Origin of the sequence: Pelagibacterium sp. (assembly GCF_035555455.1) — a bacterium.
Lineage (GTDB): Bacteria > Pseudomonadota > Alphaproteobacteria > Rhizobiales > Devosiaceae > Pelagibacterium.
In genome coordinates, this window is sequence record NZ_DATMGM010000008.1 from 1 (window position 1) to 57,292 (window position 57,292).

Annotated in this window: 51 protein-coding genes and 1 pseudogene (1 of these 52 cut by a window edge); 30 read left to right on the forward strand and 22 right to left on the reverse strand. The window is 64.1% G+C overall.

Features of this window, described 5'->3' with window-relative positions; translation table 11 throughout:
• The 4 genes from scpA to VNS12_RS01375 all read right to left on the reverse strand — a co-directional run.
• Window positions 1-1,963, reverse strand: a 1,963-nt coding sequence (scpA, locus tag VNS12_RS01360; RefSeq protein WP_325486045.1) for a methylmalonyl-CoA mutase, incomplete at its 3' end; no start/stop codon positions are given.
• Window positions 1,963-3,963, reverse strand: a complete 2,001-nt coding sequence (locus VNS12_RS01365; RefSeq protein ID WP_325486046.1) for an acetyl/propionyl/methylcrotonyl-CoA carboxylase subunit alpha — start codon at window positions 3,961-3,963, stop codon at window positions 1,963-1,965. The genes scpA and VNS12_RS01365, both read right to left, overlap by 1 nt.
• Before the next feature lie 3 nt (window positions 3,964-3,966).
• Entirely contained in the window at window positions 3,967-4,581 is a 615-nt protein-coding gene (locus tag VNS12_RS01370; RefSeq protein ID WP_325486047.1) for a GIY-YIG nuclease family protein, read from the reverse strand.
• A gap of 9 nt (window positions 4,582-4,590) precedes the next feature.
• Complete coding sequence (locus VNS12_RS01375; protein ID WP_325486048.1) at window positions 4,591-6,123, reverse strand: acyl-CoA carboxylase subunit beta; 1,533 nt, start codon at window positions 6,121-6,123, stop codon at window positions 4,591-4,593.
• A gap of 706 nt (window positions 6,124-6,829) precedes the next feature.
• On the opposite strand from VNS12_RS01375, the gene VNS12_RS01380 reads away from it, so the two are divergent.
• The 11 genes from VNS12_RS01380 to VNS12_RS01430 all read left to right on the forward strand — a co-directional run bounded on the left by VNS12_RS01380 (window position 6,830) and on the right by VNS12_RS01430 (window position 16,554).
• Window positions 6,830-7,771: a hypothetical protein gene (locus VNS12_RS01380; RefSeq protein ID WP_325486049.1), complete on the forward strand. Its 942-nt coding sequence runs from the start codon at window positions 6,830-6,832 to the stop codon at window positions 7,769-7,771.
• 83 nt (window positions 7,772-7,854) lie between these two features.
• Entirely contained in the window at window positions 7,855-8,919 is a 1,065-nt protein-coding gene (locus VNS12_RS01385) for a hypothetical protein (protein WP_325486050.1), read from the forward strand.
• A gap of 142 nt (window positions 8,920-9,061) precedes the next feature.
• The gene (locus tag VNS12_RS01390) at window positions 9,062-9,694 is read left to right on the forward strand and encodes a hypothetical protein (RefSeq protein ID WP_325486051.1); all 633 of its coding nucleotides are present in this window, start codon (window positions 9,062-9,064) and stop codon (window positions 9,692-9,694) included.
• A 283-nt stretch (window positions 9,695-9,977) separates the two neighbouring features.
• Window positions 9,978-10,313 carry a hypothetical protein gene (locus VNS12_RS01395; protein WP_325486052.1) on the forward strand — a complete coding sequence of 112 codons (336 nt, stop codon included), beginning with the start codon at window positions 9,978-9,980 and terminating at the stop codon, window positions 10,311-10,313.
• Complete coding sequence (locus tag VNS12_RS01400; RefSeq protein WP_325486053.1) at window positions 10,307-11,191, forward strand: CsgG/HfaB family protein; 885 nt, start codon at window positions 10,307-10,309, stop codon at window positions 11,189-11,191. The genes VNS12_RS01395 and VNS12_RS01400 overlap by 7 nt, the downstream gene beginning before the upstream one ends.
• A 306-nt stretch (window positions 11,192-11,497) precedes the next feature.
• Window positions 11,498-12,535 carry a LacI family DNA-binding transcriptional regulator gene (locus tag VNS12_RS01405; protein ID WP_325486054.1) on the forward strand — a complete coding sequence of 346 codons (1,038 nt, stop codon included), beginning with the start codon at window positions 11,498-11,500 and terminating at the stop codon, window positions 12,533-12,535.
• 88 nt (window positions 12,536-12,623) lie between these two features.
• Window positions 12,624-13,295: an amino acid ABC transporter permease gene (locus VNS12_RS01410; protein ID WP_325486055.1), complete on the forward strand. Its 672-nt coding sequence runs from the start codon at window positions 12,624-12,626 to the stop codon at window positions 13,293-13,295.
• 11 nt (window positions 13,296-13,306) lie between these two features.
• Window positions 13,307-13,963, forward strand: a complete 657-nt coding sequence (locus VNS12_RS01415; protein ID WP_325486056.1) for an amino acid ABC transporter permease — start codon at window positions 13,307-13,309, stop codon at window positions 13,961-13,963.
• Window positions 13,964-13,995: 32 nt separating this feature from the next.
• Window positions 13,996-14,793 (forward strand): transporter substrate-binding domain-containing protein, encoded by a 798-nt coding sequence (locus tag VNS12_RS01420; protein ID WP_325486057.1) that lies wholly within the window; start codon window positions 13,996-13,998, stop codon window positions 14,791-14,793.
• A gap of 24 nt (window positions 14,794-14,817) precedes the next feature.
• On the forward strand, window positions 14,818-15,591 hold the full coding sequence (locus tag VNS12_RS01425) for an amino acid ABC transporter ATP-binding protein (protein WP_325486058.1): 774 nt from the start codon (window positions 14,818-14,820) through the stop codon (window positions 15,589-15,591).
• A 21-nt stretch (window positions 15,592-15,612) separates the two neighbouring features.
• A complete protein-coding gene (locus VNS12_RS01430; RefSeq protein ID WP_325486059.1) occupies window positions 15,613-16,554 on the forward strand; it encodes a 2-hydroxyacid dehydrogenase in 942 nt (313 codons plus the stop codon).
• A gap of 23 nt (window positions 16,555-16,577) precedes the next feature.
• Here the strand turns inward: VNS12_RS01430 and VNS12_RS01435 are convergent, their stop codons facing one another.
• Window positions 16,578-17,594, reverse strand: a complete 1,017-nt coding sequence (locus VNS12_RS01435; RefSeq protein ID WP_325486060.1) for a LacI family DNA-binding transcriptional regulator — start codon at window positions 17,592-17,594, stop codon at window positions 16,578-16,580.
• Between the two features lie 202 nt (window positions 17,595-17,796).
• Between VNS12_RS01435 and VNS12_RS01440 the strand changes: the two genes are divergently transcribed.
• The gene (locus VNS12_RS01440) at window positions 17,797-18,516 is read left to right on the forward strand and encodes an isochorismatase family protein (RefSeq protein ID WP_325486061.1); all 720 of its coding nucleotides are present in this window, start codon (window positions 17,797-17,799) and stop codon (window positions 18,514-18,516) included.
• A gap of 130 nt (window positions 18,517-18,646) precedes the next feature.
• Here the strand turns inward: VNS12_RS01440 and VNS12_RS01445 are convergent, their stop codons facing one another.
• Window positions 18,647-19,849, reverse strand: coding sequence for an MFS transporter (locus VNS12_RS01445; RefSeq protein WP_325486062.1), 1,203 nt, complete (start codon window positions 19,847-19,849; stop codon window positions 18,647-18,649).
• Window positions 19,850-20,591: 742 nt separating this feature from the next.
• Here VNS12_RS01445 and VNS12_RS01450 point away from each other — a divergent pair.
• The 5 genes from VNS12_RS01450 to VNS12_RS15400 all read left to right on the forward strand — a co-directional run bounded on the left by VNS12_RS01450 (window position 20,592) and on the right by VNS12_RS15400 (window position 26,569).
• Window positions 20,592-22,382, forward strand: coding sequence for a polysaccharide biosynthesis tyrosine autokinase (locus VNS12_RS01450; protein WP_325486063.1), 1,791 nt, complete (start codon window positions 20,592-20,594; stop codon window positions 22,380-22,382).
• On the forward strand, window positions 22,342-23,805 hold the full coding sequence (locus tag VNS12_RS01455) for a phosphohexomutase domain-containing protein (RefSeq protein ID WP_325486064.1): 1,464 nt from the start codon (window positions 22,342-22,344) through the stop codon (window positions 23,803-23,805). Before VNS12_RS01450 ends, VNS12_RS01455 begins: the two co-directional genes overlap by 41 nt.
• 7 nt (window positions 23,806-23,812) lie before the next feature.
• Window positions 23,813-25,258, forward strand: a complete 1,446-nt coding sequence (locus VNS12_RS01460; RefSeq protein WP_325486065.1) for a mannose-1-phosphate guanylyltransferase/mannose-6-phosphate isomerase — start codon at window positions 23,813-23,815, stop codon at window positions 25,256-25,258.
• Between the two features lie 70 nt (window positions 25,259-25,328).
• Window positions 25,329-25,592, forward strand: coding sequence for a spike base protein, RCAP_Rcc01079 family (locus VNS12_RS01465; RefSeq protein WP_325486066.1), 264 nt, complete (start codon window positions 25,329-25,331; stop codon window positions 25,590-25,592).
• A 2-nt stretch (window positions 25,593-25,594) separates the two neighbouring features.
• Window positions 25,595-26,569 carry a phage head spike fiber domain-containing protein gene (locus VNS12_RS15400; protein ID WP_414693040.1) on the forward strand — a complete coding sequence of 325 codons (975 nt, stop codon included), beginning with the start codon at window positions 25,595-25,597 and terminating at the stop codon, window positions 26,567-26,569.
• A gap of 219 nt (window positions 26,570-26,788) precedes the next feature.
• Here the strand turns inward: VNS12_RS15400 and VNS12_RS01470 are convergent.
• From VNS12_RS01470 to VNS12_RS01515, 10 genes and pseudogenes are all read right to left on the reverse strand, one after another.
• A pseudogene (locus VNS12_RS01470) lies at window positions 26,789-27,886 on the reverse strand (O-antigen ligase family protein); the annotation flags it as partial.
• Window positions 27,883-29,118 carry a polysaccharide biosynthesis protein gene (locus VNS12_RS01475; protein WP_325486068.1) on the reverse strand — a complete coding sequence of 412 codons (1,236 nt, stop codon included), beginning with the start codon at window positions 29,116-29,118 and terminating at the stop codon, window positions 27,883-27,885. The gene VNS12_RS01475 and the pseudogene VNS12_RS01470, both read right to left, overlap by 4 nt.
• Window positions 29,119-29,123: 5 nt before the next feature.
• Window positions 29,124-29,978, reverse strand: coding sequence for a hypothetical protein (locus VNS12_RS01480; RefSeq protein WP_325486069.1), 855 nt, complete (start codon window positions 29,976-29,978; stop codon window positions 29,124-29,126).
• Window positions 29,975-30,325, reverse strand: a complete 351-nt coding sequence (locus tag VNS12_RS01485; RefSeq protein ID WP_325486070.1) for a hypothetical protein — start codon at window positions 30,323-30,325, stop codon at window positions 29,975-29,977. The genes VNS12_RS01480 and VNS12_RS01485 overlap by 4 nt, the downstream gene beginning before the upstream one ends.
• Window positions 30,322-31,284 carry an NAD-dependent epimerase/dehydratase family protein gene (locus VNS12_RS01490; protein ID WP_325486071.1) on the reverse strand — a complete coding sequence of 321 codons (963 nt, stop codon included), beginning with the start codon at window positions 31,282-31,284 and terminating at the stop codon, window positions 30,322-30,324. Before VNS12_RS01490 ends, VNS12_RS01485 begins: the two co-directional genes overlap by 4 nt.
• Window positions 31,281-32,585 (reverse strand): glycosyltransferase, encoded by a 1,305-nt coding sequence (locus tag VNS12_RS01495; protein WP_325486072.1) that lies wholly within the window; start codon window positions 32,583-32,585, stop codon window positions 31,281-31,283. Before VNS12_RS01495 ends, VNS12_RS01490 begins: the two co-directional genes overlap by 4 nt.
• Window positions 32,533-33,564 (reverse strand): NAD-dependent epimerase/dehydratase family protein, encoded by a 1,032-nt coding sequence (locus VNS12_RS01500; RefSeq protein ID WP_325486073.1) that lies wholly within the window; start codon window positions 33,562-33,564, stop codon window positions 32,533-32,535. Before VNS12_RS01500 ends, VNS12_RS01495 begins: the two co-directional genes overlap by 53 nt.
• Window positions 33,565-33,599: 35 nt before the next feature.
• Complete coding sequence (gene cysQ, locus VNS12_RS01505; protein ID WP_325486074.1) at window positions 33,600-34,475, reverse strand: 3'(2'),5'-bisphosphate nucleotidase CysQ; 876 nt, start codon at window positions 34,473-34,475, stop codon at window positions 33,600-33,602.
• A gap of 84 nt (window positions 34,476-34,559) precedes the next feature.
• Complete coding sequence (locus VNS12_RS01510) at window positions 34,560-35,345, reverse strand: sugar transferase (RefSeq protein WP_325486075.1); 786 nt, start codon at window positions 35,343-35,345, stop codon at window positions 34,560-34,562.
• 295 nt (window positions 35,346-35,640) lie between these two features.
• The gene (locus VNS12_RS01515) at window positions 35,641-36,969 is read right to left on the reverse strand and encodes an NAD(P)H-dependent oxidoreductase (RefSeq protein WP_325486076.1); all 1,329 of its coding nucleotides are present in this window, start codon (window positions 36,967-36,969) and stop codon (window positions 35,641-35,643) included.
• Window positions 36,970-37,105: 136 nt separating this feature from the next.
• Between VNS12_RS01515 and VNS12_RS01520 the strand changes: the two genes are divergently transcribed.
• The gene (locus VNS12_RS01520) at window positions 37,106-38,152 is read left to right on the forward strand and encodes an enoyl-CoA hydratase/isomerase family protein (protein ID WP_325486077.1); all 1,047 of its coding nucleotides are present in this window, start codon (window positions 37,106-37,108) and stop codon (window positions 38,150-38,152) included.
• Between the two features lie 35 nt (window positions 38,153-38,187).
• Here VNS12_RS01520 and VNS12_RS01525 read toward each other — a convergent pair whose 3' ends face one another.
• From VNS12_RS01525 to VNS12_RS01545, 5 genes are all read right to left on the reverse strand, one after another.
• Window positions 38,188-39,234 carry an alpha/beta fold hydrolase gene (locus VNS12_RS01525; protein ID WP_325486078.1) on the reverse strand — a complete coding sequence of 349 codons (1,047 nt, stop codon included), beginning with the start codon at window positions 39,232-39,234 and terminating at the stop codon, window positions 38,188-38,190.
• Window positions 39,235-39,358: 124 nt separating this feature from the next.
• A complete protein-coding gene (locus VNS12_RS01530) occupies window positions 39,359-40,246 on the reverse strand; it encodes an AraC family transcriptional regulator (RefSeq protein WP_325486079.1) in 888 nt (295 codons plus the stop codon).
• Between the two features lie 74 nt (window positions 40,247-40,320).
• A complete protein-coding gene (locus tag VNS12_RS01535) occupies window positions 40,321-41,646 on the reverse strand; it encodes a hypothetical protein (RefSeq protein WP_325486080.1) in 1,326 nt (441 codons plus the stop codon).
• 543 nt (window positions 41,647-42,189) lie between these two features.
• Window positions 42,190-42,789 (reverse strand): NAD(P)H:quinone oxidoreductase, encoded by a 600-nt coding sequence (wrbA, locus tag VNS12_RS01540; protein WP_325486081.1) that lies wholly within the window; start codon window positions 42,787-42,789, stop codon window positions 42,190-42,192.
• 469 nt (window positions 42,790-43,258) lie between these two features.
• On the reverse strand, window positions 43,259-44,086 hold the full coding sequence (locus VNS12_RS01545; protein WP_325486082.1) for an IclR family transcriptional regulator: 828 nt from the start codon (window positions 44,084-44,086) through the stop codon (window positions 43,259-43,261).
• A 96-nt stretch (window positions 44,087-44,182) separates the two neighbouring features.
• Here VNS12_RS01545 and VNS12_RS01550 point away from each other — a divergent pair, with 96 nt between their 5' ends.
• From VNS12_RS01550 to VNS12_RS01570, 5 genes are all read left to right on the forward strand, one after another.
• On the forward strand, window positions 44,183-44,860 hold the full coding sequence (locus VNS12_RS01550; protein WP_325486083.1) for an alpha/beta hydrolase: 678 nt from the start codon (window positions 44,183-44,185) through the stop codon (window positions 44,858-44,860).
• Between the two features lie 69 nt (window positions 44,861-44,929).
• A complete protein-coding gene (locus VNS12_RS01555) occupies window positions 44,930-45,964 on the forward strand; it encodes a VOC family protein (protein ID WP_325486084.1) in 1,035 nt (344 codons plus the stop codon).
• Window positions 45,965-46,130: 166 nt separating this feature from the next.
• Window positions 46,131-47,450 carry an ABC transporter substrate-binding protein gene (locus VNS12_RS01560; protein ID WP_325486085.1) on the forward strand — a complete coding sequence of 440 codons (1,320 nt, stop codon included), beginning with the start codon at window positions 46,131-46,133 and terminating at the stop codon, window positions 47,448-47,450.
• 330 nt (window positions 47,451-47,780) lie between these two features.
• Window positions 47,781-48,587 (forward strand): citryl-CoA lyase, encoded by an 807-nt coding sequence (locus tag VNS12_RS01565; RefSeq protein WP_325486086.1) that lies wholly within the window; start codon window positions 47,781-47,783, stop codon window positions 48,585-48,587.
• 4 nt (window positions 48,588-48,591) lie between these two features.
• Window positions 48,592-49,779, forward strand: a complete 1,188-nt coding sequence (locus tag VNS12_RS01570) for a CaiB/BaiF CoA transferase family protein (protein ID WP_325486087.1) — start codon at window positions 48,592-48,594, stop codon at window positions 49,777-49,779.
• A gap of 76 nt (window positions 49,780-49,855) precedes the next feature.
• Here VNS12_RS01570 and VNS12_RS01575 read toward each other — a convergent pair whose 3' ends face one another.
• A complete protein-coding gene (locus VNS12_RS01575) occupies window positions 49,856-50,377 on the reverse strand; it encodes a hypothetical protein (protein WP_325486088.1) in 522 nt (173 codons plus the stop codon).
• 274 nt (window positions 50,378-50,651) lie between these two features.
• On the opposite strand from VNS12_RS01575, the gene VNS12_RS01580 reads away from it, so the two are divergent.
• The 7 genes from VNS12_RS01580 to VNS12_RS01610 form a co-directional block, all read left to right on the forward strand.
• Window positions 50,652-51,515, forward strand: coding sequence for an intradiol ring-cleavage dioxygenase (locus VNS12_RS01580; protein ID WP_325486089.1), 864 nt, complete (start codon window positions 50,652-50,654; stop codon window positions 51,513-51,515).
• Between the two features lie 11 nt (window positions 51,516-51,526).
• Window positions 51,527-53,266 carry an FAD-dependent oxidoreductase gene (locus tag VNS12_RS01585; RefSeq protein ID WP_325486090.1) on the forward strand — a complete coding sequence of 580 codons (1,740 nt, stop codon included), beginning with the start codon at window positions 51,527-51,529 and terminating at the stop codon, window positions 53,264-53,266.
• A 240-nt stretch (window positions 53,267-53,506) separates the two neighbouring features.
• The gene (locus VNS12_RS01590; RefSeq protein ID WP_325486091.1) at window positions 53,507-54,898 is read left to right on the forward strand and encodes a hypothetical protein; all 1,392 of its coding nucleotides are present in this window, start codon (window positions 53,507-53,509) and stop codon (window positions 54,896-54,898) included.
• Between the two features lie 129 nt (window positions 54,899-55,027).
• Window positions 55,028-55,543 carry a DUF6152 family protein gene (locus VNS12_RS01595; RefSeq protein ID WP_325486092.1) on the forward strand — a complete coding sequence of 172 codons (516 nt, stop codon included), beginning with the start codon at window positions 55,028-55,030 and terminating at the stop codon, window positions 55,541-55,543.
• An 82-nt stretch (window positions 55,544-55,625) separates the two neighbouring features.
• Window positions 55,626-56,141: a DUF6644 family protein gene (locus VNS12_RS01600; protein ID WP_325486093.1), complete on the forward strand. Its 516-nt coding sequence runs from the start codon at window positions 55,626-55,628 to the stop codon at window positions 56,139-56,141.
• A 34-nt stretch (window positions 56,142-56,175) separates the two neighbouring features.
• Window positions 56,176-56,757: a DUF6644 family protein gene (locus VNS12_RS01605; protein WP_325486094.1), complete on the forward strand. Its 582-nt coding sequence runs from the start codon at window positions 56,176-56,178 to the stop codon at window positions 56,755-56,757.
• A gap of 13 nt (window positions 56,758-56,770) precedes the next feature.
• A protein-coding gene (locus VNS12_RS01610) for a hypothetical protein (protein WP_325486095.1) crosses the window boundary here: on the forward strand, window positions 56,771-57,292 show its 5' portion. It continues 51 nt past the right edge of the window; 522 of the gene's 573 nt are visible here — the first part of the coding sequence; the start codon lies at window positions 56,771-56,773; its stop codon lies beyond the right edge, outside the window.

Below are 57,292 nucleotides of genomic sequence, written 5' to 3' on the forward strand. Positions count from 1 at the left end.
CGCCCAGCCCGCGTTCCTTGAGCGCCGCGATCAGCTCGGGCACCAGCGTCTTGTGCCCGGCCGCCAGCGAGGACACCCCCACCGCATCGACCGCCAGCGTTTCGGCCTGGGCCGCGACTTCGGGCGGCGTCTCGAACAGGCTGCCCATATGCACGCAGAAGCCCAGATCGGCGAAGGCCGTCGCGATCACCTTGGCGCCGCGATCGTGCCCGTCCTGGCCCATCTTGGCGATAAAGATCGAAGGCTGGCGCCCCTGCCGTTCGGCAAAGCCCCCGATCCGGCGCTTCGCCTCGGCAAATTGCGGATCGCCGTCATACTCGGTGCCATAGACCCCCGACAGCACCCGCGTATGGGCGTCGTGACGCCCGAAAATATCTTCCAGCGCCTGCGAAATCTCGCCAAGGCTGGCCCGGGCCCGTGCCGCTTCGATTGCCGCCGCCAGCAGATTGCCTTCGTCCCTGGCCGCGTATTCGCGCAAGCTGTGGAGGGCCGCGCGGCACCGCGCTTGATCCCGTGTGCGCCGAAGGGTCTCAAGGCGTTCGATCTGGCTGGCCCGCACCCTGGCGTTATCGACCTCCAGCGTTTCGATCTTCTCCTCGACGTCGAGGCGATAGCGGTTGACCCCGACGATTACCTCCTCGCCCCGGTCGATTTTCGCCTGCCGCACCGCAGCCGCCCTTTCGATGGCCAGCTTGGGCTCGCCCGATTGCACCGCCTGGGCCATGCCGCCCTGCGCTGTGACCCCGGCGATCAGCGCTTCGGCCTTGTCCACCAGCTGCGCCGTCAGCGCCTCGACATAATGGGAGCCGCCCAACGGATCGACAACATCGGCCACCTTGGTCTCGTGCTGCAAAATCAGCTGGGTGTTGCGGGCGATGCGCGACGAGGTTTCGCTGGGCAGCGCGATGGCCTCGTCAAAGGAATTGGTGTGCAGGCTCTGCGTCCCGCCCAGCACCGCCGCCAGCCCCTCATAGGCCGTGCGCACGATATTGTTGAAAGGGTCCTGCTCGGTCAGCGACACGCCCGAGGTCTGGCAATGGGTGCGCAGCATTTTCGAGCGCGGGTCTTTCGCGCCCAGATCGGTCATGATCTGTGCCCACAAGGTCCGCGCCGCCCGCAGCTTGGCGATTTCGACGAAAAAATTCATCCCGATGCCGAAAAAAAAGCTCAGCCGCCCCGCGAAGGCGTCGATATCGAGCCCGCGCGCCTGCGCCGCGCGCACATAGGCCACGCCATCGGCCAGCGTATAGGCCAGTTCCTGGAGCGCCGTCGCCCCGGCCTCGTGCATGTGATAGCCCGAGATCGAAATCGAATTGAAGCTGGGCATGTGTTCCGCTGTATAGGCGATGATATCGCCCACGATGCGCATCGAGGGTTCGGGGGGGTAGATATAGGTGTTGCGGACCATGAACTCCTTGAGGATATCGTTCTGGATGGTCCCCGAAAGTTTTTCCGGCGGCACGCCCTGTTCTTCCGCCGCGACGATGAACATCGCCAGCACCGGGATCACCGCCCCGTTCATGGTCATCGAGACGCTCATTCTGTCGAGTGGAATGCCCTCGAAAAGGATTTTCATGTCCTCGACGGAATCGATCGCCACTCCAGCCTTGCCCACATCGCCGGTGACGCGTGGATGGTCGGAATCATACCCCCGGTGCGTCGCCAGGTCGAAGGCCACCGACAATCCCTTTTGCCCGCGTTCGAGGGCCTGGCGGTAAAAGCGGTTGCTGTCCTCGGCCGTCGAGAACCCCGCATATTGCCGGATCGTCCAGGGCCGGTTGGCGTACATCGTCGCCCTTATGCCGCGCGTGAACGGTTCGACGCCGGGTATGGCACCATCGTCGCCGAAATAGACCGGCTCGATCTCCAGCCCGCCATAGTCGCGAATGAGGGTGTCGAGCGGGGCATCGCGTAACTCGGCTTGGGCGATATGGGTCCAGATCTCGCGCGGCTTGCTGCCCATCACATGGCCTCGAATTCCATGATCACCGCGTCCACGGCCAGCACGTCCCCGGCCCTGGCACTCACCCTTGCCACCCTTGCCCGCCGCTCGGCCTTGAGCACGTTTTCCATCTTCATCGCCTCGACAATAGCCAGCGCCTGGCCCTCCTCGACCAGATCGCCCTCGACCACGTCCACCCGCACGATCTGCCCCGGCATGGGGCACAAGAGGAACCGGCTCATATCGGGCGGCGTCTTGACGGGCATCAGGTCCATCAGATCCGCAACATGGGGCATCACCACCCTGGCCATCAGGTCGGCGCCACGATAGCGCATACGGAAGCCCGACGTCATCCGGTCCATCTTGACGTGCAGCACGTGCCCGTCGATCTCGGCCGTGGTGAGGCTTGTGCCCGGCTGCCAGCCATCCTCGATCAACAGCCCCCGCCCGTCATCGGTCATCAGCACGAAGGATTCGTCCGATTTCGGGATGGAGAAATTCCAGCGCTCGGTCCCGATGATCACGCTGCGCTCGGCGGTCACGTGCCGCCGCGTCAACGGCGCCGGTTCGAGAAAGCCACGGGTTTCGAGCTGGTAGGTGGCCCGGCAGGCCAGCGCCGCCAGCCTGAGCGTGGTTTCACCGTCGAGCTTTACGCCCGAAAACCCTTCGGGGAATTCCTCGGCAATGTAGTTTGTCGAAAGCCGCCCTTCCCGGAATCGCCCCTGCGTGGTCACCGCCGAAAGGAACGGAACATTATTGCCCACACCGTCGATATCGAACTGGTCGAGCGCCACCGTCAGTCCGTCTATGGCCTCGATCCGCGAGGGCGCCCAGGTCACGAGCTTGGCAATCATCGGGTCGTAATAGGGGCTGATCCCGCCCCCTTCCTCGACCCCGGTGTCGTTGCGCACCACGAGCTGCGCCGACGCCTCCTCGGCCGGGGGCCGGTAGCGCTTGAGCCGCCCCGTCGAGGGCAGGAAATTGCGATAGGGGTCCTCGGCGTAGATGCGCGCCTCGACGGCCCAGCCGTTCAGTTTGACCTGATCCTGGCTCCAGCGCAGCTTCTGCCCAACGGCGATGCGCAGCATTTCCTCGACGAGATCGAGCCCGGTCACCAGTTCGGTCACCGGATGCTCGACCTGCAATCGCGTGTTCATTTCGAGGAAGTAGAAATTGCGGTCCTTGTCGACGATAAATTCGACCGTCCCCGCGCTCACATAATTGACCGCCTTTGCCAAGGCGACCGCCTGCGCGCCCATCTTCTCGCGCGTCTCGGTATCGAGAAAGGGCGAGGGCGCTTCCTCGATCACCTTCTGGTTGCGCCGCTGGATCGAGCATTCGCGCTCGCCAAGATGGATGCAATTGCCTTGCGCATCGGCGAGGATCTGGATTTCGATGTGGCGCGGCTCCTCGATATATTTCTCGATGAACACCCGGTCGTCGCCAAACGCGGCGGCCGCTTCCGATTTCGCCCGCTCGAACCCTTCGGCGACATCGGCATCGGATCGGACGATCCGCATTCCCTTGCCGCCGCCGCCCGCCGAAGCCTTGATCATCACCGGGTAGCCGATTGTCCCGGCAATCCGGGCCGCCTCCCGGGGCGTTTCGATCACCCCCATATGCCCGGGCACCGTCGACACTCCCGTCTCGGCGGCAATTTTTTTCGAGGTGATCTTGTCGCCCATGGCCTCGATGGCCTTGACGGGCGGCCCGATGAAATAAATCCCATCCTGGCGCAGCCGCTCGGCAAAGGCCGGGTTTTCCGAAAGGAACCCATAGCCCGGATGCACCGCCACCGCCCCCGTCTGCTTGCAGGCGGCAACGATCTTTTCGATATCGAGATAGCTCTCACCCGCCGGCGAGGGCCCGATATGGACGGCCTCGTCGGCCATTTTTACGTGCAGGGCTTCCCGATCGGCGTCGGAATAGACGGCGACGGTGGCCATCCCCAGCTTCCGCGCCGTCTTGATGATCCGGCAGGCGATTTCCCCGCGATTGGCTATGAGGATTTTGGAGTACATCGGTCAGTCGCCCTCCTCTAAATCTAGGCTTTCGCGTATTTCCGATAGTGTTCTTTCCTCATATTTCCAGTATGCGGGGCCAGCTATTGATGCCCATTCGAAGCCTTGCTCACGTGCAACTATAAGTGCAGATGATGAGAGGCTATGTTCCTGCTCCCTGAACAAAACCTTCCTGTCACTGATTACAATACATTTAATCTGATCATCAAATACGGATTCAAGCACGGAGCCATGCGGAATATCAGCTAGGCTGAAAGAAAAATTGGATTTTCTGCGCCGCTCTTTTTGTAACGCCTCCTTGTCACCTGGCTCGGTTTCAACATCAGTCTTAGGTGTTACATTCAGGCCGTCGATCATTTTTAGAATTGCAGTGGGTTTGTCTGGCGAGATTCTGAAAAATTCCCGTGCTGATCGAACCCGATGATCTCCGAATGCCTCGTGGAGCGCCTTCTCCCATCGCGCGGCGTCCTCAACTTCAGCAGCGTAAAATGCTTCGAAAGGCATTGGAACTCCAGATGAATCCAACTGGCGCATACGGGTTTCAATTGGTCCACTTGTGATGCCAATCTTTATTAGCCCAGGCATTGCTGCATTGGTCAAAACGTAAACTATCGACATTCCCCCTCCTCACAGCGGAATATTCCCATGCTTTTTCACCGGCCCCTGCGCCGTCTTGTGCCGCAGGGTCTCGAAGGCCCGCGCCACGCGGCGTCTGGTGTTGTGGGGCATGATCACATCGTCGATGAAGCCGCGTTCCGCCGCGACGAACGGGTTGGCGAACCGGGCCTCATACTCTTTTGTGCGGGCAGCGATCTTCTCGCCGTCCGCCAAGTCCGACCGGTACAGAATTTCCACCGCCCCCTTGGCCCCCATCACTGCGATTTCCGCGCTCGGCCAGGCGTAATTCACATCGGCGCGGATGTGCTTGGACGCCATCACGTCATAGGCCCCGCCATAGGCTTTTCGCGTGATCACCGTCACCTTGGGCACGGTTGCCTCGGCATAGGCGAACAGCAGTTTGGCGCCGTGCTTGATGATCCCGCCATATTCCTGCGCCACGCCGGGCAGAAAGCCCGGCACGTCCACCAGCGTCAGGATGGGAATTTCAAAACTGTCGCAAAACCGGATGAACCGCGCCGCCTTCTTGGAGGCGTTGATGTCGAGGCATCCGGCCAGCACCATGGGCTGGTTGGCGACGACCCCAACCGTCTGCCCGTTGAGCCGGACAAACCCGATAAGAATATTGCCCGCATGTTCGCGCTGGAGTTCGAGAAAATCGCCTTCGTCGGCAATCTTTTCGATCACTTCGCGCATGTCGTAGGGAGTGTTGGCATTGGCTGGGATCAGCGTATCGAGGCTGTCCTCGCGCCGGTCGATCTGGTCGTTGGTTGCCACGCTCGGCGCTTTCTCGCGCGCCGACAGCGGCAGGAAATCGAAAAGTCGCCGCACTTCAAGCAGCGTTTCGATATCGTTTTCGAACGCGGCGTCGGCCACCGAGGAAATTTTTGTATGGGTCGAGGCCCCGCCCAGTTCCTCATGGGTCACCGTTTCGTTGGTCACGGTCTTGACCACGTCGGGGCCGGTCACGAACATGTAGCTGGTGTCTTTGACCATATAGATGAAATCGGTCATGGCGGGCGAATAGACGGCGCCGCCTGCGCATGGCCCCATGATCACCGAAATCTGCGGCACCGCGCCGGATGCCTGCACGTTACGCCAAAACACTTCGGCATAGCCGCCCAGCGACGCCACGCCCTCCTGGATGCGCGCGCCCCCGGAATCATTGAGCCCGATGATCGGCGCGCCGTTCTGCATCGCCAGATCCATGATCTTGCAGATCTTCTGTGCATGGGTTTCCGAGAGCGAACCGCCGAACACGGTGAAATCCTGCGAGAACACATAGGTCAGCCGTCCGTTGATGGTGCCCCAGCCGGTCACCACCCCGTCGCCAGGCACGATCTGTTCGTCCATGCCGAAATCGCGCGTCCGGTGGGTGACGAACATGTCGTATTCTTCAAAACTGCCCGGATCGAGCAGCACGGCGAGCCGCTCGCGCGCCGTCAGCTTGCCCTTGGCGTGCTGGGCTTCGATCCTGCGGGCGCCGCCGCCCTGCCGTGCCTGGTCCCGCCGGTCTTCAAGCGCGTCGATCACGTCCTGCATTCTGCCCTCCCTGTCAGGCGCCGTGCGTCAGGCATAACCATGTATAAAAATATGCTACATGGCGCGCATGTTCGACGCCAGCCTTGAGCAGGTGGCGCACTGCATATCGACGGCACGTATCGATTCCCCTTTGGCAATCGAGGTCTCGGTCCAGTCGGGCCGATGCACCATCGTGCCCTTCACAATCCGATAGGCAGCGTCGCCGACGAGGCGGCGGAGTCCGGTGCGGGAAAGTCCCTATTGGGCAATGCCTGAGGGGCTGATGGGATTGGTCCTGAGCACCAGTGCGGATTGAGGATCCGTCGCGCGCTGTGATTCTTAATGGGAAGTAAAGATTATATAGACTCTTTCCCCGAGTTATGGTGAAATATAGAAGGCGATATATACTGTTATGCAAATCAATCGAGAAGAGTTCTCGCAAGTGGTTTAAGCAGTCGCCTTGTACAGCTGGGCGTATATATCCGTATGCAGCGCATAGTAGTTTATGACTATGATCAAATCGGGTAATCCCCTGGCATATTTATAAGCATAATAAATTATGGCCTGACACGATTGCTGTGTGAGGAAGGGTAGTTCTGTTCTCTTTTTGAGGGCGGGGCGGAGTGTCTTTTGAAACTGGAAAACTTTCAGCCTGCCAATTTGAGTTGGCAAGGAACGAGGAAGTTTTGTGCCCCAGAGGCAATAAAATAAACATGGAGTGAACAAAATGTACAAGCTTCTCGTGACGACAGCCGTAGCAAGCGGGATGATATTGACGGCGGGCAGCGCCTTTGCAGGTAATAAACCCAAGTATCCGAAACCCACTGTTCCGGAGCCGCCCTGCGTGGAGTGTCTCAACGACGCGATCAACATCGAGCAGCTCGTTTCCGGCTTGCAGGTTGCTTTCAACAGCATCTCAGAGGTCGGCGACGTGACCGATGTGACCCAGACAGCGTTGAACGCCGCCAATCTCATCAGCCTCGACGGCATGGATCTGGGTGAGGGGGGCGTGGCCGACGGAATCGGCAAGGTGGTGCAGACAACCAACGCTTCGCTGGCGCAACAGGCCGATAACGACCTGTTTGGTGGCACGAAATCGGCGCTCGAAAATATCGAGCAGGCGGCCACCAACGTCGTTAACGTCTTCTCCGGGCCCGAGGTCAATGAGATCGTCCAGGCGGCCAACAGCTCGCAATGGGCCAACAACGTGATCACCTTCGGCAAAGGCGGTTACGATGCCGATGCTCTCTATGACGCGGACGATGTCCTGCTGCCCACCCAGTCGGCGCTCAACGCCGTCAATCTGATCACCGTGGGCATGCTGAACGGCAGCGGAAATCAGTATTCCAACAGCGCTCAGGAGGCCATCAACTCCATGACATACGCCGGAGGCGGCATCATGCCCTTCGGTTATGGCGGCGGTGGCTACAACCACAGCATCGATATCTACGATGTAGGCCAGACAGCGACCAACATCGCCAACGTGGTCTCGGCCACTGGCATTGCCGGTGTGGATTGCGGCTGCGTATCCGTGCTGCAAAACGCTGCTGCCGATCAGTATGCGTTCAACGATCTGTCAGGCTCGGGCTGGAATACCGATCTGAACAACATCGTTCAGAACGCGACCAATATCGCCAACTCGATCAGCTTCCTGGCTGCGGCCGACTGATCCTTACCCAAACTGTGCCGCCGGAACGCGTGTCCGGCGGTACAGCCTGCCGGATTTGAAGCGCCGGACGGGGAGGCAAGACCATGAAACACATCAGCTTCGCTGTTTTCTGCCTCCTTGGGGCCGGTGGTGTCAGTGCGCAGGAATTGGCCCCCAGTTTTACCCAGTTCTTCGCTCAATCCCAAGAGGCTCTTCAGGCCATGCTGGAGTCGCCGGCCGACGAGGGCGCTCTGCCCGCCGTCGACGTGCTTGTCTCCGACGCCGATCCGCGCAATGTGTCTCTGACACAAGCCGGTCTCAACGCGGTCAATTTCGTATCGTCCAACGCCGACCTTAATGCCGTTGTCCAGGAGTTTTCCGGACGCCAGGCCATCGACAACCGCATCTCTTCATCGTCCATCAAAGCCGACGTGCTGTATTCGGTCGATCAGGCCGGAGCCAACTACGCCAATATGCTGCGCGGGCAAACGATCAACCTTGCCGATCAGGAAATGACCGCTGAGGCGGAGCAGATCGTCTCCAATCGTCTGGCCGCGGGCGGCTCTTTTTCCGACATCGTCCAATCGGGCACCAATGTCGTCAATATCGCAATGGCCGATCACGCCATCGGCACCGCCGAGCAGGTGATCGACGAAGGCGCTGTCCAGCGGGTCATCAACCAGATCGAGCTGGATGCCGGCGCCACGGTGAGCGGGCAGATCGAGCAGAATGGCGTCAATTTCGGCAACGTGATGGTGGCTGAACGGGTCGATGATGTGACGCGGCTTTTTGCCGGTGACCAGATCGTCGAGAACACCGTGATCCTCAATGGCTCGACAGTGCCGCGCATAAGCCAAACGGGCAGCAATATCGCCAATTATTTCGCAGCATCGTCGATCGGCACCGTGCGGCAGCTCTCGATCGGGGAGCAGCGGGTGACCAACAGGGTGCTGGGCCCTGATGGCGAATATTTTTCCCACCCCAACATCGTGCAGACCGAGCTCAACTATCAGGGCGCGTCCAACGTCGTGAACCTGATGGTGCTGCGAAACAATCAATCCGCGAATCAGCAACCGGTGCTCGTTGAGCAGACTGCCGAGTTTGAGCAATCGGCGAGCGGGACTTCCGGGCAGTCCCAGACCGGGAACGTCATTGTCATCAGCCGTTGAGCGGGAAAATTCCGCCATAAAGCCAAATGCTGGCGTGTGTGGCGCAGCGCTTTCCATGGTTTCAGGGTAAAGGCATTGCTGTTGCACGATTGACATTCTCGTGCGCCGGTGCCAGCTTTTTTCAGCTCCGGGGTGAGGTGCCATGCTCAATATCGTCCGTCAGATCTGCGTCGTTCTGATGATCATGTCACCCGGAGCGGTCTTGGCGCAGATCGCGCCGCCCGAGCCGCCAGTGGTAGGGCCGGGGGGCGTGGTTGAGGCGGCGCCTGGCCCGCAGCCGGCTGTTGCTCCTCTTGCTCCCGTGCCGATGCCGGCGCCCGATTCCGGCGCCGTAACGCAGGTTCCTGATGCTGAAGAGGGCGCATCGGAGAGCCCGGCGCCCGAAGCTGCCGCGGGCGAGGCGACGGAAGAGGCCGGTCCGGCATTCGACATTACCCCGTTTCTGACGGCAATGGTGGAGTTGCGGGGCGCCGCGCTGACCTGCGAGCCGTTTGTTGGCGACAACCCGACGGCGCGCACGGAAGGGGTTGTGCAGTTTTTTGCGCAGCTCAACCAACAGCTTCCAGAGCTTGCCAATGAGACTACCCAATCGTCGCTAAGGCGCTTCATTGGTTCTCAGGCAGCGGTGCTGTGCCAGGACATGCTCAATGTCGCGTTCGTCAAGTATGGCCTCAATGCCGCGTACTATCAGAGTGAAAAGCCTGAGCAATGGCCTGCGGCCCCGGCAATGCAGCCCGGGCAGTGGTGCTCGCTGGATTTTTGCCTCGACCGCTAGAGCAGTTCCAGCATAAGGGGCGAAGTGCTCTTCCGTCCGGACTTGTGTAAAGATTCGAGTTTAGATCGCTTTACCGTTTCCTTTAGCCGATGAAAACGATCTGGAGATCGAGCGGACTGCATATCAGGATATGCATTGCTCGCCGATACAGTCGACAGTGCGCCTGTGTCGCGATTGCCACAATGGTGGGAAGTTTTCTTTTGCGTGTTGACCGCGAATTCGCCTACGAAGATAATCGGATACTGACTTGTGGGGTTATCCTATGCGTCTAAGCAGATTGTTGTTGATCGGCGTTGTTTCGATCACCTCTGTTAACCTGCCGCAATTCGCACTGGGCAATGGCCTTGGCGAATCCAGACCGTTTCAGTTCCGCACCGATTCACAGCGCCAGGTCCTCTTGACGCTGGAGCGCACCCGCCTTGAAATGCTGGGCCTGTTGGGCAGTGGCAGCGGCGGGCTGGGATCGGGCAGCGGCCAGACCGGCAATGCGGTGACCATTTCGGTCAGCGGTTCCAACAACAACATCACCGTGACACAGCGCAATCTCGGCAATCAGACCCAGACGACCGATTGTTCCGGGGCAAACTTCAACATCACCGGGGGAATGTACGGATGCTGATTGCCAGAGGCGTTTTGTCGGGCCTTCTGGCGGTGGCCTTGAGCGGCTGCGTGCACCTGCCCCAGATGTCACGTCCGGCGGCTCAGTTCAACGGCCCGGTCCCCCTGGCCACCAGCACACCAGCGGATGACGCCCTGCTGTGCCTCAGCCAGCGCCCGGAAGTCCGTAATTCCAGAGTGGTATTCGCCGTCCATACCATCACCGACCAGACCAATAAATTCACCAATGAAGAAGGCGGCATCGTGCCGCGCGATGTGGCCGGAATGCTGGTGACGGCGTTGCAGAAGGCCGGTGTGCGGCAGGTCAACCGCTCCAACACCGTAGTGACCGAATGGGAGATCGCCCGCGCGCGTGAGCAGATATTGGGCGATGGCGGCCCGGTAACGGTAGGCAATCAGACCGTTGATTTCCGCCCGATCGCGCCGGGATCGGTGCGCGGGTCCGATTACGTGATCGATGGCGGTATCACCCAGCTCGATTTCAATACCTATTCGGGAGGCGGAGAGGCGATCGTGGCCGGTATTGGCGCGGGGGCGCGTACCTTTGCGCTTACGGCTGCCGTCGACCTGCGGGTTACCAACACGGTTTCGACCGAAATCGTGCGGGCCGGTACCTATTCCAAGCAGGCGGTCGGGACGGAAGTCTATGCCTCGATTTTCCGCTTCTTTTCCAACGACCTCTACGATATCCGCATCGGCGATAAATCGCAGGAGGGCGTGCATGCGGGCCTGCGCTGGGTGCTGGCCGAGGCCGCCTACGATATCGTTTCCTCGATCTCGCGGCATAATGGCTCGTGCGACCGGTATCTGCCGCAGGTGACCCAGGAGCTGCGCAACGAGCAGGCTTCCCACCGCGCAACCATCGCCCAGCAGGGGTAAGCAGGCAATCAGCGGGCGGGCAGGCGTATCGATCGAGCGTCCGGCATGAGGGCTGTCTCCCTTTTTCTTTGTCATCATCTGATTTGATCGCGAATGGGCTGGTGGGCCCTGTTGCGATGCGCAGGGTTGCGTCAGCGATTGTGTCCATGGGCGAGATCGCTATAAACTCCAATTAGATCGATCCAGAAGGGCGCCGACGGGCAGTGCCGTGGCGGCTCGCCTTGCTGCCGGACGGGAAGCGGCAAACGCGGTCGTGATCGCAAAGACGACACTGGACATGCTGGTGTGGAGAGCATGATGGGCGAAATGCCGACACGGAAATTGCGGCCGACTTTGATGGACGTGGCCCGTAAGGCAGGTGTTTCGCGGGCGACGGCGTCGCTGGTGGTCCGCAAGAGCCCGCTTGTGAGCACCGAGACCCGCGCTGCGGTCGAGGCAGCCATGGCCGAATTGGGCTATGTCTATAATGTGAGCGCGGCGGGGATGCGGGCGGCGCGCAGTCGCACCATCGGCGTCATCATTCCCAACCTTTCCAACCCTTTTTTCGGAGTGCTGCTGTCGGGGATCGATCAGGTCCTGGACGGAGCGGGGCTCGCCACGTTCATTGCTCATTCCGCTGAATCGGCGACCAAACAGGATGGGTTCGTCACGCGTATGCGCGAACACGGGGCGGACGGGCTGATTGTCTGCCCGGCAGCGGGAACCGAGCCGCGCTTTGCCGAAGAGATCGGTGCATGGGGTATTCCGCTGGTTCAGGTGTTGCGCACGGTAACGCCGGACCAGAGCAATTATGTGGGCATGGACCAGGCCGGGGGCATGGGGGGGGCGGTGGCGCGGCTGGTGGAGCTGGGTCACCGGCGCATCGGCTTTGTAACGGCCAATCTGCACCACTCGGCACATGCCGACCGGCTTAATGCTTTTCGCACCGCCCTGCGCAACAATGGCCTTGCACCGGCGCTGGAACTGGAAATCGAGCCGACCCATGGGGACGCGGCGGCGCTGGCCATGGATATGGCCGGTCGGCAAGGCGCGCCCTCGGCATGGATTTGCCACAACGATGTGATCGGGTTGGGGCTGCACCGCGGGTTCTCCGACGCCGGACTGATGCCGGGCCGCGATGTGTCGATCATCGGCTTTGACAATGTTGCGGAAACCGACCTCGTGCGCCCGGGCCTCGCCTCGGTGGCGACCGAAGCTGCCGAGATCGGTACGCTGGCCGCGCAGATGCTGCTCAAGCGCATCGAGACACCGGGCGCAATTTTTGAACGTGAAACGGTGCTGACGCGGTTTATCGAGCGCGGCTCGGTCGGCGCGGTTCACGACCAAATCAAGGGAGTGGGTTGACTCGCTCGTCATCCCATATTTAGATCGATCTAAATGGATCGTGAACGATGGCTTTGCGGGCTGAGCGCGCCCGGGGAGGAGAGCCTGGGTGAATTACAAGTTCAACTTCCTGCCCGTGATCAGCAATTTCGATCAGCTTATCGCTGGCGCCCTCATCACCATTCAGCTCTCTCTGGGCGCAATTCTGATCGGCCTTATAATTGCCGTGCCGTGCGCGCTGGCCAAGACGGCGGGCCCCAGACTGCTGGTCTGGCTGGTCAATATCTATGTGGAAGTGATCCGCAACACGCCCTTTCTTGTGCAGATATTCTTTATCTACTTTTCTCTCCCCGCCCTTGGGGTGCGGTTCGATCCCAACACGGCCGCTTTGGTAGCGCTCTCGGTCAATGTGGGGGCTTACGCCACTGAAATCGTGCGCGCGGGCATCGAGTCGGTTAACGAGGGGCAGGTGGAAGCGGGTCGTGCGCTGGGCCTCAAAGGTCACCAGATCTTTCGCTATATCGTTTTGAAGCCCGCCATCCGCACCATCTATCCGGCGCTGACCAGCCAGTTTATCTATCTGATGCTCACTTCAAGCGTGGTCTCGGCGATTTCGGCGACGGACCTCACCGCTGCGGGCAACAACATCCAGTCGGCGACGTTTGCAGCGTTTGAAGTGTATCTGGTCATCACCGCGCTGTATTTCGTGCTGTCGCTTGGCTTTTCAGGGCTGTTTTCGATGATCGAGCGGGTGGCGTTTCGCTACCCGCTGGCGCGATAGGGGGGCTGGCCATGTTCAGAACCTTTGGGCCCAATGAAGTCTGGTTCATCGTTTCGGCGGTGCAATGGACGCTGCTGCTTTCTGCGGTGGCCTTTGCCGGAGGCGCCATAGGTGGCCTCGTCATTGCACTGGCGCGGGTTTCCCCCATCGCCATGCTGCGCTATCCGGCGCTGATCTTCATCCGCGTTTTTCAAGGCACCCCGCTGCTTATGCAGCTCTTTTTGGTGTTTTTCGGACTCAACATTCTGGGTGTGGGCATCAACCCCTGGGTGGCGGCGGCGGTCGCGCTGACCCTGCACGCCAGCGCCTATCTGGGGGAAATCTGGCGCGGTTGCATTCAGGCGGTGCCGCCGGGACAGGCCGAGGCCGCCTGGGCGCTGGGCCTCAACTATCGTGACCGGATGGTTTCGGTGATCCTGCCGCAGGCGTCCAAGATTTCCGTCGCCCCGACGGTGGGCTTTCTGGTCCAGCTCATCAAAGGCACGTCGCTGGCCTCGATCATCGGTTTTGTCGAACTGACGCGGGCCGGTCAGATCATCAACAATGCAACATTCCAGCCCCTCACCGTCTTTTCCTTGGTCGCGGCGCTGTATTTCATCTTGTGCTGGCCCCTATCCATGTGGGCCCGGCACCTGGAGGCAAGGTTTGCCGTTGCGACGCAACGGTAATCTGTTGCCATCAACTCAAAGGGAGAGAAAAAATGACGATTTCGAGAACATTGCTCGGCTTCGCCGCCGCGGCCCTCGCTGCGGGACTGGTGGCAGGGCCGGCGCTGGCGCAGTCGGCGCAAGACATCCAGGAGCGCGGGACGGTCAATATCGGCCTTCTGGTGGATTTTCCGCCTTTTGGTATCCTCGACGAACAGGGCAATCCGGATGGATATGACGCCGATGTGGGGCGGCTTCTGGCCGAAGATCTGGGCGTCCAGCTCAATCTTGTGCCGGTGACCGGCCCCAACCGCATTCCGTATCTGCTGTCCAATCAGGTTGATATCCTCGTCGCCTCACTGGGCATCACCCCTGAGCGCGCCGAACAGGTGGATTTCTCCGACCCCTATGCTGGTATCGAGATTTTCGTTTTCGGTGATGCCAATCTCGATATCGCCGACGGCGATGATCTTGCCGGGCACAACATTGCCGTGGCGCGGGCGTCGACCCAGGATACGGCGATCACAGAAATTGCTCCGGCAACGGCCAATATCCAACGTTTCGATGATGACGCGACTGCGGTGCAGGCGCTGCTGTCTGGCCAGACCGAACTGATGGGGGCGTCCAACGTGGTCATCAGCCAGATTCAGTCCATGGCGCCGGACCGGTTCGATACCAAATTTTCCCTGCGCCAACAGAGCCAGGCCATCGCCGTGCGGCCGGGCAATGATGAATTGCTGGCCTATATCAACGACTTCCTTGATCGCGTCAAAGAGGATGGACGGCTCAACGCCCTGCATGAAGAATGGGTTGGTGGTCCGCTGCCCGATTTCGTGATCTCGGGCGAGTAAAAAGCACAGAGCGGAGAGCAGGCCATGAGCACAGTTCCCAATGATGCAAGTCCAGCCACCGTCGGCGTCCCCGCTGTCCGGATGGTCGGCGTGGAAAAGTGGTATGGCAATTATCATGCGCTCCGCGACATCAATCTGGAGGTCGCGCGCGGCGAAAAAATCGTCGTGTGCGGTCCCTCTGGCTCGGGGAAATCGACGCTGATCCGGTGCATCAACCAGCTCGAAACCGTGCAGGGCGGTACGATCACGGTCGATGGTACCGAACTGACCGCGAGCTCGGCCAATGTCGAAAAAATCCGCCGCGACGTCGGGATGGTGTTTCAGCAGTTCAATTTGTTTCCGCATATGACTGTGCTGGAAAATTGCATGCTGGCGCCGATGAAGGTGCGCGGCATCGCCCGCAAGGAAGCGGAGGCGACGGCGCGGACGTATCTCGACCGGGTTCGAATCCCGGAACAGGCGGATAAATATCCGGCGCAGCTGTCGGGCGGGCAGCAGCAAAGAGTGGCGATCGCCAGGGCGTTGTGCATGAATCCCAAGCTCATGCTGTTCGATGAACCCACCTCGGCGCTCGATCCGGAGATGGTCAATGAGGTGCTGGATACGATGATCGATCTGGCGCGAGAGGGGATGACTATGCTGGTGGTAACCCACGAAATGGGATTCGCACGCAAGGTCGCGGACCGTGTGATTTTCATGGACAAGGGGGAGATCGTTGAAGTCGGTGAACCCGAGAGTTTCTTTTCCAATCCGCAGAATGAGCGCACCCGCACCTTCCTCGGCCAGATCGGCCATTAAGCGATTAATCGGGGACTATTGATGACCGAGACGATTTTGATGTTCGAGCCGCTACTCGATCCTTTGCAGGCGCGGCTTGAAGCGCGCTACGATATCTTGTGGGCCAAGGATGCCGGTGGCGATACGCGATATGAGAACATTCGTGCTGTCGTTTCAGGCGGTGGGACCGGGCTCCCCGATGCGTGGTTCGACCGGTTGCCCAACCTGGGGTTGATCGCCATCAATGGCGTGGGCACCGACAAGGTCGATCTCGATGAGGCGGCCAAGCGGACCATCCACGTTGCCACCACCCCAAATGTTTTGACCGATGATGTTGCCGATCTGGGACTCGCGCTGACGCTGGCGGTACTGCGCTCATTGCGTAAGGGCGAAAATCTGGTGCGGGACGGACGTTGGGCGGCAGGGGAGAAGCTGCCGCTGTCCCGATCGCTCAAGGGCAAAAAATTCGGCATTGTCGGGCTGGGACAGATCGGCCAGGCGATGGGCGAGCGTGCCGCTGCCTTCAGGATGGACGTCGGGTTCTGGAACCGCTCGTCCAAGATCGTAGCGGGCTGGACCTCGTTTGCGTCGGTCGAAGAGCTTGCCGGCTGGGCCGACATTCTGGCCATTGCAGTCGCGGCGACGCCCCAGACCAACGGCTTGGTCGATGCCTCTGCGCTGGCGGCTCTGGGGGAAGAGGGCGTTCTGGTCAACGTCGCGCGCGGCAGCGTGGTCGACGAAGCCGCCCTGCTCGACGCGCTGGAAAGCCGGGCGATCGCCGGGGCAGGTCTCGATGTCTTCCTTAATGAACCGGAGATTGATCCGCGGTTCTTCGCGCTCGACACGGTGTTTCTGGCCCCGCATCAGGGCAGCGCTACTGTGGAAACCCGAACCGCCATGGCCGAACTGGTGTGGGACAATCTCGACGCGTTCTTTGCCGGGCGGGTGCCGCCTACGTCGCTGACCGCTGACCGGTTCGCATGACCTGCGCGAGAGGATGGTGAGCGTCAGGCCTTGCGCACCGAGCTCCGCCAGACGGGCAGCGCTTCGAACCGGGTGGGTTCGCGAAGGGTGTCGGAACGGGTCGGCTGATCGATCAGGCTGACGATGTACTGGGCGATGGCATCGACCGGCTGGGCGAAGGTGGTGAGTTGGTAGGAGGACCAGCCCGCCTGCTCGATATCATCGAAGCCGACAACGCTCAGATCGTTCGGGATGCGCAAGTGGAAATCATGGCGCGCCGCATCCATGAATCCCAGTGCCAGCAAATCGGTGACGCAGAAAACGCCATCCGGACGGTCTGATTGTCCGAGGATGAGCCGGGCGGCCTCAACGCCAGAGCTATAGGCTGTAGGCCCGCGCCTGATCACGTCGACGCTGGTTCCGGCTTCGTGCGCCGCTGCGACAAACGCTGTCTCCCGAGCCGCGAGTGAAGCCGAGCCAACCTCGGACGTGACAACGGCCATCCGCGAGCAGCCGGCTTCTTGCAGCATGGCAAAGGCCGCGCGCGCTGAACGGCGGTTGGAGACGACGATTGAATCCGGTCCGGGAACGGGGTCGTCGCGATTGATTAAGATGACATGCTGGCCATTGGCGAGGCAGGTTTCGATCAGGGAAGGATCGGGCTGGCCCGAAAGCACAATGGTGGCATCGGCGCGATAATGCAGCGTCTGGCGCAGGGCGGCTTCAGAATTGGTGGCCTCGCCGGAGGTGTTGATCACCATGGCGACCTTGTTGGCGTTCTGGAGGTGCCGGGTGAGCGATGTCAACATGCGGGATTGGTGCGGGGTGTCGATATTGGCACCGACAAGCGAGACGATATTGCTGCGATCATGGATGAGGCCGCGGGCGAGGTGGTTGACGTGATAGCCCAGCTCCGCTGCCGCCGCGAGTACCCGCTGGCGGGTGGATGGAGAGACGCTGGCGCCTTGCGTGAAGGTGCGGGACACGGCGGATCGTGAGACCCCGGCGCGGTCGGCGACCTGCTGGGCGCTGACGAAAGTTTTGCCTGAATTCTTGTCCACGTGCTTGCGTTCCCTGGCCGAATCCTGGTGGCGGTTTCTCTGAAACAGTCTCTTGCACACCTGTGCTGTGGGTTCAATGATTTCAACGAGTTGATGAGGCGGTTTGCCATGTAGTCCTACAATGTAAGATTATATTGACGCTGCATGAGGCCTCGGCCTACACGAGAGGGAGACAGTGGCCAAGGGTAGGAGGCGCGGCGCCATGATGGATATGACGGTACTGCTCAGCGAGCAGGACAGAGAGGTTTTCGAGCTTTCGGGGCAGGGCAAGCGGGCCGGACCGGGCAAGCGGCCAGCCCTGATGGTGATCGATGTCAGCTATGCCTTTTGCGGCGAAAAAAGCGAGCCGATCGCGGAGTCGGTCAAGAAGTGGCGCACCTCGTGCGGCAGCATTGCCTGGGACGCGCTGCCCCGGATCGCGCGGCTTTTGGAGACGGCGCGGGCGCGCAATCTGCCGATAATCTACACCACCGGCCAGCGGCGGCAGGATGGTTGGGACAGCGGCGCGTGGCGCTGGAAGAACCGCCGCGTGGGCGAAGGTGCGCCCGATCTGGGCGTCGATGGTTACGATATCATGCCCCAGATCGTACCCGAGAGCCGCGACATCGTCATCCGCAAACTCAAGCCCAGCGCGTTCTTTGCCACGCCGCTGCAAGGGTTCCTGACCCAGTTGGGGGTCGACTCGCTGATCATCGCGGGAACGACCACCAGCGGGTGCGTGCGGGGCACTGTGGTTGATGCGTTCAGCCTCAACTACAAGGTGTCGGTGGTGGGCGATTGTTGCTTCGATCGCTACGAAGCATCCCATATTATGAGCCTGTTCGACATGAACGCCAAATATGCCGATGTGATCAGTGCCGAGGAGGCCGATGCGGCGCTGAAAGCGTTGCCGGACGGGCTTTTCGAGCTTCCGGGCCGGTAAAAACCCCTGCCGGACCGGCCATGAAGTCCAGGCAAACCTTGAGCAAAAAATGCATGGACCTGTGCAAAATCAAGCACCGGGATGGCAATAAATTGCCAACCGGAAATTGGGAGCGCCCGGGGACGCCGGTTCAGGCCCGGGTTGCTCCCGTCAATGCCTCTTTGGCGGTCGCCCGCCGGAGGGTGGCGACGAGGACGAGGCCGGTCAGCCCGATCAGGGCGAACAGCGGATAGATGTGCGCCCAGCCGAAGCGCTCGACCCAGACGGCGAACAGGGCCGGTCCGGCCAATTGACCGATCGAGGAGGCTTGCTGGACCAGCCCCAGCGCCAGCATCAATTGCGTGGCGCCCGGAGCAAAGCGCGGCATGCTGGCAATGACCGAGGCGGGGAGCAGCGCGGCGAACCCCATGCAGGCGATGGCCGCCACGGCGAGCAGGGCGGCGGGCATGGCGGGGGAAAAGATCGCGAACCCGGTGACGCCAACAACACCAAACACCCCGGCAAGGATCACGGTGAGGGAAACGCCGGCGCGCAGCACAAGGCCCGCACCGATATTGCCCACGGCATTGGCGGTGAGAATGGCGGCTGAAAACGCGCCCGCTGTCGCCAGCGACAGATCGAGCCGCTCGATAAGGAAGGTGGGCAGGAAAGTGGCGAGCGCAAAATACTGGATGGTATAGAGCGCAAAGCACAGGGCCAGCAGCAGCGGGATCGGGGCGCGCAACGCGTCCCACGCAGCGCGGGGAGAGAGTCGGGCCGGGCGGGCGATTGCCTGGCTCGAACGGCCCCCAACCCCGAGCAGCACCAGGGCGTGCAGGGTCGCCAACGAGCCATTGAATATCCACAACACCCGCCAGTCACCCTGCATGATGAAGGGGCCCGCCACCATCATCGCCAGTGCGCCGATCGGGATGTAGGCCGACCAGAAGGCAAACACCACCTGTTGATGGCCGGGGGTGACGGCGCTGCGCAACAGCGGCGGACACGCAACCACCATGGCGAGAAATCCGGCCCCTTCGAGGACGCGGCTGGCAATCAGCACCGGAGCGCCGGTGGCGGCGGCACCGATAAAGCTGCCCAGAGCGATGGCCAGCAGGCCGGTGATGACGACGGCGCGGGTGCGAAAGAACGACACCAGATAGCCGGTGGCGAACCCGCCGATGACGCCAAGGAGCGCATAGGCCCCGGCCACCCAGGAAATGGTGACAAGGCTCAGGCCCAGATCAACCTGGAGCATGGGGACGGCGATGGCGAGCTTGCCGATCTGGCAGGCACCGATGATGCCGGCGATGATGATCAGGCAGACCTGCGTCCAATCGGTGGTGTGCGGCAAGGTCCTCTCCCCTTTTCCTTGTGGTCCGTTTGCCAGCCGCAAGGCGGATGGGCAAGGGCAATGGCGCAGGCGCGGCGCGATTGGGGTTTTAAGACAGCAGCGCAAGGGCAGGTCCCGATGGCGGCGCTGGGGCGTGGGATGCGGGGTGTTCTGGCTGCTGGCCTTGGCGACTTGGGTGGGCTCAGCTGCCCCTCATCCGGTGCGCTTTGCGGTCCCCTTATCCCCGGATGGGGGAGAAGGGCGCGCACTTGGTAGAGGCTGGGGAAAAAGCGGGGGGCGCTGCCGGTTACTGGATCCCGGATCCGGTATGCTCAAGCGTTGCGGATCGTGCGCGCGGTGTGGTTGGTGCGTATGAGGATTTCCGGGAACGGCGGGAAAACAGGCAGGCGTGGGGACTGGGGCTTGATCTCTCCCCGGCCCCTTCCCCTGAAGGGGAGGGGGAAGGGCGCGGTGGTGGTGGCGGGGGCACGGTTTTGACTCTGCCGGTTACTGGATCCCGGATCAGGTCCGGGATGACAGCGTTGGGGCATGGGGCGCGGGGTGTACTGGCTGCTGGCGACTCGGATGGGCTCAGCGGCCTCTCATCCGGCCGCTTTGCGGCCATCTTCTCCCCCGGATGGGGAGAAAGGGGAGATGAACGCGGCGCGATTGGGGTTGAATAAACTCCGGGGAACCGCAAAACTGGCGTGTCCGGCGGGGTGAGGGGGCCGGGGGAGGCCGTCCCTTGGGGGCCGGGCGCGGGATGGAGCACCAAGAGATCGATGGGCCGGGACTGGTGGACCTGCTGCGGCGCAGGGCGGGGCTGGTCGCGGTCGTGCTTGCGCTCTGCCTTGGTGGTGCCGGGGGAGCGGTGCTGGCGCTGACGCCGCTCTACAGCGCCTCGGCGCTGGTGCTGGTCGATCCCTCGCGCACCTTGCTGCTCGACCCCGAAACCGTGGGGGCGCGTCCGGCGGCGGACGGGGTGCGGGTGGAGTCCGAAGTTGAAATCCTGCGCTCGGATGCGGTGCTGCTCGATGTGGTGATCGCGCTCGATCTGGCCGGAGATGCGGAATTTATAGGTCCCAGGGGCTGGGGCGAGCGGCTGCTGGCGCTGCTGGGGGCGGGGGAGGCCGCGCCGCCGCAAGGCGATGTGGCGCTGCGCACGGCGCTCGACGGATTAAAGCAAACCATATCCGTGCGGCGGCGCGGCCAGACGGCGGTGATCGCCATCGAGGCGCGTTCGCGCGATCCGCACAAGGCGGCGCGCATCGCCAATGGACTGGCCGCCGCCTATATCGACGCGCAAACCCTCGCCAAGATCGAAGGGGTTCTGGCAGCCAGCGCCGTGCTCGACGCGCGGGTGGAGCTGGCGCGGCAGGCGGTTTTGCGCGCTGAGGCGGCGCTGGCCGGGCTGACCGAAGTCGGGAGTGAGGGTGAGGCGGAGAGTGCGGTTGTGCCGGCGGGGTTCGAACCGGGGCAGGCGGGCGGCGACGGGATTGGCGGGATGGGCAACGCGGAGGCGCGGCGGGCGGTGGATGTGGCGCGCAGTCACTATCACGGGCTGTTGGAGCGCAGCGGGGCGCTCAGCGTCGAGGCGGAGTTGCAGATCGCCGACAGCCGGATCGTTTCGGCGGCGCTGGCGCCGATGGCGCCGAGTTTTCCCAATACGCAACTAATCCTCATGGCCGCCGGGTTTATCGGATTGGGGCTGGGGGTCGGGCTGGCGCTGATCACCGAGCATGTGGTGGGCGGGTTTTCGGGCGAAAACCAGCTGGCGCTGGTCACGCAACTTCCCGTGGTGGGCACGGTGCCGCGCCAGCGGTTGGCGGGCGGCATCGAGACGGTGGCCGATGCGGTGATTGCCGCGCCGCTCTCGCCCTTTGCCGAAGCGGTGCGCCGGGTGCGGGCCGGGATCGACCAGCATCTGCGCCGGGCGGGGAGCGTGGAGGCCGCGCGGGGGACGGTGCTCGTCGTTGCCTCGGCGGTGGCGGGAGAGGGCAAATCCACGCTGGCGCTGTCTCTGGCGCGGGCCTCTGCGCAGGCGGGCAAAAAGACCCTGCTGATCGATTGCGACCTGCGCGATCCGGTGATCCACACCCTGATGGGGCTCGCTCCCGGCACCGGATTGGTCGATTATCTGAGCGGGCGCGGCGGGGGCGAGGCGCTGGCGGCGCTGGCCTGCCATGAGCCTGAAACCGGGCTGAGCGTGGTGGTGGGCGCGGGGCGTCCGGACAGTGCCACCGACCAGTTGATCGCCGGAAGCGCCTTTGCAGACCTGATCGCGGCGGCGGCGAGAACTTTCGAATGTGTGGTGCTCGATACCCCGCCGGTGCTCTCGGTGGTCGACGGGCAGTATGTTTCCCAGTATGCCGATGCGGTGTTGTTCGTGGTGCGCTGGTCATCGACGGCTCAGGCCGAGGTGCGCAAGGCGCTGGCGCGGCTCGAACAGGCGAAAAACCCGCGGGCGCTGACGCTGGGCGTCCTCAATCAAAAGACGCGCGGCAAAAAGCGTCATGACAGGACCTATGATATCCATCCCCACACAAGACAGTGAACCGGCCATCGCCTTTGGAACCTCGGGCCTGCGCGGCCGGGCCGAAGGCTTCACCAAGGCGGCGGTGTTTGCCCATGTGGCGGCGTTTCTCGACACGGCCTGTGGCGCGAGCGCGGCGCGCCGGGTGGTGATCGGGCGCGATCTGCGCCAGTCGAGCCCGCAGATTGCCGGGCTGGTGGGCGGCGCGGTGCGGGCATTGGGCTGGGAGCCGGTCAATGGCGGGACGGTGCCGACCCCGGCGCTGGCTGCCTATGCGTTGGCGCGAAACCTTCCGGCGATCATGGTGACGGGCAGCCATATTCCGGCAGACTATAACGGGTTGAAATTTTATCGCCCCGAGGGGGAATTGCTCAAGGCCGACGAAGCGCCGATCCGGGACAAGGTGGCTCGGGGTGAGGGCGGAATACCCGAGTTTGCGCCGGAACTGGGGCCGGAAGAGCCGGGGGTGGCGCGGGACTATGTGCGGCGCTATCTCGACGCGGTTGGCGCGGACACGCTGGCCGGATTGCGCATCGGAGTGTTCGAGCATTCGGCGGTGGGGCGAGACCTGTTGGCCGAAATCCTAGCCGGGCTGGGGGCGGAGTGCGTAGCGCTGGGGCGCAGCGACATGTTCGTCGCCGTCGATACTGAGGCGGTGGAGCCGCACACCCTTGCGATGCTGCGCGCGGCGGTGGCGCGGGAGGGGTTTGACGCTGTGGTGTCGGCGGATGGCGATGGCGACCGGCCCCTGCTGATCGATGCGACGGGCAGGCAGATCAATGGCGATGTGCTGGGGGCGCTGACGGCGCGCTGGCTGGGGGCGGAAACTGTGTTGACGCCGTTGACCTCGACCAGCGCCGTTGAGGCCAGCGGGTGGTTCACAAACGTGATCCGCACGCGGATCGGCTCGCCCTATGTGGTCGAGGCCATGGCGGCGGTTGACGGCGCGGGGGTCGTCGGGTTCGAGGCCAATGGCGGATTTTTGACCGGCAGTGTGTTTGCGCTGGGGCCGGGGACCCTTGGGTCGGGGACATTGTCTCCTTTGCCGACGCGCGATGCGGTATTGCCGCTGATCGGGGTGCTGGCCGAGGCGCGGGCGCGCGGGGTGAGCGTGGCGGATTTGGCGGCCCAGCTGCCCCGGCGGGTGATGGCGGCGGACCGGCTCAAACAGATCGCGCCCGACAGGGGGCAGGCGTTTGTCGAGGCGATGGCGCGGTCGGCGCAGATGCGCGGCGATATCGATGCGGTGTTGAACCGGCCGGTGGCGATCGATACCACCGACGGGACGCGGCTGGTGCTGGGCGAGGGAAGAATCGTGCATTTCCGCCAGTCGGGCAACGCGCCGGAATTGCGTTGCTATGTAGAGACCGCGAGCGCGGCCCAAACCGAGGCGCTGCTGGCGCGCCTGATGGCGCGGCTGGCCGCCCATTTCCAAACCGAGTGAGTGTGACATGACTTCCCCAATCGATACAGCGCAAGGGCGCATCACACCGATCATCCTCGCGGGGGGCACCGGTACACGGTTGTGGCCGATGTCGCGGACGGCGCGGCCCAAGCAGTTTCTCGCGCTGGTGGGCACGCAGAGCCTGTTTCAGGAAACGCTGCTGCGGCTGGGGGGCGACACGCGCTATGGCGCGCCGGTGATCGTGACCAATGAGGAGTATCGGTTTCTGGTGGCCGAACAGGCGCAGGAAGTGGGGATCGTGCCGGCCAGCATCGTGCTCGAACCGGCGATGCGCAATACCGCTCCGGCCATTGCTGCGGCGACGCTGATCGCGGCGCGGGACGGCGAGGAGCGGCTGGTGCATGTATTGCCGTCCGATCATCTGGTGACCGTCGATGATGCCTATCGGGCGACCCTCGATATCGCCGAGCGGGCGGCGCTGGAGGGGAGTCTCGCGACCTTCGGGATCACCCCGACCGAGCCGGCCACCGGGTTCGGTTATATCGAGGCGGGGGAGAAGCTGGCTTCGGGCGCACACCGGGTGAAGCGGTTTGTCGAAAAGCCCGATGCGGAGCGGGCGGCGGCGCTGATCGCCATGGGCGACCATTACTGGAATTCGGGCATGTTCCTGTTCCGGGCCGGGGATTTTCTGGCCGAATGTGCAGCGCTGGCGACCGAGGTGCTGGAGGCTGCCGAAACGGCGGTGGCGCGGGCGTGCGAAGACCTCGACTTCCTGCGGCTCGACGCCGAGGCGTTCGCGGTGGCACCCGAGATTTCCGTCGACTATGCGATCTTTGAAAAGACCGCGCTGGCGGCGGTGGTGCCTTCGCCGATCGTGTGGTCGGACCTGGGCTCGTGGGACGCGGTGTGGAAGAGCGGCGCACGCGACGCGGACAACAATCTGGGAATCGGCAATGTGACGCTCAATGGGCTGACGCGCTCGCTGGTGATTTCGCAGGGCCATCACGTGGTGGTGGACGGGCTCGATGACGTGGTGGTGCTGGCCAGCGAGGATGCGGTTTATGTGGGGCGGCTGTCGGAGGCGCAGGCGGTGGGCGCGGTGGTCAAGCAGCTCAAGGCCGATCCGCAAACCCGGCATCTGACGGAAATCCACAGGACCAGCTATCGGCCCTGGGGCGGGTATGCCTCGGTGCTGGACGGCGAGCGGTTTCAGGTCAAGCGGCTGTTCGTCCATCCGGGCAAGCGGTTGAGCCTGCAAAAGCATTTCCACCGCTCCGAGCACTGGATCGTGGTGCGCGGCACCGCCGAGGTGCAGGTGGGCGACACCGTGCGCACTGTGCGCGAGAACGAGAGCGTCTATATCCCGCAAGGCGAACTGCACCGGCTGGGCAATCCGGGCAAAATCCTGCTCGAACTGGTGGAAGTGCAGACGGGATCGTATCTGGGCGAGGACGATATCGTGCGGGTGGAGGACGAATTCGGGCGCTCGTAAATTTGCTGTTTATCCCCGTGGTCCGGGCCCCGGTTATGCTGGCGGCGTGGGACAAAAGGGAGAGCGGCCTATGGTCAATCGTTTCGGGAACCGGGCGTCGAGCATCGACGGGCCGGCAACGCATGGATTTGCCATCACCCCCGATGATGCGGCGGAGCTGGGGGAACTGACGCGGGCGATCTTTGTGGGGGGCAGCGGGGCGCTGAGCGTGGTGCTGGCATCGGGGGCCGAAGTCAGCTTTGCCGGGCTGCCCTCGGGAGCGCTGCTGCCGGTGCGGGCGCGGATCGTGAAGGCCACCGGGACAACGGCCTCGGCGCTGGTCGGGCTGGTGTAGCGATGAAGCTCGGGCTGGGGCTGGGAACGCAAGGGGTGGTTGGCCCCTGGTGGCAGGAGGGCGACCTGTATGCCGCCGATTTCGTGCTGCGACGCTTTATGGCGGGCGGACTGGAGGCCGGATTTGCCGAAATATGCGCGTTCGACCGGGCGGGGGCGGCTTACGCCCATCGCAGCGACGGGCGGCTGGTGCGGTTTGGGTCGGGCGTGCCGCGGCTGACCCAGGACGGATTGCTGCTGGAGGGGGACGGCACCAATGCGGTGCGGCATTCCTCGGGGCTGGGACAGACCGCGAGTTGGGGGCGCAGTGGCAACGCCAATGTCACCGGCCAGCGGCTGGCGCTGGGGGCCCTGGTGCTTGAAGAGTGCACGGTGACCGGCTCGGCGGGGCAGAACCAGTGGAGCCAGTTTGCCGGCAGTGACCGGCTGACGGTGCCGCCCGGTCAGGTCGGGGTGGTGTCCCATTATATCAAAGCCGGGCAATCGCCGCGCACCCGCACCCATGCGGTGGACGGGGCCGGGGCGACGGCAACCATCTGGAATTGGGAAGACGGGGTGCCCAGCGTCAACGCCACCATCGTCAACAATCCGGGGCGGACCAGCCATGCGGGCAGCGGCAGCCAGCGGATCGGCGCGGATGTGTGGCGGGTGTGGACGGCGTTCCGCAATGAGTCGGGGATGGCGCTCTCTTATGGGGCGACGGTGATGATTTCCGACGCGGACCCCAATCCCTATGCCTCGGCCTGCTGGGTTGGCGGCAATCAGCTGGAATTGGGGGAGAGGCCGGGTTCGCTGATCCCGACGACGGGGAGCGTGGGGCACAGGAGCGCCGACAGTCTGAGCCTGCTACTGCCGCAGGCGGGGCTCGACGTAGCGCTGGTTTTTGCCCATGGGCGCGACGAGATCGGCGGCGCGGGGGCGGTGCAGCCGGTCGCGTTCGGGCGGATGGCGGTGCTGGAAAGCGTGCGGGCGGGCTAGCGTTTGCACCGGATTGCGGGCGGCCCAGACCATGCCGAGCAGCAGCCAGAACAGGGTGGCGAAATAGAGTTCCGTGGCCAGATGCAGAAAGAAAAACCCCACGCCATAGATCGCCACCCAGACGGCGAGCAGCAGCGGGGCAGTGGGGCCGGCAAGCGGCGCGCGGGCCGCGCGGACAAGGGCGGGCAGGGGGCGGACGACCAGAAAGAGGATGCAGAGCATACCGATCAGCCCGCTGCGCACGGCAAGATCGAGCCAGCCATTTTCGGCAAGGATCATCTGGCCGTGATCGAGATTGGGCTGGGGGCGAACCCGGAACCCGTCGCCGAACGGGGTGAACAGGCCGTGTTCGAGGGCCATGGCGATCCGGCCCAGCCGGACCGCATCGCCGCTATCGAGGGTTGAGGTGCCGGTGAGCGTGGCGAGGGTTTCGATCGAACGGCCAAGGGCGTTGGGGCCAAAGGACAGCTCGGGCCCCAGCAGCATGGCGGCGATAAGCAGCGGCGCGGCAAGGCTGGCGACGGCGAGAGCAGGCCGGGAGCGGGCGCGCCCGTTTTTCCAGATTATGATGGCCAGCCCGGCGAGCGCGGCGAGCAGCGCGGCTCGCGACCAGGATTGGACGAGCGCTGCCAGCAGGACACAGGCACCGGGCCCGGCGAGCCAGGGGCAGGCCAAGGGTTTGTGCCGGGCCGGGGGCAAAAGAGCGCCCACCAGCACCACGGCGGAAACCGCCATCAGCATGGGGAAGAACCGCTTCATCTTGGGATTGGCGAAGGGGCCGATGGTGTCGGAAAGCTGGCCGAAGCGGGCGGGCGTGCCGGTGAAGGCCGCGTCAAGCGCATACAGGAGCGTGAACGCAGCGACAAACAGGGCGCACCAGACCAGAAGGGCGGTTATGGCGCGGTTTTGAGTTCTGGCATCGGGCAGGGTGGAGATGAGGCCGTACCCGAGGATAAAATAGAGGGTGGGGGCGACGGTCTGGGCAAAGCGCAGCAGGCGCTGGTCTGGCGCGCCTTCGGCGTCGGGGGTGAAAAGACCCAGCATCAGGCCCAGCGCCGCCGACAGGACGAACAGCAGCAGCGCATAAAACGCGGCGGCGGGGAGACGCCGGGGCGGGCTGAGCAGCAGCACCAGCGGGATCAAGAGCAGCGACAGGGGCAGGATGGTGACCCCGATCAGATCGGCGGAATAGGGGGTGGCGAGTTGGACACCTTGCGGCGCGGGGATGATAAAGACCGGCAGGACGATAAGCAGCGCCACGAGGGGGATGGCTTTTTGCCTTGCGGGGTTTGGGGCCGGGGGCGCGAGGGGGCTCATGCGGGCGCCCGCGCGCGGAGGGGGCGCGCCCAAAAGACATGGGCGGAGGCAAACAGCGAACAGAGCGCCCGTGTGCAGATCAGCGTCGCGATGGCGAGGCAATAGTGCAAAAGGGTGGGCGGGGCGCTGGCGAGCACGGCGGCAAAGAGCATGACCGAGAGGCTGATCGAGACCAGTTCGGCGCGGGGGCGACCGGCCATGAGCAGGAACGTTTCGGAATTGCCCAAAGCGATCCGCAGGCTCTGGGCGGCGATGAGGATGGCCAGCGGGGTTTGCGCGGCCAGGGCTTTGGGGACGAACAGGGCGAGCAGCGGGGCCGCGCCGAGCCAGAGCCCCAGCGCCAGCGGCAGGGCAAGGGCCGATTGCAGGCGCGCGATGTGCCAATACAGGTGCCGCGCCGCATCGGGGGACATGGCGCAGGCCCGGGCGAAGCGGGGGGCGGCATAGGCCCCGACCGCCTGGGCGATGGTGGCCAGTAGACCGGCAACGCCGGTGAGGATGGCGAGCACACCGATTGCGACGGGATCGAGCAGAAACGGCGCGACGAGACCGTGCAGGCGGGAATAGCCGATGGTGGCAAGGCTGGTGCTCCAATAGGCCAGGATTTTGGCCCGGCCTTCGGCTTGCAGATGGGCGCGGAGGACCGGCAAGGCGGGGCCGGGGTGGAGCCGGGCGCGGGGCAGGGCGGCGAGGGCGGCGGCCACAATTGTAGCCAGGGCATAGAGCGCTGCCGGGCCATGGGGGGCAAGCGCCGGAAGGGCCAGCGCGGCGAGGGTGAGCAGCGGGACGGCGGACAGTTCCAGAAACAGCGCAAGTTCGGGGTGCTGGCGGGCTTTGCACAGGTCGGCGCGGAGCGATAGCGTCGCCTGTCCGACCCCGGCGGCGGCGAGCAGAAGGGGCGACGTGAGGGCGGGCGGCGCAAGCAGGGCGGAGGCGGCGAGGGCGATCGACAGCGCCGCGCCAAGGGTGGCGAGCCAGGCGGCGGCATGGTGGAGGGGGCCGGGCGCGGGGCCAGAGACGGCCAGAGCCCGGAGGAAAAATTTGGGCAGGCCGAGCGCGAACAGGGTGCCGAGCAGGGCGGTGGTGGCGATGGTAACGTAAAGCTGTCCGGTGGTCTCGGGGCCGTGATGGCGCATCGCGACCAGAAGCAGCGCGAAATTGATGGCGGTGCCGACCAGCCGCGCGAACAGGGTGGTTAGCGGGCGCAGGGCGGCGAGGGGGAGAACCGCCATGGCGCTCAGCTTTCCGGGTAGCCGAGGGCGGCGAGCACCGGGCCGAGGCGCTGATTGGCGCGGCGCAGCGTGGCCGGATCGTAGGCGGTGCGCCACTTTTGTGTGCCGCCGGTGTGGAAGGTGTGCGATTTTTGCGGCGCGATGGCGGTGGCGAGGCGGGCGGCAAGCGCCTGTTGATCGCCGGGCCAGCGGGCGCGGGAGGCGAAGGCGGCGCTGATGCGGGCGAGGGTTTTGGCGCGCGCCGGGCCGAAAAAATCCTCATAGCGCAGGACCAGCGTATCGGGGGCAGCGAGCCAGCCGAGATAGGGAGCGAGGCGCTGTTCGCAGGAAGGGTAGCGGGCGTCAAACCCCTCGATGGCGAGGCGCAGCCTTGCGGTGGGATCGTCAAGGCGGCGGAAGGGACGGTGCATGCGGTGCCAGCGGTTCATGGTGGCGAGGTAATGGGCTTCCGAGAGCAGGACATCGCGGGGATCGCGGCAGACGAACAGGTGCAACACGCCGGAGGCCCGCAGGGCGGTTTCGCTGTTTTGGGAATGAAAAAGATGGGCACCAGCGACCTCGCCGGGCAAGAGGCGGCCAAGGCGGCGGGCCAGCGCCTCGGGGGTGCGCGGGCGCAGGGTCAGCGAAGGGGTGGTGGCGATGAACGTGCCCCAATAGTGCGTTTCGGGCAGGGCGCGGGCGAGTTGCAGCACCAGATGGGTGCCGCTTTTGGGGATGGAATTGACCAGAACGGGCGGGCGGGCATGGGCGGCGCTGGGCCAGGGGCGCAGGGCGGCGCGGGGCAGGCGCAGTCCTATAGCCAGCGCCTTGCGCAGGACGGGGCTGGCGCGGAGCGGGGCCGTGTCGAACAGGGTGCTCATGGGGTGGCCGGGGAAAGGTCGGTTTCGAGCTGGGTACAGAGGGCGTCATAGAGAGCCAGTTCGGCATCGAGGCGGGCGATGCGCAGGCTTGCGGCGGCGGCGGAGTGTTCGAACGCGTTGATCGAGGCCTCGTCTTGCGCAGGCCGGGAGGCAAAACCGGCGGCGGTTTCCAGCGCGGTGGCGGCGCGGTCATAATGATCGCGCATGCGGGCGGCGAGCCCTTCGCGCTCACGCAGGGCATCGGCGCGCTGACGCTCGATGGCGTCGGCGATGGCGGCGCGGCGCATGGTGTCGGTGCGGGCGTCGCGGTGGGGGGCGCGGGTTCTGAAGAGGGACAGGGTTTTCATGTGAAATCGCTTTCGGTTTGCCAGCGGCGCAAGGCCTCGACCAGCGGGGTGGGAAAGCGCCAGCCGCGCGCCATCAGCTCATGGGGATAGACATTGGTGGCGTCGATCAGCTTGCGGAGGCGGGCGCGGTTGATGGCGGTGGGAACACCGAGGCGGGCGAGGGCTTCGAACCCCAGCGCGGCGAGGGTGATGGCGGGTTCGGGGACGACGAGGCTGGGCCGTTTGAACCCGGCGGCGTCGGCAAAGGCACAGGTGATCGCCTCGACGGTGGTGCGTTCGGGATAGGCATAGATAAAGCGGATCACCGGTTCGTCGAACGCTTCCATGAAGCGCAGGCAGGCAGCAAGATCGCAGACCGGGGCGCAGGCCTTGATGGTGTCCTTGCGGGCCGGAAAGACGAAGCGGTTTGATCTCAACAGGCGGGCGAGGCGGGTGAAATTGCCGTTTTCGCCCGGGCCGAAGGTGACGGCCGGGCGCACGATCACCAGCTTGCGGGCGGGGTCGGCGGCCTGCCAGTCGGTATGGATTCGTTCGGCGATGAGCTTGGAGCGGCCATAGGCGGTGGTGGGGCGCGGCGTGGTGCGCTCGTCGGCCTGCTGCTCGACCGGGCCGTAAATGCCGATGGTGGAGGCAAAGACCATAAGGCGCGTGTCGTGCGCGGCGGCGAAGCGGCACACTTCGAGCGCGCCCCGCACATTGGTGTCGAAATAGTCGCGGTCGGGGTGGCCGGGGGTGCGGTGAATGGCGGCGAAATTGTAGATCTCGACCGGCCCGGAGACGTCGAGGGCGATGGGCTGGCGCACGTCGAGGGGGACATGGATGATCTTGGGACCGGTTTCGCGCGGCGGGCACAGATCGGCGATGACGATGCGGGAAATGGCGGGTTCGGCGGCGAGGGCGCGGGCCAGATGGGTGCCGAAAAAGCTGCTGCCGCCGAAGAGGATGGCTGTCTTGCTCATGGGATTTGCCTTTGCGGGGTGAGGGCGGCGCGGAAGATGGCGTCGAAGCGGTCGGCAATCGGGGCGATGGCGAAATGGGCTTCGGCATAGCGGCGTCCGGCGCGACCGGCTCTGGCGGCGCGCACAGGGTCTGCGGCAAAGGCACGGGCGGCGGCGACAAACCCCGACGGATCATCGGGGTCGTCCACGATGCCAGCGCCCGAAGCGCGGACGATGCGAGCGGCGTGGTTGTCGGCCGGGGCGGCGAGGACGATGGGCCGGGCGGCGCAGAGGTAGCTGAGCACTTTCGAGGGCACCGAATAGGTCCCGGCTTCGCGCCCGATTACCGCCAGAAGCACATCGGCGGAGGCGAGGACCAAGGGCAGCGTTTCGACCGGTTGCAGCGGCAAGAGGGTCAGCGCGGGCAGATGGGCAGATTGGCGCTTGAGGCGGTCCGCGCCTGCGCCCGCCGAGACGACGATCACTGAGCCGGTGTCGCCCAGCGCGGTGGCGAGGGCGGACAAGAGGGTGGGGTCGTGCTTGAGGCCGAGCGTACCGCAATAGACAAAGCGCGGGCCGGTCGGCAGGCCCTGGGTGCGCGCCCATTCGGTGTCGCGCGGGCCGGTGGGTATCGCTTCGAGCGGGGCCCAGTTGGGGATGATTGACGTGCGTTGTTTCGGGATGCCCCAGCGTTCGGAACGGGGGCGAAAATCTTCGGTGATGTGGATCAGATGGGCGGCACTACGCATCTGCCGCCGTTCGAGATGGGCGTACCACGCGCCAATCGCATGGCCGGGGCCGGGGAGGCGGCGGGCGAGCAGGCGAGCGACGGCGAGGGAATAGAAATCCTGACACCAATGGACCAGGGGGATGCCGAGCGCGGTGCAGCGGGCGGCGATGCGGTGCTGGGCCTCGGTGGGGGTATTGCCCGAAAGGACGAGATCGGGGCGGATGGCCTCGATAAGGGCGGCAAGGGCCGCGCCATAGGCGAGATCGCCCCGGCGGCGGCGCAGGAATCCGGTTTTGGAATAGGCAAAGCCGATATCGACGGGGGCGAAGTCGAGGGTCTGTGGATCGGATGAGAGGCGGCGCAGCGCGCCCTTGGGGCCGGGATCCTGCCGGAAAAAGGCGTGGAGAACGGTGTGGCCGCGCCGGGCCAGTTCGCGCGACAGATCGGCCTGAAACGGGTGGCCGGCATAGTCATGGATCAGCACCCGATAGGGGGCTTGCCCGCTGCGGGGGAGCGTGTCGTGGCGCGGCGCGCGCGGGTCAGGCGGCGGTGGGGTGCCGCTGGGCGGCGACCCGATCTGCAATCCATCCATAGGTCTGCTCCATGCCCCGGCGGAGAGTCCAGGCCGGGCTCCAGCCCAGCACCTCCCCGATCAGCCGGTTGTCGGAAGTGCGCCCCCGCACACCTTGGGGGCCGGAAATATTGGTGATCGTCAGTGTTTTGCCCGACAGCGCGATGGCCAGTCTGGCCAGATCATTGATGGTGATCATCTCTTGGGACCCGATATTGAGCGGCAGCGCACAATCGGAGCGCATCAGGCGCGTTGTGGCGTCGAGGCAATCTTGGATAAACAGGAAGGAGCGGGTTTGCTGGCCGTCGCCCCAGACCTCGATGGCGCTGCCAGTTTCAGCCAGGGCCACCTTGCGGCAGAGGGCGGCGGGGGCCTTTTCGCGTCCGCCCTGCCATGCCCCGCCGGGGCCGAAAATATTGTGATAGCGCCCGATGCGGGTCTTGATGCCGTGGTTGCGGCGATAGGCGAGATAGAGCCGTTCGGAAAACAGTTTCTCCCAGCCATAATCGCTGTCGGGATCGGCGGGATAGGCGCTATCTTCGGCGCAGTGGGGGGCATTGGGGTCGGTCTGGTTGCGGGCGGGATAGATGCAGGCGGATGAGGAATAGAAAATCCGGCTGACGGACCGTGCCCGGCAGGCATCGAGCACGTTGAGGTTGATCAGCGCCGAATTGTGCAGGATGGCGGCGTCATTGGCGCCGGTGAAGATGTAGCCCGCGCCGCCCATATCGGCGGCGAGTTGGTACACTTCGTCAAACGGGCGATCGACGACGGCGCGCGCGAAACCGGGGTCGCGCAGATCGCCCAGGGCAAATTCATTGGCTTCGGAGCCGGGAGCAGGGGGTTCAAGGTCGACGCCGCGCACCCAAAATCCCTCGTGGCGGAGTCGGGCGACAAGATGGCTGCCGATGAAGCCGGCGGCACCGCAGACAAGGGCGGTGGGGCGGCCTGGATGGCCCGCGCCGGGGCGGGCCGTGTGTGCTGTATGCCGTGTGTCCATCGGAAGGCCCCTCCCCGAGCCTGCCGCAAAGGCAATCAGCCTTTGTCGGGTATTGGCGGCGCCGGGTCGCCGCAAAGCGTAGCGGTGAGGGCGCGATCGCCCACCGCCCAGAACCGGGTATTGGCGAAGTCGGTCTCGCCGCTGCGGTTGCATTTTCCGTACAGAAGCGGGGCGCCATCGGCGCTGACCACCGCGCCGCCCGCTGCGCGCAAGATGGCGTCGCCTGCGGCGGTGTCCCACTCCATGGTGCGGTTGAAACGCGGATAAAGATCGGCGGTGCCTTCGGCAACGAGGCAGAATTTGAGCGACGAGCCGATCGGGGTGAATTGGGCGACGACGACGCCGGTCATCGGGGTCTCTGCTTCGCCGCCCTTATGGGAGCGGCTGCCGACAAGGGTGAGCCCGCCCGACGGCGCGGGCCGGATGGTGATGGGCGTTGGGGCGGCAATGCGGCCTTCGGCGACGCTGGCTGCAAAGGCCCCGCCCGCGGCACTGCCCCACCAGATGCGGCCCAGCGCCGGGGCATAGACCGCGCCCGCGATGGGGACGCCGTGCTCGATCAGGGCGATGTTGACGGTGAATTCGCCGTTGCGGGCTATAAATTCACGCGAGCCGTCAAGGGGATCGACGAGGATGAAGCGTTCGGCAAATTCGGGGACAATGCCATTGGCGACGGCCTCTTCGGCAATGACCGGCACAGCGGGGAACGCCGCGGAAAGGCGGGCAAGGATCAGCGCCTCGGCGGCGATATCGGCCTTGGTGAACGGGGAGGCGTCGGCCTTGAGGGTGACGTCGAATTCGCCGCCATAGATGTCGAGAATGACCGCGCCGGCGGCGAGGGCGATGTCGGCGAAGAGTTCGGCGGCGCTGGCCGGGAGCACAGGCGCGGCTTGCCGGTCGGTCGAAGTCATGAAAAGGGCTCGCTGCACATTTGAGGGTGCGCCGTTCATATCGGAAGGGGAAAGCGGCGTCACCCATTGCGTCGATTGCATGGGTCAGCCCCCCGATCCGTTGTGACGCAGGGTCAGCCAGAGGATGCGCAGGTCGAGCCGCAGGGAAAAATTCTCGATATAGGCGAGGTCGTGATCGATGCGGGCGCGGGCGTGGAGCAGGTCGTCAAGCGGGCCGCGATAGCCATTGGCCTGGGCCCAGCCGGTGATGCCGGGTTTCATGGCGTGGCGGGTGGCATAAAACGGGACGAGGCAGGTATAGCAGATGCCGCAAACCGTCATGGAATACACATGCGGGCGCGGGCCGATCAGCGACATTTCGTTTCTGAGCACATTGATGAGCTGGGGCAGTTCGTCGAGCGAGGTGCGCCGCAAGAACCGGCCAAGGGGGGTGATGCGCGGATCGTCGGGGACGGCCGGGCAGAGGCCGAAGGGATCGCAGCGGTCGGCCTGCATGGTGCGGAATTTGTAGATGCGGAACGGCTTGCCGTTCAAGCCTTCGCGGACCTGGCGGAACAGGGCCGGGCCGGGACTGGTGAGGCGAATGGCAAGGGCAATCAGCAGCAGGGCGGGGGCCAGCATCACAAGGGCGAGGCTGGCCAGAACCAGATCGGCACCGCGTTTGATGACGAGCCGGGTGCGCAAGCCGCGTGCCGTGCGGCGGGGAAAAGCGCCACCATAGCACAGGGTGAGGGGCAGGCCGGACGGATAGACGAGGCAGGGATGGGGGCCGCGCAAAAAGACAGTGGCGTCGCGCAGTGGAATCAGCACCAGCGGAACAGGACCAATCTTGCCCCGGACTTGCATCTGCGCCGGCACAAACCTTGCCATTGCCCCCTCCAACGCACTGTAAGGCGGTCATCAACATTGCGTTAAGCATCGAGGAAAAGTTCGCACAGTTCCGTACGTATTTGAACGCAGGGCGGCGGGGACGGTGATCAGCGGGGATAGGTGCGGGGATGAAAATCGCGCGCCGACACAGCCCGGCCCGATGGGACGCGCCAGACTGCGCCCGATCGAATCAGATCGGGCGATCCAAGTCTTTGTTCTGCCGCAAGCTTCTGCACCCCAATGCCGGCTCCGCCTTTGCTGGAAACGGCCTCACTGCTTGTTTATCGCTGTCCGACTATCGAACGGCCTCGGCCAGCATGGCATCCTGACGCTGGCGCAGGGCGTAGAGCTTGGTCGAGGTGTCGGGGGTGGCGTTGGCGGTGGTCAGCAACTGGCCCTTTTTGACCGGGACGGTGACCCGTCCGCCTTCAAGCAGGCCGACCGGGATGGCCCCGGCGGCGCGGGCATCGCCGACCGTCATGGTCCAGGAGCGGTAGCAGGTCTCGCCGATGGCATCGAGCGCGTCGCCGGGGGCGAGGTCACGCTTGGCCAGGGCGCACACTTCGGCCACCGGGCGGGGCAGCGGCACCATGTCGGTGCGGCCATAGAGCATCATGCGCGCGGCGGTGAGCGGCACTTCGAGGCTGGTCAGGTGATAGGGGCGGTAAAAGGCGTAATAGGGGCCTTTGCCGACCTTGAGGTCATCCATGCGCTCGACGATGCGCGGATGGGTGCCCTTGGCGATGACGAACACACCGGGGGCGACGCCCTTGCCGATGGTGTAATCGACAACGCCCGAGCGGGTGAGAACGCCGCCGTCAGCCTCGGGGATCAGCACTTTGGCCAGCGTATCGCGGTCGGCGTTGGGGCCGTGCATGCCGGGAATATCGGGGACCAGCCCGGTGGCATTGGCGATGGCGGCCATCTCGACCATGGTTTTCGAGCCGTCGATGAACTCGACAAGCATGCGCGGGTTCATGTTGCGGCGGGCGGCTTCCTCAAGATAGTCGGCGGGGACCGCGTCGTGATCGAGAGGGTTGTTCTTGCCCTTGCCGGCGGCGACGATTTCGAGCCCGAGCGCCGAGGTGAACTCGATCAGCTCCATGCAGGACGAAGGTTCGTCCCCGGCGCCGACCGAATAAAGGACGCCGAGCCGGTCGGCTTCGTGCTTGAGCCAGGGGCCGATGGTGACGTCGGCCTCGACATTCATCATCACCAGATGCTTGCCGTGCTCCATGCCGAGCAGGTCGAAATCGGCACCGACGCCGGGCTTGCCGGTGGCGTCGATGATCACATCGACTTCCGGGGCGGTGACCATCAGGGCGGTATCGGCGGTGACGGCGATCTTGCCCGCAGCGATGGCAGCGCTCATGGCAGCGCGGCTGTCGACTTCGCGCGCGTGTTCGGCGCGCCCGCCGGGGCCATAGGCGATATCCATGGCGGCGAGGGCCGTCGAGGGGCGGCGGGTGGCGATGGCGGCGATCTCCATGCCGTCCATGAGCGAGACCTGGGTGACCAGATCGGTGCCCATTTCGCCCGATCCAATGAGACCGAGACGGATCGGCTTGCCCGTCTCTGCGCGGCGCTGAAGGTCGCGCGCGATGCCGGTTCTGGAAATATTCATGACCCTTGGGGGCTTTGCGTGGATGAGGATGACGTTCTGTCTAATCCATTTGTGCGGGTAAGGGAAAGGGCGTTGGGTCTGCCCAGCGCGTGTTTTATGATAACGCAGGCCGAGACGAGGGGAATTGAGGGCAGCCATGAGCGATATTTCCATCACCACAGAGGGCGCGTGCGGGGTCATCCGTCTGACCCGGCCGCGGGCGATCAACGCGCTGACCGCCGCCATGATCGGTACGGTGCGCGACGCGCTGGAGCGCTGGAATGAAGATGACGGCGTCCGGGCGGTGCTGATCGAGGGGGAGGGCGACAGGGGGCTGTGCGCCGGGGGCGATGTGCGGCAGGTGCGCGAGATGGCGCTGGCGGGAGAGACGGGTCGGGTCGAGGCGTTCTTTGCCGACGAATATGACATGAACCTTGTGATCGCGACCTATCGCAAGCCGATCATCGCCTTGCAGCACGGGGTGGTGATGGGCGGGGGGATCGGGCTGTCGAGCCATGCGCGCTACCGCATTGCGACGCCAAACAGCCGGTTTGCCATGCCTGAAGCGGCGATCGGATTTTTCTGCGACGTGGGGGTCAACGCCATTTTGTATCAGACCAGCGAGGCGCGGGCGCTGGCGTTCCTGTTATCGGGGCAAATTGTGGGGGCAGGCGATGCCATGGCGCTGGGGCTGACCGATGTGGCGGTGCCGGAGGCGGCCCTGGCCGAAGCGCGCAGCCGGGTGATCGAAGCGGCGCGGGCCGATGAGCCCGATACCGCGATTTCCCAGGTGATCCAGGCGCTGGCGATCGAGCCGGACCCGGCGCAGTTCTGCGCGCTGGCCGATTCGCTTGCGCCGGTGTTTGTCGACACGGGCGCGGGGCAGATTCTTGACGGGTTGCACGAGCGGGCCGATGAGGGCGATCCGGGGGCGGCGGCGCTCTATGGGATGCTGGGGGCGCAGTGCCCGACATCGCTGGCGGCGATTGTGTTGTCGCACCGGCAGGCGCGGCGGACGCGCGATGTGCGGGCCATTCTCGCTGCCGATCAGGCGTTGGCCACGTATCTGGCGCAGCGGGCCGATTTTGTCGAAGGGGTGCGGGCGGTGCTGGTCGACAAGGACCGGATGCCGCGTTGGTCGCCGGAGCGGATGGACGCCGTCGATGAGGCGGCCCTTGCGGCGGTGCTGGCAGAAAAAGAGTAACGCGCCGACCCGAGGGCCGGCGCGTCGATGATCACTTATTTCGCGCCAGCGATCAGCTGGGCGGCAAGGTCGATCATGACCTTGGCCGAATCGGCGTTGTTGGTTTCAGCCATGGCGAAGTGACCGGTGCCGGGGGCACCCAGGTCGCCGAAGCTGACCAGCGAGGCGTCGATGCCGGCCTGCTGCATGGCGGCAAGCTGGCAGGGCTGGCCGGCGGCAAGGAAGCTTTCCGGCGCGCCGATCAGGATCACCGGGATATCGGCGTAGTTGGTCAGCGTGCTGACGGCATCGTCGGGCTGGACCTTGCACCCATCGGCGTTTTCGACGGCTTCAAAGCCTTCCGGCAGGGCCGGATCGAAGGTGAGGCCCTGGGCAATGGAGAGCATGTCCGAACCGCTCGCCTCAAAGGCGATGATGCCAACCACGTTCTCGGGCTGCTGATCGGCGGCCCAGAAGCCGCTGACGCCGCCTGCCGAGTGCAGGACGAGGACGGCAGGGCCGACCTTTTCGAGCAGCTCGGCGATGTCGTTGCCGGCCACTTCATTGCCCGCGTAAGGCGTGGTGGACGAGGCGACGATCCAGTTGCGCACGCTTTCGCTGTCGGACGTCAGGGCACCTTCGGGCCAGTTGTCGGCGGCGGCCAGACGGGCGATCAGCGCGCTGGGCACGGCGCTGAGCTCGCCATTGCCATAGTCGGGCGAAGCGGGCGAGCGGCCATAGCCGGGGCGGTCAACGATATAGAGATCGAAGCCGGCATTGAGGAAATAGTCGCGCCAGCCGTCGCGTCCATCCGGGGTATAGTACCAGTCAGAGGCCTGGCCACCGCCGCCATGGACGAGGATCAGCGGAATATCGTAGCTGGATTCTTGCGGGAAATAATATTCGACGTGCATCTGGTTCTTGACGAACACATTGCCGTCGGCGTCGGGCTCTGAAAACTGTGCTCCGACATAGAAATTGCCCATGTCACGCAGGTGAAGCGGGCCGGCTTCTCCGCCGAGCGCGCCATCCTGGGCGAAGGCACCAGAGGCGGTGGTCGCCAGCAGCGCGGTGGCCAGGACAGCCGTGAATTTGCGGATCATTTGTATCTCCTCCATCGGTTTGCGATCTGGTCGCGCGCGAATTGAACCTTACGCCGTCGCCCTAAGCCTGCATGATCCGCACATCCCGCCTGCACAATGCTGCTTGCGATGGAAAGCCTTGCGGTCAGGCGCTGAGCTGGGTGCTCGATTGCGCGCGCGTCTGGGCGCGGCGATAGGCTGCGGGGGTGGTGCCGGTCTGGCGGCGGAAATGCCGGGTGAGGTGTTCCTGACTGGCAAAGCCGCATTCGAGGGCGATCTGGACGATGGGCAGATCGGTGGTGACCAGCAGCAGCCGGGCGCGTTCGATGCGCAGGCCCAGCAGATGGCGATGGGGAGATACCCCCAGATGAGCCTTGAACAGCCGTCCGATATGGGAGGGGCTGCACCGGACGTGCGAGCCCACATCGCTCAGGGTGAAGGAGCGATCGACGTTGCGCACCATATAGTCAACAGCGCGGGTGATAATGGCGTTGGAGGACCGGTCGGGGCAGGCAGGGGGGCGCTCGCGCTCGGACGCAGCCTGAAGCCGGCCAATATGGGCGATGATGGTATCGGACAGGATGTCGAGAATGCCGCCGGCGACGCTGCGCGGGAAATCAATGACATTGCGCGACATGTCGAGCAGGCCGTCAAGCACCGGGTCGGAGGAGATCATCAACGGGCGTGACAGGTCCGTGGCCGGGTGTTGGGGGCAGGGGCGGGGAGCGGGCAGGGCGAGCGCGGCGTAAAGATTGATGCCGTGTTCGCTCAGATGGAGGCGAAACGTGCTCTGGGGCGGAATGATCAGAATGCCGCCTTCGGGCAGGGTGCGGCTATAGACCCGGTCGCGATAATAGACATCGGCGGCCATTTCCCCGCCGGTGTGCCGCATGATCAACAGGTCGGATTCGGCGCCGAACGAGCCGGAAAACGGCCCTTCGCGCCGCGCTTCGACCGCGATGCCGTCAAAGCCGCTGGCGATGGGCGCGCCGGGCAACTGCAAGGGGAACTGGTCGATGCGCGAAACGTGCATGGGCGCGTGTCCTTTCCTTTCCCGGGGAAACGGCTGGCCCGGATCGCACCGGGCCAGCCAGAAGTTCAGAACGGTCAGAAGCCGAACAGGGCCTCGCCCTGGGGGCGCTCCATGTCCTGTTCATGGAAGCGTTCCCACATCTGCGCCCAGGGGCGGCCGAACCAGTCGGGGACGACATATTCGATCACCTGGCCGGGCGAGACCGGCTGGCCGCGTCCGTCGATCGGGTAGATGGTCGGGTTGCACTCGACGAAAATGTATGGATCGCGGTCCTGATAATCGCCAAGCCGTTCGAGCACGCGGTCCATGCGGATTGGTTCGACCAGGGCTTCGGGATCGTAAAAGATCGTTTCGTGGCGCAGGCCGATCAGCTCGCCCGCGTCATCGCGTTCTGGCGAATAGATTTCGATGGTCTGCATCAGGTTGGAATGCTCGAACCCGCCATGGGTCATCCAGCCCTGGATGTTGGACGTCCAGGTGATGAGGTTGTCGCCATTCCAGAAGCCGATGGTTTCGCCATACCAGCGGGGTACGGCCTGACCGAGGCGCGGCGAGCTGCCGTCCTCGATGGTGAATTCATCGCCGATGCGGATCTGGGTGAGGAAGTTGTCGGCCACACCGGTGAGAATCTGCACGACATTGGGGTTCATCAGCACCTGATGGTCGCGCACGGAATGCTCGTGCCAGCGGCGCAGGAACCCTTCGGGCCAGCAATACTGGCTGGGCCACATGGCGGCATTGGTGTTGGCGTGGTGATAGGCCTCCTGCACGAAGCGCTGCTGGTAATCGGGGGTGAGCAGCGACAGGATGGTGGTGGCCTGAACGATGCGGCCCCAGAACCAGTTTTCGCTCGAATCGTTGTACACCCCATCCCAGTCGGGCAGGTCCCCGGCGGGGCGCTTGAGCGTTGCGCCAGCCTCGACAGCCTCGGCCATCAGCGCTTCGTAATGCTCCTGGGCGCTTTCGAACGGGTAGGGGCTGACGATGTCTTCACGCGGATAATCGGCATCGCAATAGCCCCAGGCCCCTGAGCCCGGTGGGGTGTCGCCGATGATGGCGTTGCCATAGGCGCCCCACTGCGATTCCAGACCCATGGGGCTGTTGCAGCGGAAATAGCGCGGATCGGACCACAGATCGGCATCCTGATAGAAATCGTCGGACGTGAAGATATCGCGTTCGAGCGCTTCGACCCCCTCGGGCACCTCGCCATTGCGGGCGGCGATGGCTTCCCCTCCAAAAGCCCCTCCGCTGCCGGCGCCAACGGCCCTGTGGCCTTCCTGATCGGCCATGGGCCAGCCAAATCCCACACTGTCATCGGCGGCCTGGGCCGGGGCAGCCAGCGCCAGGCCGAGCACGGCCAGCGACGTAAAAGCCAGCCGAGCTGGCACTCTAAAAGTCATTTGGTTCTCCTCCCAAAACACGGATTATTCGCTATGCGAAAAAATATCCGTACAGCGAATAGTGCGGCGAGGGGTTTGGGATTGTCAAGGTGGGAGGTGAGGGGGGCGGGGAGCGGGGGGCGTGGCGGTGCGTTGCCGGTAGGGGCGGTGGCGGTGGGAGCGGTGGGGAAGGAGGCGGGCGCTGCCGGTTACTGGATCCCGGATCAAGTCCGGGATGACAGGGTGGTGGGTGGAGCGGATCGGCGATCGCTTATCCCTGCTGCTCCGCACCGGGGGAGCGGTGGGCGCTCGGCTGGCGGGAGGGCGCTGGCAGGGGGACCGGGAAGGTGGGTATCAAGAACACTGCCAGGGTCAGGGTCTATCCTCAGCCCGTGCCACGTCCACCGCCGTCATCCCGGACTTGATCCGGGATCCAGTAACCGGCAGAGCGGAACATTGGCCTCGCCGTTGACGCGTTCGGGACACGGGGTGGAGCAATGGCAGGCCGGTGCTGAAGCCGGGATGACAGGGGGGCGCTCGGGACGGGCCCGAGGGTCCCAAAAGTCAGCCGTGGAGACGGGTGGCGATGTCGGCGAGGTGGCGGCCCTGCCAGGTGGCGCCTTCGAGTTCCTGATCGCTGGGCATGCGCGAACCGTCCGAAAGGGTGACCGTGGTCATGCCATAGGGCGAGCCGCCGCGGATCTTGTCGACGCCCATCTGGCCCTCATAGGCATAACCCAGCGGCACGATGATGATGCCGTGATGCTGGAGCGCCGCTTGCGTCGAGAGGATCGCCTGTTCCTGACCGCCATGCTGGGCAGCGGTGGACGACATCACCGTCGCCACCTTGTTGACCAGTGCGCCCTGACCCCACAAGGGGCCGGTCTGATCGAGAAAATTCTTCATCTGCGAGGCCATCATGCCAAAGCGCGTTGAGATGCCGAAGATGAAACCGTCATAGTCGGCCAGTTCGGCGGGCGTGGCGAACGGGGCTTCCTGATCGAGCTTGTAATAGGCGGCGCGGGCCACCTCTTCAGGGACCAGTTCGGGCACCCGCTTGAGGGTGACCTCGGCGCCGGTTTCGGCGGCCCCAAGCGCTGCTGCGCGCGCCATCTCCTCCATGTGACCGAAGCTGGAATAGTAGAGAACAAGAATCTTCGCCATGCATTTCCTCCGCTAGACGAAAAATAATTCGCACAGCGAATAGTGCGGCGAGGAATTGGGGGATGTCAAGATGGGTGGAAGGGGAGCGCGACAGGGTGGGGCTTGCTCGGCGACCGCTTATCCCTGCTGCTCCGCACCGGGGGAGAGGTGGGCGCTCGGCTGGCGGGGGGGTGTTGGCAGGGAGCGGAGGACGGGTGAGGCAAGGAACACTGCCAGGGTCAGGGCGTATCCTCAGCCTGGGCCACGTCCACCGCTGTCATCCCGGGCGAAGACCCGGGATCCAGTAAACGGCAGAGCGAAATATTGGCCTCGTCGTTGACGGGTTCGGGACACAGGGTTGTGCAATGGCAGGCTGGGGAAGGAGCCGGGGCGCACAGTGTACTGGATCCCGGATCAAGTCCGGGATGACAGCGCCTGGGGAAAAGACGGTGGGCCGACCGGCGCGCGAAAGGGGATCGACCCCCGCGGCTTAGCGGCCGGCGGGGGTGAGGGCGGTTTTGACGAGGACGGGGTATTGGGACAGTTTTGAGGAAATGTTGCGCGAGGACTGGAGTAGCAGCGACAGGCGGTCTTCGATCAGGTCCTCGGCGGACAGTCTTCCGCTATAGCCGGACGAGTTGATGGCGGCGACGGCGCGGCCTTCGCCGTCGAATACCGGGACGGCGAGCGAGGCGATGCCGTAGTCAAGCTCGTCGATGGCAACCGAATAGCCCAGGCGTCTGGCGTCCTTGAGCTCCTGGAGCATGGTGGGCTGGTCGGTGACGGTGCGGTCGGTCATCGCCTTGAACGGGGCGGTGGCGAGGAAGCGGTTCTGGACGGTCGAATCGGCATAGGCGAGCAAAATCTTGCCCAGCGAGGTGGCGTGAGCCGGGTAGCGCACACCGATGGCGGCGATGGGGCGCACGGCGCTCTGGCGCGAGGTGTGGGCCAGATAAAGCACCATGTTGTCATCGAGCACCGCCACCGACGCGGCGTCGCCGAACGTATCGACCAGCAGGCGCAGTTCGGGGAGCAGGAACTCATCGATCTGGCTTGAACGCATATAGGATGAACTGAGCGTGAGGACGCGCGCCCCCAGCGTGAACAGGCGGCCCTGCTGGCGCACATAGCCCAGAATCGACAGCGTATAGAGACAGCGTCGCGCCGTGGCCGGGGACAGTCCGGTGCGGGCCGCGACCTGGGAGAGAGTCATCTCCACATGCTCGCTGTCAAACGCCTCCAGAACCGCAAACCCGCGGGCGAGGGCGGAGTTGAATTCCTTCTCATCAATCACCTTGCCATCCAGGACGCTTGACATGGCGGCTCCTTTCCATAAATATTCGCTGTACGGATAGTATTTCGCCCAGCGAAAAAGTCCAGTCGCAAGGTGAAGCTAGCCCGAGGAGATTTATCGATGGACAATCCGCACTCCGCAAGAGGGTCTGTTGACTCGGCGCGCCCCGCCGGGTCCGGATACGGCCATATCGAGTGCGGAGCCGACTGGGCTGAGGCCGATCGGGTGCTGGTGGTACTGCATGGGCGCGACCGTGCCCCTGAGGACCTGGTCGAGTTGTTCGTGACCCAGGAGCAGGCAAACGATACCCGCATTCTGGCCCCCTATGCCCCGGACCGAAGCTGGTATGCGGGCCGCTATGATGCGCCCATCGCGGAAAATGAAACGGCGGTGGCCGAGGGATTGGCCCATATCGGCGCGGTTATGGCGCTCGGGACAGCCCACGGCATCGATCTGTCGCGGACGGTGCTGGCAGGGTTTTCGCAAGGAGCCTGCATGGCGCTCGAATATCTTCTGGGCGTGCCCGCGCGTCCGGCGGCGGCGGCGGTGTTTACCGGCAGTGTGCTGGGAATCGCCGGGGCCGGTGAGGCGCAGCCCAACTTCGACGGATTACCGGTGCTGATGACCGGGGGCGATGGCGATCCCTGGCTGCCGGTCGGCGATCTCAGGGCCAGCGCCGCCCTGATGGAAATGTATGGCGCCGATGTTCATCTGGAAATTTTTCCCGACAGCGACCACGCGGTCCGCGAACGGGAACTCACGCTTTTAGGACAGCTCATCGACAGGGTGGCTGCCTGAACCGCAACCCCTGCGTCTGCTTTGTGGAGGAGCGCAGGACCAAGGACTGACAGACAAGGAGGATTTCAAGTGTCTCAGCGTCCCAATACCAACAAACCGGCCAAGGGCCTCGACGGCAACCACCATATCACCGGCATTACCGCCGATGTGCAGGCCAATGTGGACTTCTGGAGCCGCATCATGGGGCTGCGCTTCATCAAGAAGACCCTCAATTTCGAGACCACGTTCCGCTACCACACCTATTATAGCGATACGGACGGGACGCGCGGCAGCGTGGTGACGTTCCTTGAATTCAATGATGCCCCCAAGGCCAAGCCGGGCAAGGGCAACCACGCCGCGGCCATCCTGCGGGTGCGCAGCCATGAGGCGCTGGACTACTGGATGGATCGGCTGACCCAGGAGCAGATCTATTCCGAACTGATGCGCCTCGATCCGACCCAGCCGCGCCGTCTGGTGTTCGAAGATTTTGAGGGCCACAAGGTCGAACTGATGGCGACCGATGCCAAGGACAAGCCGCTGGCGTTCCCGGCCCAGGATATCCCCGAAGCCTACCGCATTACCGGGATCGAGGGCATCCGCTCCTACGCGTCGCTCGACGAACTGGCCCCTTATGCCGAGCATATGGGCTTTGTGCGTAACGACGCCATGCAGCGCTTCGAACTCGAAGGCGCGACCAAGACGGCCCGCTGGTACACAGCGCCGGCCCCCGAAGGTCCGTTCCAGGAAATCGGCGCCGGTTTGTGGCACCACCTGGCACTCGATGCCGAAGACGATCTGTCGGGCTGGCGCGACTTTGCCCATTCGGGCCCGATCCCGACCACGCCGGTTTATGATCACCACGTATTCGACAGCTGCTACACCCAGACGCCGGGCGGCATCATCGAATTGTGCAATGACGGTCCGGGGTTCCTGGTCGACCAGACCCCCGAGGAACTGGGCGAGCGCCTGGCCCTGTCCAAGCGGGTGGAGCCGCTTCGCGCCCGGCTTGAGCGCGAATTGACCCCGATCACCAATCCGCGCCGGCCCGATGGCAGCCTGCGCAGCGGCCCGGCAGCAAATGCTGGCGACAAGCCCAAGGCCGCCAAGGAAAAAATTTCCGGCTAATTACCCGATCCGGCGGCGTCCGGGGCTTTGCGGCTCCGGGCGCTGCCGGAATGGACACAAACCGGCAGGCGAGCAGGATCGCCGCTCGGATTGTGCAGGAATGCGCGCGTTTAATGCCGCTTAATTGGGCGCGGCTCGCTGGCAAGCGAGCGAAAGGGAGACATTCATGACAAAACTCATTCTGCCGCGCGGGTTCAATCGCCGCCGGTTTCTCAAGGGCGCGGCCGGTGCCGGTGCTGCCTTTACCGCCACCAGCCTGTTCGCTCCGGCCATTCAGGCCCAGACGCCGACCATCCGCATCGGGTATGTGACGCCGCAGTCGGGCGGGCTGGCAGGCTTTGCCGAAGCCGACCAGATGATGATCCAGATGTTCCAGGAAGCGGTGGCTGGCGGCCTCAATATCGGCGGCACCACGTATAATGTGGAAGTCATCGTGCGCGACAGCCAGTCGAACCCGAACCGGGCCGGCGAAGTGGCGCAGGAACTGATCGTCTCGGAAAATGTCGATCTGATGCTCACCGCATCCACGCCCGACACCACCAACCCGGTGTCGACGGTGTGCGAGCTTGAACAGATGCCGTGCATCTCGACCATGGCACCGTGGGATGCCTGGTTCATGGGCCGTCAGGCCAACCCGGCCAATCCCGAGGGCTTCTTTTATACCTATCACTTCTTCCCCGGCTCGGCCGACTGGTTCACGACCTATACCAACATGTGGGCGCAGCTCGATGGGCTGAACACCAATGTCGGCGGGCTGTGGCCCAACGATCCGGACGGCAACGCGTTCTCCGATGCCAATACGGGCTTTCCGCCCTTCCTCGACAATATGGGCTACAAGGTGGTCGATCCGGGCCGCTACGCCAACCTGTCGGACGATTTCTCGGCCCAGATCGCCCTGTTCCAGCAGAACGATTGCGATATCGTCACCGGCCTGATGATCCCGCCCGATTTCACCACCTACTGGACCCAGTCGTTGCAGCAGGGCTACCGCCCGCCGGTCGTCACCATGGGCCGGTGCATCCTGTTCCCGTCCGCTGTCGAGGCGCTGGGCACGCAGGGGCATAATCTGTCGACCGAAGTGTGGTGGTCGCCGAGCCATCCCTACAGCTCGTCGATGAACGGCATGACCGCTGCTGAGCTGGCCCGCGCCTTCACCGAAACGACCGGCCGCCAGTGGACCCAGCCGATCGGGTTCACCCACGCCCTGTTCGAGGTTGCCCTCGACGTGCTGCAGCGCAGCGCCGATCCCAAGGATCTCGAAGCCAATACCGATGCCATCGCCGCCACTGATCTGGAAACGATGGTCGGCCGGGTGGCCTTCGGGCGCGACAATGTTCCGGGCTTTGCCGCGGCGAACGTTTCGACCACCAAGCTGGTCGGTGGCCAGTGGCGCATTGCCGATGGCGATCGCTATGAGCTGGTGATCGTCGATAACCAGGCCGCGCCGGAAATCGAGCTGCAGGGCGAAATGGAAGCCATCGCCTGAGGCCTTTCATCGGGACCTTTAAAGTCCGGATCAATTGCCGCCGTCTCCCGTAAGGAGGCGGCGGTTTTTTTGTGCCGATGGTTTGTGCTGGAGGGCGAGGAAACGGGCAATTGCGGTGGGGTCGATCCTTGACAAGGGCCGGGGAAATCATGAGAATGCGTTGTGCGAAAAAAAGTTCGCTGAACGAAAAGTTAGGAAATGAGAGCGGATGCCCGGGAACGCAGCGCTGCCCCCTCGCGACATCGACGCCACCCGCGCTGGCCACAGGCCGCAATGGGGTGCTGGCGCCTGGCATTCCTTCTCCCCCTCTTTGAAGACAAAAGGTCCAGTATGAAGATCGGCCCCCAATCCACACGGCAAACCAGCATCTCCACATCGACCCCCGATCAGATCGTGGTGCGCGGCAAGGATCTTTGTGAAGATCTGATCGGCAAGATCACGTTCACCCAGCACACCTGGTTGCTGGTCACCGGCGAGATGCCCACCGAAAGCCAGACCCGAGCCCTCGATGCGGCGCTGGTGGCGATCGCGGAACACGGGCTGGTGCCATCGGTGCAGGCGGCCCGCGTCACCTATGCGGCGGCCCCGGAGGCGGTGCAGGGTGCGGTGGCGGCAGGGCTGTTGGGGTGCGGCTCGGTTATTCTGGGCGCGGCGGAGGCGGCGGGCGCTTTTTTCAATGCGTGTATCGCAGCAGACGGCGATCGCCGGGCGGCCATCCACACCATCGTTTCCGATCTGCGGGCCGAGAAAAAAGCCATCCCCGGCTACGGCCATCCCTATCACAAGGCGCATGACCCGCGCACCGGGCGGCTGATTGCCGTCGCGCGCGAGCTGGGGGTGTTCGGCGAGCATTTCGAGACCGCGCTGCTGGCGGAAGAAGTGATCCCCGAGATCACCGGACGGCAATTGGTGCTCAACGTGTCGGGGGCGATTCCGGCGCTGCTGCTCGATGCGGGCTATCCGCTGCTGGCGATGAAGGGCGTCCCCATCCTCGCGCGCACGGCGAGCCTCATCGCCCACATCCTCGAAGAGCGCACCAATCCGATCGGCTTTGCGCTGACCGAGGCGGGATCGGGGGTCATTTCATATTCCGGCGACGTGCCCGCGGGCTTTGTCGCCGAGCGTAAGGAGGCATAAGGCCATGGACCTGCCACTCAAGGGAATCAAGGTTGTCGAGCAGGGCACGTTCATCACCGGGCCGTGCGCCGGGATGATGCTGGCCGATCTGGGCGCCGACGTCATCAAGGTCGAAGCTCCGGGGGATGGCGATCCCTATCGGACCTATCAGGAAGGGACCTATTCGCCGCATTTTCAGGCCTATAACCGCAACAAGCGCTCGATCGCCCTCAACCTCAAGGCCGAAGCCGACAAGGCGGTGTTCGATCAGCTGATCGCCGAAGCGGATGTGTTTATTGAAAACTTCCGTCCCGGTGCAGCCGAGCGAATGGGGGTGGGCTATGAACAACTCGCTGCGATCAATCCCAAACTCGTTTATTGCTCGATCTCCGGGTTTGGCCCGGACGGGCCGTATCAGAACCGGCCCAGCTATGATTCCGTGGCGCAGGCGCTGAGCGGGTTTCTGGGCGTGGTGACCGATCGCGACAATCCGCGCTTTCTCGGGCCAGCGCTCGCCGACGCCATCACCGGCATTTATGCCGCTTATGGCACGTTGGGCGCGCTGGTCAGCCGGGGCGTCAACGGCAAGGGGCGGCTGGTCGAGGTCTCGATGCTCGAAGCCATGGCGCATTTTTCCATCGAACCGTTCACCGCATTGTTTGCGCTCGGGCAGGCCCCGGTGGGGCTCGATCGCCCAAGGCTGGCGCAGGCCCATATCCTCAAGACCCGAGACGAAAAGCTGGTGGCCATCCACCTGTCGAGCCCGGAAAAATTCTGGGAAGAGGTGACCGAGGCGTTCGGAGCCCAGCATCTGCGCGACGATCCCCGGTTTGCAACGCGGCTGGCGCGGATCGACAATTACGAAGAGCTCGGCAAGGCGCTCGATGCGATTACCCGCCAGCGCGACCGCGCCGAATGGGACGAGATCATGAGCGGGTATGACGTGCCGTTTGCCGCCGTCAACGAAGTGGAAGAGGTGGTCAACGACCCGCAGGTTCAGCACATGAACCTGATCGTGCCCGTGGAAAAAACCGGGGACGATGCGGCGGACCGGGCCGTGCGGCCTGCGGTGACGCTGGATCGCCGCCCCACCCTCGATGTGCGCCCGGCCCCGCGCCACAATGCGGATGGCGACGATATCCGCAGCCGGTTGGCCGAGGGGGCGAAATGGCCGGGTCTGGATGACAACGAGCGGGCCGAAGCCGCCCAGTGATCGGGGCGGATTAGGGAGAGAGATGGCGCCGGAGTTGGGAAGCTCCGGCGCCTTTTTTGCTTTTCGGGGATTTGCCTCAGTAGGTGCCGAGGGTGATCGCGCCGGTACCCAAGACAGCGCCACTGGCATCAAGCGCGGTGATCTGCGCCGAATAGGTGTTGCCATTGCCCCCCGAGCACGGCGGCATATAGCCTTCGGCGAGGAAATCGCCCGAGGTCGCATTGGGCGCGGCGACAAAGGCGGGCGCGGGCAGATCGTCGGTCTCGCCGGGAACGCTGGGCAGGGTTACCGCGCCATCGGCGGGGGTGACGTCGAACCCGATGGTGCCGTGGCCGCCATTGTTCATCGGCTGATAGGTCTCATCGGAAAACGCCACATCGATCCGCGTTGTTTCGTCGGGCAGGCCTGAAATTTCAAGGGCCGGGGTTGCGCCCGAACCGCCCTGAAGGCTGCAATGCTGACCGGCCGGAACGGTCTCGCCGGTCCAGGCCGGATCGGCAAAGGAAACATCGAGCTGGGTCTGGGCCAGCGCCGGAGCACCGGCAAACAGAAGGGCCGCCGCAAGGGCAGCGCCAGAGAGCGTGGAGGTCCTGATCATTTCTCGATCCTTTCGGATAAACATGGGGCAAGTGCAAGCCGCCACTGCCGGATTCGGGCACGGCGCAAATCCGCCTGAGCGGGGGATGTCGCGCCGGGTGCAGCACCGGGTTGCCGAGAGAGAAAAACCCAGAACCGGAGGTGGTTCCTGCACAAAGTGCGCAGAGCGAGACGGTTCCGGGCTGTTTTTGCCCCGGCATGCGCGATTCATGCAGGCGCGGGCGCGGCGCGGCTTTCTAGTCTTGGCGGTCAACCAGGGGCGAGGAAGCACAGTCATGCGCGATTTCAACGAGGAAACGATAACCGATGCGGTCGTCGACAGGTTCGACGGCACCGAAAACCCCCGTTTGCGCCAGATCATGCAGGCGCTGGTCCGCCATGCCCATGCTTTCGTGCGCGAGGTCGAACTGACCCAGGAGGAATGGCTCGCGGCGATCGGGTTCCTGACCCGGACCGGGCATATCACCGACGACAAGCGGCAGGAATTCATCCTGTTGTCCGATACGCTGGGCATTTCCATGCTGGTCGATGCGATCAACCATCGCATGCCCGATGGTGCGACCGAAACCACGGTGCTCGGCCCGTTCTACGTGGACAATCCGCCGGTCCAGCCCGCCGATGCCGATATTTCGGGCGGGGAGACAGGCACGCCGCTCTATGTGACCGCCACGGTCAGCGCGCCGGACGGAACGCCGCTGGCCGGGGCCCAGGTCGATGTCTGGCAATCGGACGAGGACGGCTATTACGATGTGCAAAAGCCCGGCGACGATCCCAATTTGCGCGCGCGGTTCATCGCGGACGAGGACGGCAGGATCAGCTTCTGGAGCATCGTGCCCAAATATTATCCGATCCCGGCGGACGGGCCGGTGGGCGATATGCTGGAGGCGACCGGACGGCATCCGTACCGGCCCGCCCATATCCACTTCATGATCGCCCATGAGGGGTATGAAACGCTGGTCACCCATCTGTTCATGGAGGGGGACCCCTATCTCGACAGCGATGCGGTGTTCGGGGTCAAGCAATCGCTGATCGTTGCGCCACAAGCGCAAACGGGTCCGGCACCGGCGGCGGCAAACAAGCCGCAGGGCAGCGCATGGATGCGGCTCGATCACAGGTTCGGCCTCAAGCCGACCGCATGAGGGGGGAAATCATGCTGGAAACCGACGTACTGATCGTGGGGAGCGGCCCGGCGGGATCGACCGCCGCGGCACTGCTGTCGAGCTATGGCATCGACAATATGGTGGTGACCAAACATGGGTGGCTGGCGGACACGCCGCGGGCCCACATCACCAATCAGCGCACCATGGAGGTGCTGCGCGATCTGGGGCTCGAAGAGCAGGCGATGCTGTATGGCACGCCCAATGAGCTGATGGGCAATACGGTGTTCTGTACCTCGCTGGCGGGGGAAGAACTGGGGCGGCTGAGGGGATGGGGTTCGGACCCGATGAGCTTTGCCCGCCATCGCAAGGCGAGCCCGACCCAGATGATCGACCTGCCGCAAACCTATCTTGAGCCCATTCTGTTCAGCGCAGCCTGCGCCCGGGGCACCAAGGCGAGGCTGTCGACGGAATATCTGGGGCTTGAGCAGGATGAGGACGGGGTGACCGCGACGGTCAAGGACCGGCTCACCGGCAAGAGCTATCAGATCCGGGCCAAATACCTGATCGGCGGGGATGGGGGACGCTCGAAAGTCGCCGAGGATATCGGCCTGCCGATGCAGGGCCGGATGGGCGTGGAAGGGTCGATCAACATCCTGTTCAAGGCGGACCTGAGCCGGTACGTCGCGCATCGGCCTTCGGTGCTCTACTGGGTGTTGCAGCCGGGCTCGGATGTGGGCGGCATCGGCATGGGGCTGGTGCGCATGGTGCGGCCCTGGAACGAATGGCTGATCGTGTGGGGATACGATATCGAGGCGGAGCCGCCGCAGATCAGCGAGGATTTCGCCCGCAGCGTCGCCCATGCCCTGATCGGGGACGATACGGTGCCGGTCGATATCGAATCCGTGTCGCTGTGGACCGTCAATCATATGTATGCCGAGCATTACGCCAAGGGGCGGGTGTTTTGCATGGGCGATGCGGTGCACCGGCATCCGCCGTCGAACGGGCTGGGCTCTAACACCTCGGTGCAGGATGCGTTCAACCTCGCCTGGAAACTGGCGATGGTGCTCAAGGGGCAGGCGACGCCAGCCCTGCTCGATACCTATAACGCCGAACGGGCCCCGATCGGGCGGCAGATCGTCGAGCGCGCCAATCAGTCGATCCGCGAGTTCGGCCCGATTTTTGACGCGCTGGGCTTGCTGGAAACCAAGAATGCCGAGGCCATGGTCTCCAATATGGAGGCCCGCAAGCACGACAGTGCGGAAGGGGGCCGCCGCCGCGACGCGTTGCGCGAGGCGATCGCCTTCAAGCGCTACGAGTTCGATGCCCATGGGGTGGAAATGAACCAGCGTTACCGGTCGGCGGCGGTGGTGAGCGGGAAAGATGACGCGCCGGAGTTCACAGAGGATTCCGAACTGATCTACCAGCCGACAAGCTTTCCCGGCGCTCGCCTGCCCCACGCCTTTGTGGAGCGGAACCGGGAAACGGTGTCCACGCTCGACCTTGTGGGGCGGGGGCAGTTCACCCTCCTGACCGGGATTGGGGGCGAGGGCTGGGCAGCAGCGGCACGGGCGGCTCAGGAGCGGCTGGGGATCACGGTCCGGGTCGTCGCCATCGGGGCGGGACTTGAATGGGAGGACCATTTCGGCGACTGGGCGCGGCTGCGCGAGGTCGGCGATGACGGGGCCATTGTGGTGCGCCCCGATCAGGTGGTCGGCTGGCGGTCGCATCGATTGGTGGACGACCCGGCAGCAGCGCTGTGCGCGGCGCTTGCCGCGATAACCGGGCGCTGATCCGGCGACAAAGGAGCGGCGGGACGGGCGGTGTAAAGCCTAAGGCCTGGGGGATTTTGTCTGCATTGAGGGGCGCTTTCCGTCCTGCGCGTGTTTTGTGCAGAACACGCATCGCGAACATGCAGGTCACCGCCCGAGGGCATCGCCATTATGCTTTGCGATACCGGGCTTTGGCGCCCGTATCCTGTGTTTCCGCCTGCGGGAAATCAGGTCGGGAACCATTGATCCAGGGAGGAAGTCTTGTATTCCATAGTCAGACGACACGTTACGACGGCCGTGTCGCTGGGAGCACTTTTGCTCGTAGCGACACCTGCGTTCGCGCAGTGGGAGAGCGAAGCCGACATGCTCGCCGCCCATCCCGAGCTGCCATGGCACTCGCCTTATGAGAGCGACAGTGCCGGGCGCGGCTGGGCCTATCCTGACGCCAATCAGTACCCGATCGTCGGGGCCGGTGGTCCGGGCGGCGAGAACTCCATTGCGGCACGGGGCGGGGACGCTCCCGAGGGCATCGAGCCGCTGGAGCGCGACCTTTATACCTCCGACGACTTTTACATCGATCGCGAGCTGTGGAGCGACCAGCGGTATTTCCGGTGCAACAGCGGGCTGGCCAATGAATCGCTGTGGGGAGCGTATGGCAATTCGGGTTCGCTGATCGAAGACGATGATCCGGCGACGGCACCGTGGGGCGCATGTGACGAGGACTATCCCCGCGAAGGGATTGTCAGCCCGTACGCCTTCGATACGGCACAGGCCCATTATGAAGCGCTGATGGCGGAAGCCGACGCCAAGGGTGGCCCGACCGAATATGACTGGGACAACCCGCCGCCCAACTGGAGCGGTCGGTTCACCCGCATGCCCTATGAAAACTGGTGGTGGCAGCGGATCAGCCAGATTCCGACGATCCTGTCGCTGCTGACCGACGACTACCAGACCCGCGTGGTGCAGGAAGCCTATCATCAGGGCAACACCAATGCCGCCCAGTGGCCGAGCCAGTATTGCTGGCCCGAGGGCATGATGCGGCGCTGGCACCAATATGCGGTGCAGCAACCGCACCAGCTGCTGGTTACGCCCAATCTCGTGCAGTGGCTGATGGGAACGGCGGACAACTTCCTGTTCCAGTACAATATCGGTCGTGACTTCAACTATGAAGGCAACGTGCCGCGCCTGGGTCAGGACGTGCCGCGCTGGTACGGTGAATCGATCGGCTTCTGGGACGGCGATGCGCTGATCACCTGGACGTCGAACGTGCAGGGCTGGGTGACGCACAACGCGTTCGAGCACTCCAACCAGTTGCAGGTCATCGAAATCCTCACCCCGCGCGAGGAAAACGGCGAATTCGTCGGCTTGCACCACGAAACGATCTTCTACGACGCGGAAGCGCTGTTGCAGCCGGTCCGCCAGATTCAGTGGTACGAGTTCCAGAACGACTTCACTGAAGGCGATCCGTATATCTTCATCGAGTGCAACCAGACGATCTTCCCGATCGACGGTCGTGCCACGCCGACCTCTCCTGGCCAGACGATCGAATACACGGTGCCCGACCGGTTCGGCCGCCCCTGGGCCGCGATCCAGGAGCAGTATTTCGAGCAGGATATGGAGCGCCCGCAGGCGGAAGGCCTGTTCGGGTTCTGATGAACCGATGATGTGCGGCTGCGGGAGATTTTCCGCAGCCGCACATCAATATGTTGGCCTCGCGGCCAGACTTGAAGACGACATGTTCCAGCCTATGGGAGTGGGCGGGGACCAGATGAGGAGAGCACAATGAAGCGCTTGAAATCCTTGATTTTGGGCGGCGTTACCGCCGCTTTTGCCGGCCTCGGGCTGGTGGGCCCGGCGGGCGCACACCACTCGTTCGCCATGTTCGATGGTTCGCAGATGAAGGTGTTTACCGGCGTTGTCGTGCGCATCAACCCGGACGCCAACCATTTGCAGATTTTCTTTGCGCCGCTCGATGACGAGCGCAAAGCGGTTATCCGTAACGACGCGGGCGAGCCCGTCATCTGGGCCGTTGAAATGGCGGGGGCCGCGCAGGCCGCGCAGCAGGGGATTTCTGTGAATGGCTTTACGCCGGGAACGATCTTCTCGGTGGGTCTGCACCCGCTGCGCAACGGCCAGCCGGGCGGCGACCGGGGACAATCGGGCCTGTTCAAATGCCCGGCAAACACGCCGCCGGCGGCTGGCCAGCACTGTGACAGCGTCGAGGGCGCAACCTCGCATGGCGAGGGTGTGATCCCGCAGGAAGGCGCGTTGACCGAAGAATACAACCCCGACGCCTAAGGCGGGGCCAAAAAGCCGGTGCCGGGGTGCTGTAAGCCTCCCGGTGCCGGCGCAAAAACCACCAAGGGAGGAATGCGATACCATGCGTGAATTTGCCAATTGGCTGGCGGGCACCGGTCTCAACCAGACCATCGCCGGGAACCTATGGATGATCCCGACGATCCAGTCGGTCCATATCGTCGCCATCGGCGTGCTGGTCGGTGCGCTGTTCATGGTCGATATGCGCATTCTCGGGGTGGTCGGCAAGGACCAGAGCCTTGTGGTCACCAGCCGCCGCTTTGCGCCGTGGATCTGGGGCGCCATCGCCGTGCTGTTGACCTCGGGCGTGTTGCTGATCTTTGGCGAGCCGGAACGCGAACTGCTGAGCTTTTCGTTCTGGGCCAAGATGATCCTTGTCGTGATCGGCACCGCCATTGTCGCGGCTTTCCAGATTCACCTGCGGGGCCGCGAGGCCGAATGGGAGACGACGCTGGTTGCTGCGCCCCTGACCAAGGTGTTCGCCATCGCCTCAATCGGAATCTGGATCGCGATCATGGTTCTGGGGCGCTTCATAGCCTGGGACGCCCAGATCTGGGGCGCCCTGTCGCCGCAGCTTTAAGCAACATTACGGCTTGGTCCCGGGAGGAATAGGCATGGATTTTTATCAAATTTTCAGCGGCATCGAAGCCACCGGCATTGCGACCTGGGTGCGCGAGTCGCTGTATGGCCTGCCCATCGTCAATGCGCTGCATGTGATCAGCATCGCGCTGGTGTTCGGCACGATCTTCGTCGTCGATCTGAGGCTGGTCGGATGGCAGTCGGTGACGCGGCCATTCACCAATGTCGCCGGCGACCTGCTCAAATGGACCTGGTTGGGCTTTGCCGTTGCGCTGGTCACCGGGCTGCTGATGTTTTCGGCCAATGCGACGACCTTTTACGTCAACACCCAATTCCAGCTCAAACTGGCGGCGATCGCTCTGGCGGGGATCAACATGATGGTGTTCGAACTGGTCACCGTGCGCTCGGTCTCCCAGTGGGACACGGACCGGACAACGCCAAACGCGGCGCGGTTTGCCGGGTTCGCCTCGATCACCCTTTGGGTCAGCGTCATCGTTCTGGGCCGCTGGATCGGGTATTCCAAGGGGTTCAATTTTGACGCTCCGATCGATATCGATTTCGATCTGGACAATCTGTTCGGGGCCGCCGGACAGCTCATTGCACCGTATGTTGGCTAGGGGAAAACAGACCATGAAAGCAACAAGCACACTTGTCGCCCGCAACGGGCTGCATGTCGCCGCCGGTGCCGTCATCGCGACGGGGCTGATGGTTTCGGCTGTTCTGCCCGGCCTTTCCCAGGACGTGCGGTTCGGCGACCCGATCGAGACCGACTACGCGCCCTATACGTTGGGGCAGGCGGGCGAGGAGATCGCGCGCAGCCTCGACGGGCTGCCCCAGGAGGCGGACGCTTCGACCCGCACGGAAACAGTCACCTTTTCAGTGGGCGGGCTGGTCGAAAACTACGGGCAGGCCGAATACAAGATCACCATGAAGCCCGGCGATACGGTGTATTATGCGTGGACGGCTTCGGGGGACATTCACTACGAATTCCACGGCCACACCATGCTCGACGCCAATACGCCCGGCGACGCGGTGCTGTATCGCAACGAGACGGGCAGCGCTTCTGCCGGGGTGCTGACCGCGCCGCTGGAAGGCTGGCACGGCTGGTATTTCGTCAACGATTCCTTTGATACGCCGGTCGAGATCGAATTG

Bases quoted from the DNA above. Each gene is read 5' to 3' on its own strand.
- VNS12_RS01365 (WP_325486046.1), bottom strand. From the start codon at position 3,963: ATGTACTCCAAAATCCTCATAGCCAATCGCGGGGAAATCGCCTGCCGG.
- VNS12_RS01370 (WP_325486047.1), bottom strand. From the start codon at position 4,581: ATGTCGATAGTTTACGTTTTGACCAATGCAGCAATGCCTGGGCTAATA.
- VNS12_RS01375 (WP_325486048.1), bottom strand. From the start codon at position 6,123: ATGCAGGACGTGATCGACGCGCTTGAAGACCGGCGGGACCAGGCACGG.
- VNS12_RS01380 (WP_325486049.1), top strand. From the start codon at position 6,830: ATGTACAAGCTTCTCGTGACGACAGCCGTAGCAAGCGGGATGATATTG.
- VNS12_RS01385 (WP_325486050.1), top strand. From the start codon at position 7,855: ATGAAACACATCAGCTTCGCTGTTTTCTGCCTCCTTGGGGCCGGTGGT.
- VNS12_RS01390 (WP_325486051.1), top strand. From the start codon at position 9,062: ATGCTCAATATCGTCCGTCAGATCTGCGTCGTTCTGATGATCATGTCA.
- VNS12_RS01400 (WP_325486053.1), top strand. From the start codon at position 10,307: ATGCTGATTGCCAGAGGCGTTTTGTCGGGCCTTCTGGCGGTGGCCTTG.
- VNS12_RS01405 (WP_325486054.1), top strand. From the start codon at position 11,498: ATGCCGACACGGAAATTGCGGCCGACTTTGATGGACGTGGCCCGTAAG.
- VNS12_RS01415 (WP_325486056.1), top strand. From the start codon at position 13,307: ATGTTCAGAACCTTTGGGCCCAATGAAGTCTGGTTCATCGTTTCGGCG.
- VNS12_RS01420 (WP_325486057.1), top strand. From the start codon at position 13,996: ATGACGATTTCGAGAACATTGCTCGGCTTCGCCGCCGCGGCCCTCGCT.
- VNS12_RS01425 (WP_325486058.1), top strand. From the start codon at position 14,818: ATGAGCACAGTTCCCAATGATGCAAGTCCAGCCACCGTCGGCGTCCCC.
- VNS12_RS01430 (WP_325486059.1), top strand. From the start codon at position 15,613: ATGACCGAGACGATTTTGATGTTCGAGCCGCTACTCGATCCTTTGCAG.
- VNS12_RS01440 (WP_325486061.1), top strand. From the start codon at position 17,797: ATGATGGATATGACGGTACTGCTCAGCGAGCAGGACAGAGAGGTTTTC.
- VNS12_RS01450 (WP_325486063.1), top strand. From the start codon at position 20,592: ATGGAGCACCAAGAGATCGATGGGCCGGGACTGGTGGACCTGCTGCGG.
- VNS12_RS01455 (WP_325486064.1), top strand. From the start codon at position 22,342: ATGACAGGACCTATGATATCCATCCCCACACAAGACAGTGAACCGGCC.
- VNS12_RS01460 (WP_325486065.1), top strand. From the start codon at position 23,813: ATGACTTCCCCAATCGATACAGCGCAAGGGCGCATCACACCGATCATC.
- VNS12_RS01465 (WP_325486066.1), top strand. From the start codon at position 25,329: ATGGTCAATCGTTTCGGGAACCGGGCGTCGAGCATCGACGGGCCGGCA.
- VNS12_RS15400 (WP_414693040.1), top strand. From the start codon at position 25,595: ATGAAGCTCGGGCTGGGGCTGGGAACGCAAGGGGTGGTTGGCCCCTGG.
- VNS12_RS01475 (WP_325486068.1), bottom strand. From the start codon at position 29,118: ATGGCGGTTCTCCCCCTCGCCGCCCTGCGCCCGCTAACCACCCTGTTC.
- VNS12_RS01480 (WP_325486069.1), bottom strand. From the start codon at position 29,978: ATGAGCACCCTGTTCGACACGGCCCCGCTCCGCGCCAGCCCCGTCCTG.
- VNS12_RS01485 (WP_325486070.1), bottom strand. From the start codon at position 30,325: ATGAAAACCCTGTCCCTCTTCAGAACCCGCGCCCCCCACCGCGACGCC.
- VNS12_RS01490 (WP_325486071.1), bottom strand. From the start codon at position 31,284: ATGAGCAAGACAGCCATCCTCTTCGGCGGCAGCAGCTTTTTCGGCACC.
- VNS12_RS01495 (WP_325486072.1), bottom strand. From the start codon at position 32,585: ATGGATGGATTGCAGATCGGGTCGCCGCCCAGCGGCACCCCACCGCCG.
- VNS12_RS01500 (WP_325486073.1), bottom strand. From the start codon at position 33,564: ATGGACACACGGCATACAGCACACACGGCCCGCCCCGGCGCGGGCCAT.
- cysQ (WP_325486074.1), bottom strand. From the start codon at position 34,475: ATGACTTCGACCGACCGGCAAGCCGCGCCTGTGCTCCCGGCCAGCGCC.
- VNS12_RS01510 (WP_325486075.1), bottom strand. From the start codon at position 35,345: ATGGCAAGGTTTGTGCCGGCGCAGATGCAAGTCCGGGGCAAGATTGGT.
- VNS12_RS01515 (WP_325486076.1), bottom strand. From the start codon at position 36,969: ATGAATATTTCCAGAACCGGCATCGCGCGCGACCTTCAGCGCCGCGCA.
- VNS12_RS01520 (WP_325486077.1), top strand. From the start codon at position 37,106: ATGAGCGATATTTCCATCACCACAGAGGGCGCGTGCGGGGTCATCCGT.
- VNS12_RS01525 (WP_325486078.1), bottom strand. From the start codon at position 39,234: ATGATCCGCAAATTCACGGCTGTCCTGGCCACCGCGCTGCTGGCGACC.
- VNS12_RS01530 (WP_325486079.1), bottom strand. From the start codon at position 40,246: ATGCACGTTTCGCGCATCGACCAGTTCCCCTTGCAGTTGCCCGGCGCG.
- VNS12_RS01535 (WP_325486080.1), bottom strand. From the start codon at position 41,646: ATGACTTTTAGAGTGCCAGCTCGGCTGGCTTTTACGTCGCTGGCCGTG.
- wrbA (WP_325486081.1), bottom strand. From the start codon at position 42,789: ATGGCGAAGATTCTTGTTCTCTACTATTCCAGCTTCGGTCACATGGAG.
- VNS12_RS01545 (WP_325486082.1), bottom strand. From the start codon at position 44,086: ATGTCAAGCGTCCTGGATGGCAAGGTGATTGATGAGAAGGAATTCAAC.
- VNS12_RS01550 (WP_325486083.1), top strand. From the start codon at position 44,183: ATGGACAATCCGCACTCCGCAAGAGGGTCTGTTGACTCGGCGCGCCCC.
- VNS12_RS01560 (WP_325486085.1), top strand. From the start codon at position 46,131: ATGACAAAACTCATTCTGCCGCGCGGGTTCAATCGCCGCCGGTTTCTC.
- VNS12_RS01565 (WP_325486086.1), top strand. From the start codon at position 47,781: ATGAAGATCGGCCCCCAATCCACACGGCAAACCAGCATCTCCACATCG.
- VNS12_RS01570 (WP_325486087.1), top strand. From the start codon at position 48,592: ATGGACCTGCCACTCAAGGGAATCAAGGTTGTCGAGCAGGGCACGTTC.
- VNS12_RS01575 (WP_325486088.1), bottom strand. From the start codon at position 50,377: ATGATCAGGACCTCCACGCTCTCTGGCGCTGCCCTTGCGGCGGCCCTT.
- VNS12_RS01580 (WP_325486089.1), top strand. From the start codon at position 50,652: ATGCGCGATTTCAACGAGGAAACGATAACCGATGCGGTCGTCGACAGG.
- VNS12_RS01585 (WP_325486090.1), top strand. From the start codon at position 51,527: ATGCTGGAAACCGACGTACTGATCGTGGGGAGCGGCCCGGCGGGATCG.
- VNS12_RS01595 (WP_325486092.1), top strand. From the start codon at position 55,028: ATGAAGCGCTTGAAATCCTTGATTTTGGGCGGCGTTACCGCCGCTTTT.
- VNS12_RS01600 (WP_325486093.1), top strand. From the start codon at position 55,626: ATGCGTGAATTTGCCAATTGGCTGGCGGGCACCGGTCTCAACCAGACC.
- VNS12_RS01605 (WP_325486094.1), top strand. From the start codon at position 56,176: ATGGATTTTTATCAAATTTTCAGCGGCATCGAAGCCACCGGCATTGCG.